The following is a 57,671-nucleotide window of genomic DNA, read 5'->3' as shown; positions in this document are numbered from 1 at the left end:
CAGCATGGCCAGGAGCTTCGCCGAGTCGCCGCCGAGGCGGTGGAAGTCGGCGTCGCCGCTGAGCCGCTGCACGTCCACGGCGAGGGTGCGGGCCCAGATCCCGGCGACCGCGGTCTCGACCTCGCCGCTCAGCGCGGTCACCGAGGCCGCGGAGGTGCCCTGGTCGGCGAACGGGTCCGGCAGGGCGGTCACGTCGACCTTGCCGTTCGCGGTGCGCGGCAGCTCCGCGACGAGCACGGTCGCGCTCGGCACCATGTACGGTGGCAGGAGCTTCCCGACGTGCTCGTCGAGCGCCTCCACGGAGACCTCGGCGGCCGGCACGACGTACGCGCACAGGATCTTGTCCGGGCTGCCGTCCCGCGTGCGGCCGACGGCGAACGCGCGGGCCACGGCCGGGTGCTCCTCCAGCGCACGGGCGACCTCGGCGGGCTCGATGCGGTAGCCGCGGACCTTGATCTGCTCGTCGTTGCGCCCCACCGACTCGAGCTCGCCGCTGGGCAGCTGCCGGGCCAGGTCCCCACTGCGGTACACCCGCTCGCCGCCGGCCATCACCGTGAAGCGCTCGCGGTTGAGGTCGGGGCGGCCGCGGTACCCCCGGCACAGCTGCGCGCCGCCCAGCAGCATCTCGCCGACCTCGCCCGGCTCCACGAGCCGGCCCTCGGTGTCGACGAGGTAGATGGTGCTGTTGTCGGTCGGCACCCCGATCGGCACCGAGGCGAGACCGGCGTCGGCCTGCGCGTCGAACGTGCGGGTCATGTTGCCGATGGTCGTCTCGGTCGGCCCGTACTCGTTGAAGATGCGGCACTGCGGCCCGAACGCCTCCTGGGCGCGCGCCGTCACCGACGTGCGCAGCAGCTCCCCGCCGGCGATGACGGCCGTGAACCCCTCCGGGCGCAGGCCGAGCCGGCCGATGAGGTCGAGGTGGGTCGGGGTCAGCTTCAGCTTGTTCGCCCCGCGGTTGAACAGCATGTCCTGCAGCACCATGTGGTTCAGCTCGTCCGGCACCAGCGCGATCGAGCCGCCGGCCAGCACCGGCAGGAAGATGGCGGTGTTGGACAGGTCGAAGGCGAGCGAGCTGAACAGCGGGAACCGGGTGTGCTCGTCGACGCCGTAGACGCGGGTCGACCAGCTGACGAACGTGGCCAGGTTGCGGTGCTCGATCTCCACGCCCTTGGGCCGGCCCGTCGAGCCCGAGGTGTAGATGACGTAGGCGAGGTCCTCGGGGCGGATCTCCACCGGCTCGAGCGTGCCGTCGCCGGTTGCGAGCTCCTCGATGACGGCGAGCGTGCAGGCGGGCGGGGCGAACCCGCGGTGGCGGTGGCGCGCCTCGGTCAGGCAGACGGTGACCCCGGCGTCGGCGAGCAGGCCGGCGAGGCGGTGGTCGGGGTGCTGGGGGTCCAGCGGCAGGTACGCGGCGCCGGCCTTGAGGATGCCCCAGATGGCGGCCATCGCGGCCACGGTGCGCCCGGCGAACAGGCCGACCACGTCGTCGCGGCCCAGGCCGCGGCGCTGCAGGTCGGCGGCGACGGCGCTGGAGTAGCGGTCCAGCTCGGCGTAGGTGGTGTTGCCCTCGGGGCTGGTGAGGGCGATCGCGTCCGGGGTCCGGGCCACCTGCGCGGCGAACTGCTCGACCACGGTGCCGGGCCGGGCGAGCGGCCGGGCGTTGTCGTTGCCGGCCCAGATCCGGCGGTGCCGCGGCGACAGCGCCTCCTCGATCGCGTCGAGCAGCGCGACGGCCCGCTCGACCAGCTCCGGGCGGTCGTACCAGCCGAGGGTGATCTCCGTGCGCCCGCCGCACTCGACGGCGTTGATCTCCGGCGGCCCGACGGGCCCGGAGTTGGGCAGCGAGTAGATGGTCGTGGCGTGGAACTCCCGCCCGCGCAGGGTGTCCAGGTCGATGCGCCCGACGTGGGAGATGGTGGCCACGCTGCCGTAGCGGCCGCGGCTCGCGGAGATGTCGTCCAGCGCCATCAGCTGCCGGCGGAGGTGGTCGCGGGGGATGTTCGCCAGCGCCGGATCGGTCCCGGCCGCGAGGTCCTGGCCCGAGCTGAGGATGGTCAGCAGCCGCTCGTGCGCGTCCTCCCACGCCGAGCCCGCGGTGACGTCCAGCAGCGGGTTGTGCGTGAGGTTGCCGGTCGAGCGGATCGCGGGGTCGTAGCGGCGCAGGTCGACCGGGATCCGGAAGCGTCCCGTCGGCAGGTCGCAGGCGGCGGTGACGGCCAGCGCGATCTTGGCCACGAGGGCCGGGTGGACGCCGTCGACGGTCTTGCGGCGCCAGAAGAAGCCCTGCGGCCCGGCCGGGCGGGAGCCCAGCGCGGACGGCCACTCGAGGTCGGCCTCGATCGCCGGGGTCCGCGGGGCGGTGATCCGCTCGAGCAGCTCGTGCTCGGTGATGCGCGACGGGGCGCCGATCGGCTCGTCGCCGCGCAGCGCCCGGAAGATCTCGTCGATCCAGATCAGCACGCCCTTGCCGTCCATGACCGCGTGGTTGGCGCGGAACACGATGCTGGTCGGGCGGGCGGCGGTGCCGGGCAGCAGCAGTACCTCGCAGGTGGGGGCGCCGGCCTCGCCGGTCAGCGGCTGGTGCAGCTCGGGCAGGCCGGTGAACGCGTCCGGGTCGAAGGCGTCCGCGTCGAGCACCCGGACCGCGGGGGCCACGGTGCTGTCGACCCAGCGGCGGCCCATGCGGGTCAGCCGGGCGCCGGGGCACGCCTGCGACGCGGCCGCGACGGCCGCCGTGAGCTCGTCGGCCCCGAGCGGGCCGGTGCCCTCGACGACGACCTGGATCACGCCCGGCAGCCACTCCGGATAGACCAGGAACCAGGCCTCGGTCGCCGAGATCGGCCGGCTGTAGTTTCCGTCTCTTCCGACTGGCATTCCGACTGGCATGGTGCCCTCTCAGGTGCGCTCGGGTCAGGCCGGCGTGCTGCTGAGGACCTGCCCGTTGGCGCCGCGCAGCGCGCGGGACCGGCGCAGGTCCAGGTGGACGAAGACCCGCTGCAGCCAGCGGTCCGCGCCGTCGTAGCGGGGCTGGAAGGAGTTGCGGCCGTGCAGCGTCACGCGGTTGTCCACGAACGCGAGGTCGCCGGGGCTCAGGATCAGCGTGTACGCCGCCTCGTCGATGGCGTCGCGCAGCCGCGCCAGGGCGCCGGCGGCCTCGTCGTCGATGGGCGTGGTACTGCTGAAGTCCACCTTCAGGTCGGGGTCCTCGACGGCGCCGCTGAGCACCCCGTGCGGCTCCTCGAGCCGGTCGCCGAGGTCGAACGAGGCCGGCGCGGTCGTGACGAACCGCGGCTCGTGCAGGATCGCCCGGATCGGCTCGGACAGCAGCGGCAGCGCGTTGCGGATCGACGACGTGCGCAGCCCGGCGACGTTGTCGTGGTCGTTGCGCAGGCACATCAGCCCGACGAAGTCCGGCCGGAAGTCGTGGAACGCGTTCTCGGTGTGCATGTTCAGCCGCGTCGAGCCGGCGTTGCCCTGGTACTCCTCCATGCCCGGCACGGGCACGACGTTCTGCACCAGCGCGCCGTGCTTCTCCTTGTCGTAGGCGATCACCTCGCCCATGGCCATGGCGACGAGCATGAGGGCCGAGGCCGGCACGGTGCTCGCGCGCTGGACCGAGCCGAACACGATCGGGGTCGGCGGCGGGCCGTCCGGGTCCACCGGGAGGTTGCGCAGCAACAGCATCCCGTCGGGGCCGGAGTCGTGGGTGAACTCGCGCAGCGTGCGGCTCAGCCGCGGGGGAAGCGCGCACGACAGCCGCCGCGCCGCCGCCACCCATTCGGCGGCATCGATCAGATGGGGAGCGGTGCCGCACAACTCGGCGGCCAGCGCGGCGAGCGCCGCGTTCTCCTCGTCGTCGAGCCGCAGCAGCGACCGGTCGCTCAGCGTACCTTGGGCGTCGACCGACATGGGAAACCATCCATGGTCGAAGGTGGGCGGCGCATGGCCGCGAGAAGTCCGTGCGGCGCCGACGCTAACGGCCGCGCGAAACGGGCGACAACCCCTATGAACCGGGACCCCAGCGGGGTTCGCGGCCGCGCCCGGCGCCGGCTCGCGCACCGCTCACGGCCGGGGAGGTCGCGAGCTGGAACCGTTCAAGATCTGGGGCCGCTAGGGGTGTGATCAAGTTCGGCGCGTTCCTACGCTCACGCATAGTTCGATTTCTCTCTTTCGTCCGTTCTCCGGTCCAGCCGTGTGGCCAGGGAGGACTGCCTGTGCAGGAACACGATGGCGACGCCACCGGCTCCAGCTGGATCCGGCGCTTCCACCCCCGCCCGCAATGCCTGGCCCGGCTCGTCTGCCTGCCGCCCGCCGGACAGTCGGCCAGCTTCTACTTCTCCCTGTCCGACGAGATGACCGTCTCCATCGAGGTGCTCGCGGTGCAGTACCCGGGGCGGCAGGACCGCTGGAGTGAGCCGCACGTGCTCACGATCCAGGAGCTGGCCCGCGAGATCCACGCGGCCCTGGGCACGTGGATGGACCGGCCGCTGCTCCTCTTCGGCCACGGGATGGGCGCCCTGGTCGCCTTCGAGCTCGCTCGCCGCCTCGAGCGCGAGGGCACCGTGCCGATGGTGCTGTTCCCGTCCGGCCGGGCCGCGCCCTCGTGCGCCGCCGGCAGGTTCGTGCACCTGCGCAACGACGAGGGGATCGTCGCGCATCTGCAGGCGGTCAGCGGCACGCGGTCGCCGCTGCCCGACGACGCGCAGCTGCTGCAGCTCATGTTGCCGGCGATCCGCGACGACTACCGCGCCGACGAGACGTACGTCTACGAGCCCGGCAGTGCCCTGCGGTGCCCGATCATCGCGTTCGTGGGCGAGGACGACCCGACCGTGGTCGCCGAGGACGTCGTGGCGTGGTGGGAGCACACGGAGGGCCCGTTCGAGCTGCTGGTCGTCCCCGGTGGGCACTTCTTCGTGCTCACCAACCAGTCCGAGGTCGTCAACACCATCTCCGACTTCTTCCTCGCCCCCCGCTGAGGGCCGGCTCGCGCCGGCCCTCAGGGTGGTGGCTCAGCAGGCCCGCATGCCGGGATCGGACTGCACCGTGGCCGGTGGGGCGAGCCCGACGGGCAGGTCGGCCCGGCGCTTGACGTTGACTTTGCGGTACACCCGCGTCAAATGCTGCTCGACGGTGCTCACGGTGACGTAGAGCTTGCTCGCGATCTCGCGGTTGGTGTACCCCTGCACCGCCAGCGCCGCCACCCTCCGCTCGGCATCGCTGAGCAGCTCGAGCGTCACCTCGCCCGCGCCCGGCTTCGGCGCCTCGACGACCAGGCCGGCCTCGGGGTCGTCGTGGGAGAGGCTGTGGCTGAGCGGCTCGGCGCCGCACTCGACGCTGATGTGGTGCGCCCGCCGGATCAGCAGCCGCGCCCGGCCCGACTGGCCCAGCGCCTGCCACGTGCGGCCCAGGTCGGCCAGCGCGTGCGCGAGCTCGAGGCGGTCGCCGGTGCCGTGCAACAGGTCCACGGCCTCGTCCAGGGCGGTCGTGCGCTGCTCGGGCGCGTAGGTGGCCGCGATCGTGCGCAGGGTCGCGCCGCGGGTCCGCCCGTCCAGCGGGCCCAGCTGCCGCAGCTGCTCACGGGCCAGCTCGACGGCGTGGTCGGCCCGGCCCAGCGCCAGGTACGTGCGGGCCGACTCGAGCCGCCACGCCACCACCGTCGGCAGGTCCAGCTGCCACGAGCTCATCAGCTCGCCGCAGGAGCGGAAGTCGGTCAGCGCGGCCTGCAGCCGGCCGGTGGCCCGGTAGTAGCGGCCCCGCGCCTGCAGGTAGTGCAGGCCCAGTGGCGTGCCGAACAGCGACTGGGGTACGGGCGTGGCCAGGTGCTCGCGGGCCCGGTCGAGGGCGCCCATCTCGGTGGTGGCGCTGATGAGCGTCGCCAGTACCCCGCCGATGATGAAGCCCCAGGCCGCGGGCGGCATGATGGCGAGGGCCTCGGTGGCCGCCCGCTCGGCCAGCGTCAGGTTGCCCAGGCGCAGCGCGCCCTCGGCCTGAATCGCCTTGAGCACGCCCTGCCAGGCCGGGGGCAGGCTCGGCGCGGGCCGGGCCAAGGCCAGCGATTCGCACCACGCCAGACATCGGTCGGGGCGGTCGGCGTAGATCAGGGCCAGCAGCGCCGCGGCCACCGGCTCGGGGGCCGTCTTCTGCGAGCTGCACCGCTGCAGCACGTGGTCGGCGGCCCCGATGGCGTCGGCGCGGGATCCGTTGCCCAGCACCGCGGTCAGCAGCGTCGTGGGCTGCAGGTGGGCGCTGATCGCCGTCTCCTCGGCGCAGGTGCTGCCCTCGGAGACGCCGCGGATCGGCGAGCGCCGCCGCGGTGCCGCACTCACGGCGGCGGCGTCGGGGTTCTGGCACACCACCGAGGCGGCCCGGGCCGGGAACGCGGAGGCGAGCAGCTGCCGTGCCCCGCGCAGCTCCGAGGCCAGCTCGACGTGGGCCGGGCCGGAGGCGTCGGCGGCCGCGGTGAGCAGCTCGACCGACTCGTCGACGCGGCCGTGCCACAGCAGGTAGGGCAGCGCGGCGAGCGCGTCGCCGGCGTGGGCCGGGTCGGCCCGCACCCCGCTGAGCAGATCGCCGAGGTGGCGCGTCACCATGAGCGGGTTGGTCTGCCACTCCGCGCCGATCAGCGCCGTGCGGGCCGCGACCCGCTGCCGGTCGTCGCGGGCGGCCCGCAGCGCCAGCCGCAACGGCGCGGAGGCGTGCTCGGGCCGGCTGTCGGCCAGGGCGTGACGGGCCGCGTCGCGCAGCACGGGCACCACCCAGGCGGCGTCGTCGTATGCGGCCTCCACCAGGTGGTCGGCCACGCTGCCCGGCGCCGCCCCGTTCTCCTGCAACAGCTCGGCCGCCTTGCGGTGCAGGGCCCGCCGCTCGGCCGCCGGGAGGTGGTTGAGCAGCGCGCGGCGGGCCCGCGGATGGCGGAATCGGCCCGCGCTCAGCAGGCCCGAGCCCTCCAGGACCCGCAGGATCTGGGCCGCGTTCTCCGGCACGACGTCGACCATGCGGGCCAGCACCTGCGGCGAGCCGGGCTCGCCCAGCACCGCGACCGCCTGGGCCACGGCCAGCACCGACGGGTCGTGCCGGTAGAGGAAGCTCAGGACCGCCTGCTCGAAGGCGTCGTCGATGCGCAGCTCGGCCGTGGTCTGGCCGTCCGGCTCGCGAGCGGCCCGCATCTGGTCGTCGATGAGCGCGCGGGTCAGCATCGGGTTGCCGGCGCTCACGTCGAAGCAGGCCGTTGCCAGCTCGGGCGCCGTCGGCTGCTCCAGGCTGGCCTCGATGAGCTGGTTGACCCCGCGACGCGACAGCGGCGCCAGCGACACCCGGGAAAAGTGTGGCTGGCTCAGGATGTCGGTGCGGAACAGCACGTGGGTCGGTTGCGCCCGGTTGGATTCGCTCAGCACGACCATGATGCGGGTCGAGCGCAGGCGCCGGATCAAGTACAGTAGGCAATGCAGCGAGGGAAGGTCCGCATAGTGCAGGTCGTCGACCGCAATCACCAGCGGTTGCTCGGCCGCCATGGCCGCGAATGCGCCGCTGATTGTCTGTAAGTACGGCAGATGGACCTGATCGTCGACGGAGCCGTCGGATCCCGGGTCGCCTAATGAGCCGGCGAGCGCGCACCGCGCCTTGAGCACCGCCGCGTAGGCGTCGCTGTTCGGCGCCAATCCGGCGTCGTGCAGCAGTTGGCCGATGATGCCGAACGGGAACTTGTGCTCGGCCCGGGATCCCCCGGCGCCGATGACTCTTGCCCCGTCATTCACGGCCTGCCGCGCGAAGGCCAGCAGAAGTGCCGTCTTGCCGCTGCCCACCGGGCCGCTGACGAGAGTCACCTGGCCTCGCCCGTCGGTGCAGGCGCGGAACGCCTCTCCTAAGCGTGTTAACTGTTCGTCCCGTTCGACCAGCAGCATTGACGCGTCGCCCTCCCTTTGCCACGCACCGATCGCGTGTGCGTCAGCGCGGCTGCGGTCAGACTCGCCTGTGATGCCAGGCCGGCCCGCCGTTCGACCGCCGGAAGGGGTGCCAATCCGGGGTCGAGAATCGCTGCGCGTCCGGACCCACGCGTGCTGGCGCCCACTGTTGACTGTTCCCCTCAGCGTGACGGCCGTTTGCCCGGAACGGACCGCCTCGCATGTAACCAAGTTGCTCGAACTGGCATCAGCCCGAACGATCTTCACCTTCGAAAGGGAAGTCTGCCATCGGGGTTCAATCCGGGGCAACGGATCGACGCCCCTAGTTGAGATGTCACCGCGCCGTAACGTCGGTTAGGGGTTGACACTCGACGATGGTTTGGTCTTGACCCCCGGCCCTCGAGTGCCTAAGTTAAGCAGGTCGAAAGGGGCGGTGAAGTCTGTCCGCATCGGCGTGGCGTCGCATGTCACGACCGGTGCGGTGGTTATCATCGTTCGGATCCGAAAGGCGATTCTTCCCGGCGTCACGGATCGTTTTCCTTGCGGCAACCGTGTGGCCTCGGCCGGTGCGCGAAGCGGCCTATCCGGTGCGTTCGCCGTGTCCGTCAGCCGGCAATCTTCTCGATGGCGTCGGCGGCGGCCGGAGCACCGCCCCCGGCCTGCACCTCGGCCCGCATCCGGCCGACCGCGGCCCGGACCTCGGCGCCGTCGGCCCGGCGCACGGCGTCGCGCAGGCCCTCGGCCGTGATCGCGTCGCGCCGCAGCGACACGCCCAGCCCGAGCCCGGTGAGTCGTTCGGCGTTCACCTCCTGCTCGAACACCTGCGGGATCGCGATCAGCGGCACGCCGTGGGCGAGACCCTCCATGATGGAGCCCATGCCGGCGTGGGTGATGAAGGCGCCGGCCCGGGCCAGCACCGCCAGCTGCGGGACGCGCGCGTGCACCTCGATGTTGTCCGGCACCGGCGGCAGCTGCTCCCGGCGGATGCGGTCGCCGACGGCCATCACCACGTGCCAGGGCTCGCCGGCGAACGCCTCCAGGCACATGGCGTAGAACTCCGGCCGGTCGTTGAAGGACGTGCCCAGCGAGATGAGCAGCGTCGGCCGGTCCGCCGCAGCCGGCGCGGCCTCGCCCTGGAAGCCGCGGGAGCCCAGGCACGGGCCGACGAAGGAGAACTCCGGGCCGAACGTCTCGCCCCGGAACTGGAAGGCGCGCGGCAGCAGCACCACGCCGCCGGTCGGGCGGCTCGCGAAGTACTGGGGCACCGGCATCCGCAGGCCCGCCGAGCGCAGCAGCGCCGTCAGGTCGGTGCCGTAGCGGAACATCGCCGCCGGCTTCGGCCGCTGGGCCGCCGGGGCGTGCTGGGGCAGCGACCAGTGCGCGTTGGCCGCGAAGAACGGCCAGATCTGCACCACGGGGATGCCCCACGCCGCGGCCAGGACCGCGCCGGCCCCGGCCAGGTCGTCGACCGCGACGACGTCGGGCCGGTCCGCGGCGAACGCCTCGCGCAGCGCGGGCAGCGTCGCCGCGGCCTCGCTGAGGAACAGGGTCATCGACTCGGTGATGGTCTCGGGCCATCGGCGGCTCCGGTCACCGGGGGAGGGCATCGTCGAGGCGTAGAGGACCGGGTGCGCGCCCGCGGCACCGACCGCACCGGCGAAGTCGGTCGTGGTGGCGTAGCTGACCCGGTGGCCGCGACCGGCCAGCTCCTCGACGATGCCGAGCATCGGATAGACGTGCCCGTGTGAGGGAGCGGTGAAGAAGGCGATGTGCTTGCCGCTGGTCACGACTCACGCTAGGACGCGGGTGACAAAGCGGACAACCCCTGCCGCCCGGACCCGATATTAGGGGATGCGCCGCACCCGTCCGTGTCGTCGCGCGACCGATAATCATGCACGTGTCAGTCAGCGTGGTGATCCCGAGTACGTTGCAGCGCAACACGGTCGCGGCGTGCGTCGACGCGGCACTCACCGCCGCGCGCGGCCTGGGCCCCGACGCCGAGGTCCTGCTCGTCGCCAACGGGCCCGGCGCCACCACGGGCTTCGACGGCCCGGCCGACCCGATGCTGCGTGTGCTCACCTCCGAGCCGGCCGGCGTCTCGGCGGCCCGCAACACCGGCGTCGCCGCGGCGCGCCACGACACCGTGCTCTTCGCCGACGACGACGTGCTGGTGCCGCCCGACTGGTGCGCCCGGATGGCCGCGGCCCTCGGCTCGGGGGCGGCCGCGGTCGGTGGCCCGATCCGCGTCGCGGTCGGCGGCCCGGTCACCGCGTTCATGGACCACCTGCGGATGTTCGACGCCACCCCGCTGGACGGGTCGCCGGGCGGGCTGCTCATCACCGCCAACGCGGGCCTGCGCCGGGACCTGGCCCCGGACGGGCCGCCGTTCGACCCGAGCCGGCACGCGGGCGAGGACTCCGATCTCGCCCTGCGCCTGCGGGCGGCCGGGCGGTCGATCGGCTGGCTCAGCGGCGGTACCCCGGCCGTGCACCACGTCGACGAGGACGTCCGCTCGCTCGTCGGCCGCTCGCTGCGTGACGCGCGCACGGCCGCCGGTCTCGTGCAGCAGTACGGGCATCGCGCGCTGAGCCAGTACCTGCCCTCGCCCTGGGCCACCTATCAGGCCGTCCGCGACGGCCGGCCGCAGTGGTTCCGGCGCTTCGGCGAGATCGGCGCGCCCGAGGTGCGCGCGGTCTTCACCACGCTGTCGCTGATCTGGGTCACCTGCGTGGCGACCGGCTACCTCGAGCAGACCGGCCGGCTGGTCGGCTGCCCGCTGCTCGACGTCGACGAGGAGCGCCTCGTCGACGAGCTCGCCGAGGTGGTCGCCGGGCTCGCCGCCGCCGCGGGCACGGTGGACTGGGCCGCCTCGCCGGTGACGTTCGCCGCCGGGCCGCGGGCCGATGTGGACGAGCGGGTGCCGGTCGAGGCCGTCTGCGACGCGTTCCGGCGGCACACCGTGCCGCAGCAGGCCGTACCGTCGACGCTCCTGCGGGCCCTCGGGCGCCACGATCGCAGCTGGCACAGCGGCCGGGCCGACGAGGACGAGCGCGTGCGGCGGCTGTGGTCCGACCTGGCGCCGCGCCGCGCCGAGCTGACCCTCGCCGAGGTCGACGCCGCCGCCCGGGCTCTCGGGCTGCCCCTCAGCGCGGCCTGCTCCCACCTCGACGACGACTCGCTGCCCCTACCGGGTCCCCAGTTCTCGGGGTGACCCCCTCAATGTCGTCCGGCGCCGGAATGCGGGGCCGCACAACGGTTCCGATGCATATGCGGATCGGTAGTGTCAGGCCCCGTGGACGACGCGATGGTGGTTACGGATCTGGTAAAGACGTATCGACCGAAGACGCCCGCGGCCGTTGACGGGCTCAGCTTCCAGGTCAACGCGGGCGAGATCTTCGGCCTGCTCGGGCCGAACGGCGCCGGCAAGACGACGACGATCGGCGTGATGACGACGAGGGTCCGGCCGACGTCCGGCCGCGGCGTGATTCACGGCGTCGACGTCGTCAAGAACGCGACCGCGGCGCGGCAGCTGCTGGCGGTGGTGCCGCAGCGCAACAACCTCGACCGGTCGCTGACCGTGCGGCAGAACCTCATGTTCCACGCCGCCTACCACCGGATGCCGCGGGCGCAGCGCGCCAAGCGGGCCGACGAGCTGCTCGAGCAGATGGAGCTGACCGCCCACGCCAAGGGCCGGGTCGACTACCTCTCCGGCGGCATGGCCCAGCGCGTGATGATCGCCCGGGCCCTCATGCACGAGCCGAAGGTCATGTTCCTCGACGAGCCCTCGGCCGGACTCGACCCCCAGGCGCGCCTCTTCGTCCACGACAAGGTGGCCGAACTGCGCTCCGCCGGGGTCACCATCATGCTCACGACGCACGACATGGACGAGGCGGCCAAGCTCTGCGACCGCATCGGCATCATCGACCACGGCAAGCTCCTCGCGCTGGACACGCCCGAGGCGCTGACCCGGATGCTGCCCGGCAACACCACCCTGACGCTGACCGTCAACCTCGGCTCGGCCACCGCCGACGAGATCCGCACCCTGCTGGGCGACGTCCCGGAGGTCGAGCGGGTCGAGCGGGTCGGCCCGCCGGCGCCGCCGCCCGAGCTGGTCGCGCCCGACGCCGAGACGCTCGTGCAGTTCCGCGTCTTCACCGAGTCCAAGCCGGTCTCGGCGATGCCCGCGGTGCTCAAGGCGATGGCCGACGGCAACCACGAGGTGCGCGACCTCACCGTCGGCAAGCCGAGCCTCGAGGACGTCTTCATTCACCTGACCGGAAGGGACCTTCGGTGACCGTCGCCACCCCACCGCTGCGGCTGCGCTCGGTGTCGCTGCCGAGCCAGATCGAGACGTTCTTCTCGCTGCTGTGGCGGGACGTCTTCGTCACCGGCCGGGAGTTCCTGCCGTTCTTCGCCCAGGTCATCGTGCAGCCGCTGTTCTCGCTGCTGATCTTCGGCAAGGTGCTGTCCGACCTCGGCTACACCGACAACGTCTTCGGGCAGATCCTGCTGCCCGGCCTCGTCGCCCTCAACGCGTTCCTGGCCGGCCTGCAGAGCACCGCGCTGCCGCTCGTCCTCGACTTCTCCTACACCCGCGAGATCGAGGACCGCCTCCTGGCCCCGGTCTCGATGGGGCTGGTGGCGGTCGAGAAGATCGTGTTCGGCGCCATTCGCGGCCTCGTCGCCGGCCTGTTCATCGTGCCGCTCGGCTTCTGGCTGCTGCACATGAGCTGGCCCGCGCACACGTACCTGCCGGTGATCGGGGTCCTGATCCTGGGCGCCCTGGTCGCGTCCGCGCTCGGCATGGTGCTCGGCACGCTGGTGTCCTCGCGGCGCATCGAGATCATGCTGACCGTCGCGCTGACCCCGCTCATCTTCACCGGCTCGACCCAGTTCCCGTTCCTGGGCATCAAGGACCTGCTCTGGTTCCAGATCGTGTGCGGGCTCAACCCGTGCACGTACATGAGCGAGGCCATGCGTGCCATCATCGCGCCGACGGCCGTCGAGTCGTTGCCGCTGTGGATCTCGATCTCCGTGCTCGGCGCGGCCTTAGTCGTCTTCACGTGGGTGGGCATCATCGGGTTCATGAGGCGGGCCCTGGACTGACCTATGCCTGAGGCCAATGTGTCCACGACTGCCCGGCGGCAGCGGAAGAACATCGGCAAACGATCCGGCCCGGCCTACGTCTGGTCCATCGTCGCAGTCTCGGCGGTCCTGCTCATCCTCGCCGGCCTCCTGATGGCCGAGGCCGGCACGAGCACCGCGTTCCTCGTCACCGCACTCGCGCTCGGCGTGCCGCTGGCCCTCCAGCTCGGCGGCACCGTCGTGCACCTCGTCCTGCGGGCCGCGCTGCCTCCGTCCGCGGCGCTGCCGCAGGTGCCGCTGGCCCCGCCCGGCGCCCTCGTCGGCTCGACGTGTGTGGTGTACCCCGCCATCGTCTACGACAGCGAAGACGTCGACGCGCTCGTCGACACCATGCGGGCCGCCGCCCGCGACAGCGGCCCCGGATTCGCCGGGCACATCGCGCTCGTCGACTTCGCCGACGGCCCCGCCGCCGAGCTCGCCACCGACGCCGCCCTGCGCGCCGAGGTGCTCGCCAAGCTCGCCGCCGCCGCCGGCACGACCCCGCTCTCGGCACTGTTCCGCTCCCGCCGCTGGAACGAGGCCGACCGCGTCTGGATGGGCTGGGAACGCAAGCGCGGCAAGCTCGTCGAGTTCGCCGCCCTCGTCCAGGACCCCGCCGCCGAGACCAGCTTCGAGGGCCCGGCGCCGGCGCTGCCCGACATCCGGTACGTCATCACCATCGACGTCGGCAACCGCCTGCCCAACGGCGGTGCCCGCCAGCTCGTCGCCGCGATGGCCCACCCGGACAACCGCGCCGAGGTCGACCCCGGCACCGGCCGGATCACGTCGGGCTTCGGCTACGTCCGCCCCTGCCACGTGCCGTCCCCGCCGCGCAGCTTCTTCGAGTGGTCGTGGCAGCCGTACTCCGCCCCGACCGGGCAGGCCTCCTTCGGCCAGCTCCTCTTCGGCCAGGACCTGTTCCTCGGGCAGGGCATCTTCGACGTGGCCGCCGTGCGGGCCGCGCTCGACGGGCGCATCCCCGACAACACCGTGCTCAGCCACGACAAGCTCGAGGGCATGTACGCCCGCACTGCCTGCATCGCCGGCGCCGTGGTCGTCGAGGGCAACGTCGAGGACTATCTCGCGTACCGCAAACGCTGCCACCGCTGGATCCGCGGCGACGTGCACCTGCTGCCCTGGATCGCCGCCCGGGGCCGCCGCGCGCTGCCGCTCATGGCCCGCTGGATGCTCACCAACGACCTGCTCGCGCACCTGCAGCCGGTCGCCATGGCCGGGCTGCTCGTGCTCGCCTGGCTCGCGGCCCCGGCCGCGCAGGTCGGCGTCTACACCGCCGTCGTCGCCGGGCTGCTCCTGCAGCCGCTGCTCGTGCTGCCGCTGATGGTCCTGCTGGGCCGCTCGCCCCGCCCGCCGCGGATGTCCCGGCGCGCGTGGCTGGCCGGGACGCTGCGGATGCGCGGCTCGCTGGCGTGGTGGCTGCTGCGGGTCGAGGCCCTGCGCGCGCCGATCTGGGTCGTGCTGCTGGCCGACCGGACGGTGTTCACGCTGGACGCCACGGCCCGGGCGATCTACCGCACCTTCGTCAGCCGCCGCCTGATCCTGCAGTGGACCAGCTCCGTGGCGGCCGTGCGGGCCGTCGGTCGCGGTGCGGCGTCCCGCTGGCGGACGATGGCGCTGGCCAGTGCGCTGTCGGTGGCCCTGGCCGTCGGCATCGAGCTGGAGAACCCGCCGGCGCTGGTGTGGTCGCTGCCGCTGCTGGCGTGCTGGTTCGTCGCGCCGCAGCTGGCCTACTGGGCGTCGCGGACCGACCGCCGGATCCCGTTCAGCTCCGGGCCGTGAGCACCCCGGTGATGTCGTCCGCGGGCTGAGGGCGGCCCAGGTGGTAGCCCTGGCCGATGTCGCAGCCGAGGTCCAGGAGCCGCCGCGCCTGGACCTCGGTCTCGATGCCCTCGACGGTGACGGTCAGGCCCAGCTCACGGCCGAGCTCGATCATGGCCGCGAGCACCGTGTGGTCGGCGCCGTCGGCCGCGTGCTGGTTGTTCAGGAAGCCGATGAAGCACCCGGCGATCTTGATCGTGTGGGCGGGCAGGTTGCTGATCTCGGCCAGCCGGCAGTTGCCCGTGCCGAAATCGTCCAGGGAGATCCGCACACCCATCCGCGCCAGGTCGTCGAGGGTGCCGAGCCCCTCCGGGTCGAGCAGGACGTTCTCGGTGACCTCCAGCTGCAGCAGGCCCTCCGGCAGCCCGGTCTCGTCCAGGATCGTGCGGACCAGCGCGGGCAGGCCCGGCCGGCGCAGCTGGGCCTCGGCGACGTTGACGCTCACGAACACCGGGTGGTCCGGGTCGGCGTCGCGCCACGCGACGGCCTGGGCGCAGGCGCGGCGCAGCACGTCCTCGCCGAGCGGCACGATCAGGCCGGTGTGCTCGGCCAGGTCGATGAACCGCCCCGGCATCAGCAGCCCGTGCACCGGATGCCGCCAGCGCACCAGCGCCTCGACGCCGACGATCCGCCCGGTGGCCAGGTCGGCCAGCGGCTGATAGTCCACGACGAACTCGCCGCGGGTGAGCGCGTCGGGCATCTCGGCGCTGAGCGCGTGGCGGGCGGTCTCCGCGGCCGCGCGCTCGGTGTCGTACACCATCCAATGCCCGCGCCGCTCCTGCTTCGCCCAGCCGAGCGCCTGCTCGGCCGCCCCGAGCAGGGCCGCCGGATCGGTGCCGGCGGCGGACCGCTCGACCACGCCGATGCTGGCCCGGATCGGCAGGGTGTAGCCGTTGTTGATCGGGAACGTGTGCGCGATCGCGGCGAGCGCCTCCTCCGCGGCCTTCGTCACCTCGTCGATGCCGCCGGTGTCCCCGACGAGCAGCACGAACGTGTCGTTGTCGAGGTGCGCGGCGAAGTGCCCGGCCCGCTGGGCGAGCCGCTCGAGGCGGTGCGCGACGGTCCGCAGCACCTGGTCGCCGGCGCGGTAGCCGAGGCTCTCGTTGACGGTCCGGAACCGGTCCAGGTTGATCAGGCACAGCCCGAGCCGGCCCCGCGGGTCCCCGGCCAGCGCCTCGCCGAGCCGCCGCAGCAGCGCGGCCCGCTGGTTGGGCAGGTCGTGCGTCCGCTCGATGCAGCACTGCCGGGCGAGCGCGGCCCGCCGCAGTTCCGCCCGCCGCAGCTCCTCCTGCGCCCCGACCGACTGGTCGACGAGGGCGCCCGTGTAGCCGGTCGCCACCGCGCCGAGCAGCTCGTCCAGGCGCGCCCGGCCGTCGGGGCGCCGCAGGCGGATGTCCTCGAGGAACCGCCGCCCGATGAGCGTCGTCGTCCGGCCGAGCAGTTCGGGCGTGGCGATGCCGGCCGCCACCAGGTCGGCGCCGAGCCGCCGGCCCGGGCCGGCGGAGAACGGCTCCGCGAGCAGCGCCTCGGCGAGCCGCCGCGCGAACCGCTCGAGCAGCGAATACACCTCGTCGGGGCTGTGGCGCAGGACCGTGTGGCCGGTGACGACACGCGCCCAGGCCCGGGTGAACGCGTCGATGCCGACCGTCCGGCCGTCGGACGGGATCACGCGGACGATTATGAGGCAAAGACCGCGCTGAATGCCAGCTTTACGGCTTACGTCCCACCGCGGCGAGCACCTCCGGCCGCGGCTCGACACCGGTGTCGTCGGGGTGCCAGGCGGTCACCGGCACCACGCCCGGCTCGACGATCTCCAGGCCGTCGAGCAGCCGGCCGATCTCGGCGCTGCTGCGCAGATGCAACGGCGTGGAGGTGCGCTGGTAGACCGTGCTGACCTTCGCGGCGTCCTCCTCGTGCTGCGGCGGCGGGGAGCCGTGCGACAGCGCGATGTAGCTGCCGGGCTTGACGGCCTCGCGGAACCGGCGCACGATCCCGGCCGGGTCGTCGGAGTCGGGCACGAAGTGCAGCACCGCGATGAGCATGACGGCGATCGGCTCGGTGAAGTCGAGCAGTCCGCTCACCGCCGGGTCACGCACGATGTCGTCCGGCCGCCGCACGTCACCGAGCATCACGTCGGCGTTGGGGTTGCCCGCGAGAATGGCGCGGCCGTGCGCGACGGCGACGGGGTCGATGTCGACGTACATCACCCGGGCCTCGGGATCGGCCTGCTGTGCCACCTCGTGCACGCTGGCGAGCGTCGGGATGCCCGAGCCCACGTCGAGGAACTGGCGCACGCCGCTCGCGACGAGCCGGCGCACGGCCCGGCCGAGGAAGGCCCGGTTGGCCAGGCCAATCTGCCTGGCGTTGGGCGACATCGACACGACTCGCTCGACCATCTCGCGGTCGACCGCGAAGTTGTGGAAGCCGCCGAGCGAGTAGTCGTACATCCGCGCCGCGTTCGGCACGCTGATGTCGATGTCTTCCGGTGCCCACTCCGGTCGCGTCATCCCCGCCCCTTCTCGTCGTTGCGCCGCCATAGTAGGGCCACATGGCCCCGGAGGCGAGGGCCCTTCGGCTTTGAACGCGGTCACGATACGCGACATCGCCGACGCCGCAGGGTGCGGAGCGCGGGTCCTGGCCGACGGGTCAGTCCTGGGCTTCGACGCGCAGTGCCCGCGCCGCGTAGCCGTCCTGGCCGGGGGTCTCGAACCAGCAGCGCACCCGCTGGCCGGGCTCGAGGGAGCGGTACGCCCCGGGCTCGGCGACGACGGCGGAGTAGTGGGTCCACACGAGGAGCCCGTCGCGGTCCAGGGCGACCACGCCCCACCCGGCCTCGGCGTCCCACTGCCGCACGACGCCGTCGCCGGGGAACAGCGCGGTCCGCCGCAGATTCCAGTACTCGGGCGCGACCTGCTCCATGTATCGATGGAAGGCCTCGACGCCCAGGCCGGCGATCCGGGCTTCCTCGAACTCGCGCAGCGGCAGCAGGTACCGCATCACGGTCAGCCCGCCGGCCTCCTCGGCGAATGCGAACGACTCCTCGAACATCGCCGTCGGCGTCGGCAGCAGGAACCGCATGTCGTCGCTGCCCGGCACCGCCCGGTCCAGCCGGATGGGCTCGTGCCAGCCGAGGAGTTCGGCGTGGGTGGCGTACACGCGGGCGAGGTTCATGAAGAACGCGAGGAACGTGTCGCCGAGGAACGCGTCGCCGACGACCATCACGAGCTCGTCGGCCAGCCCGTCGGGGCCGGCGAACCCGCGTGCGCGGGCGAACGTGGACAGCCCGTTCGTCGCCAGCGTCACCTGCCCGGGCCACGGGGTCGCGGCGAACCCGGAGACCTCGACGGCCGCGCCCCGCGCGACCTTCTCGCGCAGGTCGGCGAACGGCTCGCCGAGGTGCGCGAGAAGGTGCGACCGGACGGCCGCGGACGGACGGCTGCGCATGATGCGACCGTACTCGCCCGTCCGCGGCCGTACCGGCGTTCGTGGCGGGCCGGGCTCAGCTACCCGTGCAGGTCACCGCCGGTGTCGTGGCCGTGCCCGTGGCGAGGAAGCCGAACGTGGTCGAGGCGCCCGCGGCCAGGGCGCCGTTGTACGACTCGTTCGTCACGCTCGCCGTCGAGCCGCTCGTGGTGAGCCGGCCGTTCCAGACCTGGCTGACGGACTGCCCGCTCGCGAGGGTCCACCTCGCGGTCCAGCCGGTGATGGCCGCGCCGCCCGCCTTCACCGTCACCTCGCCCTGGAAGCCGCCCTCCCACGTGTTCGTGGTCGCGTACGACGCGGTGCACCCGCCGGTGCCGCCGCCCGTCGGGGAGGTGCCCGGGGTCGGGCTGGGAGACGACATGGACGGGCTGGGGGAGGTGGACGGGTTGGTCTGGCCGCCCTGGGCCGCGTAGTCGAGGTACTCCTCGATGTTGCGGTAACCGTCCCCGTCCGCGTCGCCGTTGTGGTCGTCGGCGTTCGGGTTGAGGCCGTTGGCGATCTCCCAGGCGTTGGGCATGCCGTCGCGGTCGGTGTCCCAGCCGCTCGGGGCGTTGACCGGCGCGGCGTTCCAGAGGCTGTTCCACTCGGTCGCGTTCGGGTAGTCGATCAGCGTGCCCGTGGTCGTGCGGGTCTCGCTCACCACGCGCGTGTCGACGGCGTCGCGGGACCACCAGAAGGCGCCCGCGCGGTCCAGGATCTTCGGTACCGCCGCGGAGGCCGAGTCGTAGGTCATGTTCGGCACGTTGAAGCGCGCGGACTGGTGGGTCGGGACCGAGGCGTACTCGGTCCACGTCGCGGCCCGGCCGTTGGTCAGGTTCGAGTCGCCGTCATAGTCGACGATGTTGCCCGACTGGTACAGGCTGGTGCCCGTCGCGCCCGTGTAGACCGCCGGGCTGCTGGAGTTGTGCCGCAGGTAGGTGTTGCCGACGAAGTTGCCGAACGCGTTCTGGTTGTCGCCGCTGTAGCCCTTGCCCTCGAAGATGATGTTGTTGCTCCAGTCGACGTTGTTCACCGCCCCGGTCTCGTTGCCCAGCCTCGGCAGCCGGCTCAGATTATGGGCGAACAGGTTGTGGTGGTAGGCGATGTTCGACCCGGTCACGTCGCTGCCGACGAGGGCGCCGTAGCTGTGGCCCTTGTAGTTCAGCCCGTCGGAGACGATCGAGTACTGCACCGTGACCTGCCCGGCCCCGTCGCTGGAGCTGATGCCCTCGTCGTCGGCCCAGCTCACCGAGGCGTGGTCGACGATCACGTTGTTGCCGGTGATCCAGATCCCGTCGTTCGTGGCCGTGCCCGGGTTCGCCTGGTCCTCGCCGGGCCGGAACTTCACGTGCCGGATGACGACGTTGTTGCCCGTCACCTTGGTCGCCTGGCCCATGATCGTGATGCCGGGCTTCGGCGCGGTCTGGCCGGCGACCGTGACGTTGCTCGTGCCGAAGGACAGCCAGCCCTGCCGCCCGGCGGGGGAGAGCCTGATGGTGCCGGCCACGTCGAAGACGATCGTCCGGCCGCTGCTCGGGGCGGTGGCGAGCCCGTAGCGCAGCGAACCCGCCTGCGGGCTGCTCGCGTTGTCGGTCAGGTTGGTGACGTGGTAGACGTCGCCGCCCCGGCCGCCGGTGGCGTACATGGCCGGCCCGGCGGCGCCCGGGAATGCCGGCACCGTCGCGGCGTTGGCCGGCCGGTCGAGGCCGACCAGGGCGACCGCGACGGTCGCGGCGGCGGTGCCGAGCGCGAGGAGCGCCCGGCGGGTTCGGGAACGTGATGGAGACATGGCGACCTCTCTGACGGGGGTGTGCGTCGCGTCGCCTTGCAGATGCGGGCCGGGCCGCCGGCATAACACGATTCGCCAACGGCTGCGCGTGCGGCCTGGAGCGCCGTGAAACTTCCGCCCCTACCGGTAGCCGGCCGTGACCTCCAGCGCGATCTCGATCGCGCGGGCGGCGAGCGGGGAGTGTGTGCGCCCGGCCGGCCAGAGCAGGTAGATCTCGCGCGGCGGCGGCGCCGGCCGCAGCTCGTGCACCGACAGCGCCGAGCCGGGGCCGAAAAGGTCGTCGAGGACCAGGCGCGGCAGGACCGCCGAGCCGATGCCCGCCCGGACCATCGCCAGCACCGCCTCGTTGCTCGTCGTGCGGAACACGGTCCGCGGCCGCGCCCCGGCCCTCGCGAACGCGTCCTCGAGCCGGGGCTGGTCGCAGGCCGCGGGCCAGGCCACCATCGGCGCGCGGTCCAGCGCGCTCAGCGGCACCGGCCCGTCGGGGAAGTCGCCGGGGCGGGCGACGAGCGCGTACGGGTCGTCGAGCAGCTTGCGGTGCTCGACCTCGCCGGCCGTGCGCCCGTCGAAGAACACGAGGTCCAGGTCGTCGACGCGCGGCGGGTCGGTCTCCTCCTCGAAGAGGCGGATGTCGCAGTCCGGGTGCTCCTCGCGCAGCCGCCGCACGAGCCGCGGCAGGATCGTGGTCGACAGGCTCTGGAAGGTGCCGATGTCGATGCGGCCCTCGCCGGCCCGGAACCGCTCGAGCGCGTCGGCCATCGCCCGCGCCCCGGCCAGCAGCTGCCGGGCGTGGTCCAGCACGACGCGGCCGAGCGGCGTGACGCGAACCGGTCGCGGCCCGCCCGGCCGGTCGAACACCGCGCCGCCCACGGACCGCTCCAGCCCGGCGATGTGCTGGCTCACCGTCGACTGCGTGTATCCGAGCCGCGCCGCGGCGCGCCCGAACGACCCCTCGTCGGCGATCGCGGCCAGGGTGGCGAGGTGGCGCAGCTCGATGTCGGCCACGGTCTCGAGTCTATCGGGAAGTACGATGGAAATGATCGGAGACGATCGCTTTCGCGCATGCCTTCGCGTGGCTAGCGTCAGGGGCATGGCCACCTTCGTGCTGATTCACGGCGCCGGCGACTCCGGCTGGGCCTGGCACCTCGTCGCCGCCGAGCTGCGCGCCCGCGGCCACGAGGCGATCGCGCCCGACCTGCCCGACGACCCGGCCGCGGACCTGAACGCCTACGCCGACGCCGTGATCGCGGCCGTCGGCGACCGGCGTGACGCCGTCGTCGTCGGGCACTCGTTCGGCGCGTTCACGGCCCCGCTGGTGGCCGGGCGGCTCGCGGCCGACGGGCTGGTGCTGGTGGCGGGCATGGTTCCGGCGCCGGGCGAGCGGCCCTCGGACTGGTGGGACAACGTGGGCTACGTCGGCGGCGGCGAGGAAGACCCCTACGTCACCTACTACCACGACGTGCCGCGCCCGCTCGCCGAGGAAGCCCTCCGCCGCCAGCGCGCGCATCCGTCCGCGGTGGCCTACGAGCAGCCCTGGCCGCTGGAGCGGTGGCCGGCGGTACCGACGCGATTCGTGCTGCTGCGGCAGGACCGCTGCTTCCCGGCGGCGCTGTTTCGCCGGCTCGTGCCGCAGCGGCTCGGGATCACGCCCGCGGAGCTCGACGCCGGCCACTGCGCGGCCCTCGGCCGCCCGAAGGAGCTGGCCGATCTCCTGGACCACGCCACGTAGCCGGAGTAGCGGCCGGTGCCGCATCCGCGACATCGTCCGCAAGACCAGCCAGGCGACGGCCGCCGCCTACTTCGTGGACATGCCGAAGCTCGGCATCGGCCGGAGTTCCCGCTGATCGGATCGACCGATCAAAGGCGGATGACGTGGGCCAGGCGGGTCAGGGCGTCCAGTGGGTCCGGCTCGGCCGGGAGCAGCACCACGCTCGTCGCGCCCGCGGCGTGGCGGGCCGCGATCCGTTCGGCGACCTCGTCCGGGGTGCCGGCCAGCGACAGCTCGCGCACCCACTCGTCCGGCAGCGTGGCCGCGAACTCCTCGCGGCTCGCCGCCGCCGCGCGGTGCCGGGCGAGCTCGCCGGCCAAGGGCAGCGGGGCCAGGTGCGGGGCCCAGTCCGGCTCGCCGATCCAGGCCAGGCCGGGGCGCACCAGGTCGCGGGCCGCCCGGCCGTCGTCGGCCACGGCCGCGGCGTCGTACGTCACGACGATCGGCGACGGCGCGGCGAAGCGCGAGACCGCGTCGGCGACGTAGGGCGGCGCGCAGGGCTCGGCCAGCAGCAGCCCGTCGGCGACCTCGCCGGCCATCGCGATCGACTTCGGGCCGCGCACGCCGAGCACGACCGGTGGCGGCGCCGCCGGGATCTCGCCGATGACCACGCCCTCGACGGCGACGTATCGGCCCGCGGCCGGGCCCGGCTCGCCGCGCAGCAGCGCGCGGACGGCGATCGTGTATTCCCGCAGCAGGGTGAGCGGGCTGGCCGGGCGCGCGCCGGCCTGGCGCATCCAGTCCGGCATGCCGTGGCCGATGCCCGCGGTCACGCGGCCCGGGAACAGCTGGGTCAGCGTCGCCAGCTCCATCGCGGCGAAGGCGGCGTTGCGCGCGCCGGCCGGCAGGATGCCGATGCCGACCGTGATCCGCTCCGTGGCCGCGAGCACGGCGCCGGCCTGGGCCACGCCGCCGCGGAACCCGAGGTCCTCCACGACCCACAGTTCCTCGAATCCGAGCCGCTCGGCCCGGCGGGCATAGGCCAGCACCCGATCCGCGGGGAGATCCCGCGGCACTACAACCCCAATTCGTGCCATGCGCTCAGACTCGCACGTCGGGCGATCCCCACCAAATCATCCCTAGGGTGCTGAGTAGGGTTTGCCCTCCCCGCGCGCCGATCGACGCCGGTTCTGCGAGGTGGGGCCGCGTTTCCCGTGATCGAAGACCCTTTGACCTCGGTAGATGTACCGAGAATGGCCTTGAATTGGTGCGGCATTATTTCCGGCAGGAAAACGGCTAACGCACGGCCGTCTGATATTGGGGAGGGCTGCGCGTGTTTCAGCGTGTCCACGAGCAGGTCGAAGAGCAGGCAAGGCGCACACCGGACCGGGTTGCCGTGATCGCCGGCACCGTCCGCATGCGCTACGCGGAGCTCGACGCCCGCGCGAACCGGATCGCCCGGGAGCTGGTCCGGGCCGGGGCCGGTGCCGGTGAACTCGTGGGCGTGTGCCTGGGCCGCGACGAGCACCTGCTCCCGGCGCTGCTGGGCGTGCTGAAGACCGGCGCCGCCTATGTGCCGATGGACCCGGCGTACCCGGCGGAGCGGCTGGCGTACATCGCCGCCGACACGGAGATGCGGCTCGTCGCCACCACCCGGGCCACGAGGCTGCCCGGCCTGGACGCCGTCGCGGTGCCGGTTGACGAGATCGCCGCGGACGCCGACGCGACCCCGCTCGACCGGCCCGGCGACGGCGCCGACGCGGCCTACGTCATCTACACCTCGGGCTCCACGGGCCGGCCCAAGGGCGTCGTCGTCGAGCACCGCAACACGATGAACCTGCTGCGGTACGAGGCCGAGGCGTACACCGCCGAGGAGCTGAGCGGCCTGCTCGCCACCGCGTCGATCTGCTTCGACCCCTCGATCACCCAGCTGTTCCTGCCCCTGGTCACGGGCGGCACGGTCATCCTCGCCGAGAACGTCCTCGCCCTGCCAGGGCTGCCGGCCCGCGACGAGGTCACGACCGTCTACGGCGTGCCGTCGGCGCTCGCCGCGCTGCTGCGCGAGCCGCTGCCGAGCGGCGTGCGGGCCGTGTTCGCCGGTGGGGAGCCGCTGACCCGGGCGCTGGTCGACCGGATCTACGCCAACCCCGGCGTGCGCCGGGTGCTCAACCTCTACGGCCCGACCGAGTGCACCACGACCTGCGCGATCGCCGAGGTCGGCCGCGACGACACCGGCGAGCCGCCGATCGGGCACCCGATCGCGGGCGCCGTCATGTCCGTGCGCGACGCCGACGGGCAGCCGGTCGCCGGCGGCGAGCTGGGCGAGCTGTGGATCGGCGGCCCGGTGGTCGCCCGCGGCTACCTCAACCGCGACAGCGGCGGGTTCGGCGACGGCTGGTACCGCTCCGGCGACCTGGTCCGCACCGACGGCGGCGTGCTGCGGTTCGCCGGCCGCGCCGACGACCAGGTGAAGATCCGCGGCTACCGGGTCGAGCCCGGCGAGGTCGAGGCGGTGCTCGTGCGCCATCCGGCCGTGCGCCGCGCCGGTGTCGTCGCCGCCGCCGACGAGGACGGCGTGTCCTACCTGGTCGGGCACGTGGAGGCGACCGGCCTCGACGAGCGCGGCCTGCGCGCGTGGCTGCGCCGCCGGGTGCCGGAGCACCTGGTGCCGACCCGGTTCGCGATCACCGAGCGGCTGCCCCTGAGCCCGAACGGCAAGATCGACCGGGCCGCCCTGCCCGCGCTCGCGGCCCGGCGCGGGACCGAGACCGCGTTCGTCGCGCCCCGCACGCGCGCCGAGGAGCGGCTCGCCGCGATCGTCGGCAACGTGCTCGGCATCGACGAGATCGGGGTCGAGGACCGCTTCACCGACCTCGGCGGGCACTCCCTCGCCGCGGCCCGGGTCTGCGCGCTCGCCGGCCGCGAGTTCGCGACGACGGTGCCGCTGGCCGCGTTCCTCGCCGAGCCGACCGTCGCCGCCCTCGCCAACCTCGTCCGAGAGGGCTCGGCCCCGGTCGCGAGCGGCCCCGTGCGGCACGAGGGCGTCCTGGAGTACCCGCTCACCCCGACCCAGCGCGGCCTGTGGACGCTGCGGCAGGTCGGCTCGGTGCCGGCCGTGACCACGGTGGCGTTCCGGGTCCGGCTCACCGGGCCGGTCGGGGCGCCCGCCCTGCGCTCGGCGCTGGCCGCCCTGGTGTCGCGGCACGAGGTGCTGCGCAGCCGGATCGTCGAGCGCGACGGCGAGCCGATCGCCGTCGTGGGCTCCTGGACGTCGGTCCCGGTGACGGAGCACGACGCCCGCGAGCGGCCCGCGGACGCGATCGCCGAGCAGGCCGCCCGGCACGCCTTCGACCTCGGCGGCACCGAACCACTCCTGCGGGTCGACCTGATCCGGCTCACCGAGACGGTGTCGGAGCTGGTGGTCGTCGCCGACCACATAGCCTTCGACGGCTGGTCCACCGGCACGTTCCTCAACGAGCTCGCGACCGAGCTGGCCGCACCCGGCACCGTCGCGCCGCCGCCGGTGCAGGTCGGCGACCTCGCCTTCACCCCCGACGGCGCCACGGACGCGTGGCGGGACGAGCTGGCCGGCGCGTCGCCGCCGAGCGAGCTGTTCTCGGGCACCGGAGGCTTCCGCGGCGAGCGGATCACCCGCCCGGTGCCGCCGGCGAGCGCCACCGCGGTCTTCGCGGACTGGCTGACCGCGCTCGGGCTGCTGCTGGCCGGGTTCACCGCCCGACGGGACGTCCTGGTCGGCGTGGTCGCCGCCCGGCGCGCCGGGCCCGAGCTCGACCGGGTCATCGGCCCGCTCGTCGACGTGCTGCCGATCCGGCTGCGGCTCGAGCCCGCCGCCACCGTCCGGGACACGGTCGCGGCCGCGTCGGCGACGACGGCCCGGGCGCTGGACCGGCCCCGTCCGTCCACGGAGGACCTGTTCGCGGCCGTCGGCACCCAGTCGCGCGGGGCGATGCTCACCCCGGTGGTGCTCTCCGCCCAGCCGGCCGGGATGCCGGTCCGGGTCGAGCGGGGCGTGGTGCGGCTGGAGCTGCTCGGCGAGCTGGGGTGCGGCGGGGCGCAGAACCCGTTGACCGTCTTCGTGAACGAGACGGCCGACGGGGTCGAGCTTCAGGTCGAGTACGACACCGGCCTCACGAATCGCGAGTGGGTGGAGGCGTTCGCGGACCGGCTCCTGCGCACGCTCGCCGAGGTCACCGCGGACCCGGACCGCCCGCTGCACCGCCTGCCGCTGGTCACCGCGGCCGAGGAGGCGCAGCTGCTCGAGCTGGCCGCCGGTCCGCCGATTCCGGCCGGCGCGCCGGCCACGGCGGTCGAGGCGATCGAGCGGCAGGTGCGGGAGCGCCCCGACGAGGTGGCCGTCGTCGGCGCCGACGGCGAGATGACGTTCCGGCAGCTGTGGGACGACTCGGCCGCGATCGCGGCGGTCCTGCGGGGCCGGGGCATCGAGCCCGGGGACGTCGTCGGCGTGTGCCTGCCGCGCGACCACCGGATGCCGGCGACGCTACTCGGGGTCTGGCGGGCCGGGGCGGCCTACCTGCCCCTGGAGCCGGAGCTGCCGGCCGAGCGCCTGGCCTGGCTCGCCTCGGACGGTGGCGCGAAGACCGTGCTCTGCCGGTCCACGACGGCCGCCGCGGCCGGACCGGGCGCACTGGACCTGGACCTGGACTTGGACCTGGAGTTGGACCTGGACCTGGACTCAGACCGGGGACCGGCCGAGCTCCCCGCCGTCGGGCCCGGCGACCGGGCCTATCTGCTCTACACGTCGGGTTCGACCGGCAAGCCGAAGGGCGTGGCCGTCGCGCAGTCCAGCATCGCCGCGCTCACCGAGGCGCTGGCCTTCGAGCCCGGCTTCGGGCCCGGGGACCGGATGCTCGCCGTGGCCACGCTCAGCTTCGACATCTCGTGCGCGGAGATCTGGTCCGCGCTCGGCGTCGGCGCCTGCTGCGTCGTCGTCGACCGCGACAGCGCGGTGGACGGGTACCGCCTCGGCCGCCAGATCGCCGAGCACCGCGTCAACGTGATGAACGTGCCGCCGACGATCCTGCGCACCCTGCTCGCGGCGGGCTGGACGGGCGGGGCGGACCTGCGCGTGTGGGCCGGCGGCGAGACGCTCGACCCGGCCCTGGCCCGCGAGCTGCTGCCGGTGGTGCGGGAGCTGTGGAACGTGTACGGCCCGACCGAGGCCACCGTGCTGTCGAGCGCGTACCGCGTCCTCGAGGTCGGCGACGCCGTGCCGATCGGGCACGCGATGCTCGGCGAGCGGCTCTACGTCATGGATCCGCTGGAGCGGTTCGTCCCGGCGGGCGTCGCGGGCGAGCTGTGGATCGGCGGCGCCGGCCCGGCCATCGGCTACCACAACCGGCCGGACCTGACCGAGGCCGCGTTCGTGCCCGACCCCGTCGTGCCCGGCGGGCGGTGCTACCGCACCGGGGACCTGGTCCGCCGCCGGCCGGACGGCGAGATCGTGTTCTGCGGCCGGCGCGACCACCAGCTGAAGATTCGCGGCTACCGCGTCGAGCTCGGCGAGATCGAGGCCGTGCTGCGCGCCCACCCGGACGTCGAGCACGCGGTCGTCACCGCGCGGGGCCAGGGCGCGGAGGCGCACCTCGTCGGCTACGTCGCCGGGCCGGTCACCGCCGAGCGGGCCGCCGCGCACCTGCGCGCGAGCCTGCCCGCCTACCTGGTGCCGCACCGCTGGGTGGTGCTCGACGCGCTGCCGATGACGCCCAGCGGCAAGGTCGACCTCGGCGCGCTGCCCGAGCCCGGCGAGGACCGGCCGCACCGGCCGGCCGAGTCGATGATGGAGCAGCTCGTCGCCGACGTCTGGGCCCAGATCCTCACCACCGATCGCATCGGTGCCGACGACAGCTTCTTCGGTCTCGGCGGGCACTCGCTGGCCGCGACCCGGGTCGCCGGCCGGCTGCGCGAGACGCTCGGCTGCGCGGTCCCCGTGCGGCTGCTGTTCGACCACCCCGTCCTCGCGAACTTCGCGGGACAACTCGAGCGGCTTGTTATGGACGACATCGTGGCCGAACCGGCCACCGGCAACTAGGGAACCACTATGACCTTGTCTGACCAGGACAGCTTACGGGCCCTCATGGAGCGGCGGGTCGCGGCTGCCCGCGCCGCCGCCCGGGCCGACGCGGAGATCCCGCGCCGGTCCGACCCGGACGCGCCGCAGCCGCTGTCACCGTCGCAGACCCGGCTGTGGTTCAACGCGCAGTTCGAGACCAACACGTCGATCTACCACGTGCCCACGGTGCTGCGGCTGACCGGCCCGCTCGACGCCGACGCGCTGCTGGCCGCGATCCGCGAGGTCGCCGCCCGGCACGAGGTCCTGCGCAGCGTCATCGCGCCGCCCGCGCACGCCGTCGCCGGCCCGGCCGACCGGATCGAACTGTCCCTTGTGGACCTCGACGAGGCCGGGCTGGACGCGGCGCTGCGGACCGAGGTGAGCCGGCCCTTCGAGCTCGACCGCGAGCCGCCGATGCGGGCCGTGCTCTTCCGGCTCGGCGCCGAGCACCACGTGCTGGCCCTGACCGTGCATCACATCGCCACCGACGCGTGGTCGCGGGACCTGATGCTCGACGAGATCGGCGCGCTCTACGCCGCCCGGCTCGGCCAGGGCACGCCGCCCGCCCCGCCGCGGCTGCAGTACGCCGACATCACCGAGTGGCAGGCCACGCGGACCGCGGACGACCACGTCGGCTGGTGGGTCGAGCGGCTGGCCGGGCTCGCCCCCGTGCTCGCCCTCCCCGTCGACCGGCCCTACCCGGCGGTGGCCGACTGGAGCGGCGGCTACCTGCCGTTCAACCTGTCCCCGGCCCTGGCCGAGCGGGTGCGCCAGACCGCTCACGAGTGCAACGCGACGCCGTTCATGGTGGTGCTCGCGGCCTGGCAGGCGCTGCTGGGCCGGCTCTGCGGCAGCGAGGACGTCGCCGTCGGCGTGCCCGAGTCCGGGCGCCACCACCGCGCGACCGAGGGCGTCGTCGGCTGCTTCATCAACACGCTCGTGATGCGCACCGACCTGTCCGGCGACCCGACCGGCCGCCAGCTGCTCGACCGCGTCCGGGAGACCACCCTCGAGGCCTTCGCGCACGCCACCGCGCCCTTCGAGCGGGTCGTGGAGGCCGTGGCGCCCGAGCGCTCCACCGCCACGACACCGATCTTCCAGTCGATGCTGTACCTGCTCGAGGCCGCCCAGCGCGACCCGGTGCTGCCCGGCGTGCGCGCCGAGCGGCTCGACGCCCCGCTCGACTTCAACAAGTTCGACGTGAGCCTGTCGCTGCAGGCCGAGAACGGCGGCTACGAGGGCGAGCTGCACTACCGCCTCGACCTGTTCGACCGGGCGACGGTCGAGCGCTGGTCGCGCTGGCTGCTCGCCCTGCTCGACGGGATGCTGGCCGAGCCCGACCGCCCGCTCTCGCAGCTCGACCTGCTGGGCGAGGCCGAGCGGGCCGAGCTGGTGGCCCTCGGCACCGGCCCGGACCTGCCCGCCGGCGCGCCCGCGACGGTGCTCGACGCGGTCCTCGCCCAGGCCGACGCCCGCCCCGCGGCCGTCGCCGTCGACGCCTCCGACGGCACCCTGAGCTACGGCGACCTGGCCGCGGCCGCGGCCCGGATCGCGACCGCGCTGCGCGAGCACGGGGCCGGCTCCGGCGCGCCCGTCGGGATCTGCCTGCCCCGCGACCGGCACCTGCCCGCCGCGCTGATCGGCGTCTGGCGGGCCGGCTCGGCCTACGTGCCGCTGGAGCCCGACCACCCGGCCGAGCGGCTGCGCTACCAGCTCAGCGACTCAGGCGCCAAGGTCGTCCTCGCCGCCGCGGAGACGCTCGACGTGGCCCGCCCGCTCGTCGAGGGCACCGGCGCCGTCCTCGTCGACCTGACCGACGCGCTGGCCGCCGAGCCCGGCGAGCTCCCCGCGCCCGGCCCCGACGACCTCGCGTACATCCTCTACACCTCCGGCTCGACCGGCCGCCCCAAGGGGGTGGAGCTCAACCACGGCGCCGTCGCCGCGTTCGTCGCCGCCAACTGCGAGCTGGTGCCGGTGACGCCCGACGACGTGATGCTCGGCCTGACCGCGCTCTCGTTCGACGTGGCCGGGCTCGAGCTGTGGTGCGGCCTGGGCAAGGGCGCCCGGCTGGTGCTGCTGGAGCGCGGCGTGGCCGTCGACGGGCACCTGGTGGCGCAGCGCATCGCCGAGTCCAAGGTGACCGTGATGACCGCGACCCCGACCACGTTCCGGATGCTCGTCGCGGCCGGCTGGCAGTCGCCGGAGGTGCGCGGGATCGCCATAGGCGAGGCCCTCGACCCCGTGCTCGGCCGCGAGCTCATGGCCCGGCTCGGCGAGGCCTGGAACGGCTACGGCCCGACCGAGACCGCCGTGGTGTCCACGATGTACCGCCTCACCGCCCCCGTCGGCGACGCCGTGCCCATCGGCACCCCGATGGCGGGGGAGTGGGTGTACGTGGTGGACCCCGCCGGCCGCCTCGCGCTGCCCGGGACCATCGGCGAGCTGTGGATCGGCGGGGCCGGTGTGGCCCGCGGCTACCACGGCCGGCCCGACCTGACCGAGGCCGCGTTCGTCGCCGACCCGGTCCGGCCCGGCGAGCGCTGCTACCGCACCGGCGACCTCGTGCGCTGGCGCACCGACGGGCTGCTGGACTTCCTCGGCCGCCGCGACCACCAGGTGAAGGTGCGCGGGCACCGCATCGAGCTCGGCGAGATCGAGTCGCAGCTGCGCTCGGCGCCGGGCGTGGCCGAGGCGGTGGTGACCGTCGCCGACCCGACCGGCGACGCGCACCTCGTCGGCTACGTGGTGCCGCGGCCGGGCTCGACGCCGGACACGCAGGCCCTGGAGACCCTGCTGCGGGCGGCGCTGCCCGACTACATGGTGCCGCGCCGCTGGATGACGCTGGACGCGCTGCCGGTCAACGCGTCCGGGAAGGTCGACCGCACGGCGCTGCCCGAGCCGCGGGACGAGGTGCAGCAGCGGGTCGCGCCGCGCACCGAGGCGGAGCAGCTGGTCGCCGAGGTGTGGAGCGCCGTGCTGAAACGCGATGAGCTGTCGGTGTACGACAACTTCTTCGCGCTGGGCGGGCACTCCCTGTCGGCGACGCTGGTCGTGGGCCGGCTCCGCGACGCGCTGGACTTCGCGGTGCCGGTGCGGCTGCAGTTCGAGCAGCCGGTGCTGGCGAACTTCGCCGCCGCGCTGGAGGCGCTGCTGCTGGCCGAGGTGACGCAGGCGTGACGGTCACCGACACCCAGCGCTCGCTGCTGCAACAGCGGCTGGCCGGGGCGCGCCGCAACGCCGCCCGCACCGCGAGCACCATTCCCGTGTCCTCCGACCCGGCTGCGCCGGCGCCGCTGTCGCCGGCCCAGGCCCGGCTGTGGTTCCTGCACCAGCTGGAGCCGGACAGCGGCGCCTATCACGTGACGGCCACCGTGCGGCTGACCGGCCGGCTCGACGTGGCCGCGCTGACCGCCGCGATCCGGGACCTTGCCGTGCGCCATCACGTGCTGCGCACCCGGTTCGTGGACCGCGACGGCGTGCCGACCGCGGTGCTGGGCGGCGCGGACGATATCCCGGTCGAGACCGACGGGGAGCTGGACGCGTTCCGGCATCGGGCGTTCCGGCTCGAGGAGGAGCCTCCGCTGCGGGCGCTGATCCGCCGCGACGGGCCGGACGAGCACGTGCTGCTGCTCGTGGTCCACCACATCGCCTTCGACGCGTGGTCGATCGACCTGGCCCTGAGCGAGATCGCCGAGCTGTACGCCGCACGCCTCGACGGCCGCCCGGCGCCGGACGCGCCCGGGCTGCAGTACGCCGACTACACCCGCTGGCAGGCCGGCCTCGAGCCGTCGGCCGCGGCCCTGGACCGGTGGGTCGAGCGGCTGCAGGGCCTGGCGCCGGTGCTGGACCTGCCGGCCGACCGGCCCCGCCCCGCGGTGGCCGGCCACGGGGCCGGGCAGGTGCAGGTGCACGTGCCCGCGGCGCTGGCCGGCCCGATCGCCGGGCTCGCCGCGTCCTGCGGGGCCACCCCGTTCATGGTGCTGCTCACCGCGTTCCAGGCGCTGCTGGCCCGGGTGTGCGGCACGGACGACATCCCGATCGGCGTCCCGGTCGCGGGCCGGCACCACCCCGACCTCGAGAAGATGATCGGCTGCTTCATCGGCACGCTGGTCATGCGGACCGACTGCTCCGGCGACCCGACCGGCCGCGAGCTGCTGACCCGGGTCCGCGAGATGGCGATCGACGCGCTCGCGCAGTCGGAGACCCCGTTCGAGCGGATCGTGGAGCGGCTGCAGCCCGAGCGCAACCTCGCCCACACGCCGATCTTCCAGGTGCTGCTCAACGTGCTGGAGCAGCCGGCCGCGCCGCTGCGCCTGCCGCACCTGGAAGCGCAGGGCATGGAGCTGCCGACCCACACGGCCAAGTACGACCTCAACCTCGCGCTGTCGCGCGGGGACGACGGCTACCGCGGCTCGCTGGTGTTCCGCGCCGACCTGTTCGACGAGCAGACCGCCCGGCGGCTGATGGACTGGTTCCTGGCGCTGCTGACGGGCCTGGTCACCGAGCCCGACCGCCCCGTCGGCGAGCTGGCGCTGGAGCCCGGCGTGCGGCCCGGCCCGGACGGCCCGGCGGCGTCCTACCCGCTGGACCGGCCGCTGCACGAGCTCATCGCCCGCCACGCCGGGTCGGCGCCGGACGCGACCGCGGTGGTCGCGGCCGACGGGCGGCTGTCGTACGCGGAGCTGGACCGGCGCGCCGGGGCGGTGGCGGCCCGGCTGCTGGCGGCCGGCGTGCGGCCCGAGGAGCCGGTCGCGGTGCTCACCGAGCGCGGGACGGCCCTGCCCGTCGCGATGCTGGGCGCGCTCAAGGCCGGCGCCGTCTACCTGCCCGTCGACCCCGGCTACCCGGACGGCCGCGTGGCCGAGATCCTCGACGCGGCGCAGGCCCGGTTCGTGCTCACCGAGGCCGCGTTCGCGGGCCGTGAGCCGTGCCGCGCTTCCGGCCGCGAGGCGATCGTCGTCGCGGACGTGACCGGCGAGCCGGCCGAGGCCGTGGTGGTGTCGATGGACCACCTCGCGTACCTCATCTTCACGTCCGGCTCGACCGGGCGGCCCAAGGGCGTCATGGTCGAGCACCGCAACATCGCGCACTACCTGCACGCGGTGGCGGACCGCATCGGGCACCACGGGTCCTACGCCCTGGTGTCCACCCACGCGGCCGACCTCGGCATGACGAACCTGTTCGGGGCGCTCGCCACCGGCGGCGTGGCGCACCTCGTGGACCGCGAGGTCGCCACGGATCCGGAGGCGTTCGCGGCCTACCTGGCCGAGCACCGGGTCGACGCGATGAAGCTGGTCCCGAGCCACCTGGAGCTGCTGGCCGCGCACGGCGACCTCGCCGCGCTGCTGCCCCGCGAGCTGCTCATCCTGGCCGGCGAGCCGTGCCCGTGGGAGCTCGTCGACCGCATCGAGCGGGTGCGGCCGGACCTCGAGGTGCAGGTCCACTACGGCCCGACCGAGACGACGGTCTCCGTGCTCGGCTGCGACGTGCGCGAGGTTCCGGCCGAGCGCCGCATCGGCACCGTGCCCATCGGGCGCCCGTTCGCGAACGTCGAGTGCCGGGTGACCGACCGGGCGGGCCGGCCGGTGCCGGACGGGGTGCCGGGCGAGCTGCGCATCGGCGGGCCGAGCGTGGCCCGCGGATACCTGAACCTCGTCGACGACCGCTTTCAGCAGGGGTGGTACCGCTCCGGCGACCGCGTCCGCGTCGACGCCCACGGCCTGGTGCAGATCCTGGGCCGGGTCGACGACCAGGTGAAGATCCGCGGTTTCCGGGTCGAGCTCAACGAGGTCGCCTCCGCGGTGCGCGGGGTCCCCGGCGTCGGCGAGGCCGTGGTGCTGCCCGTCGGCGAGGCGCACACCCGCCGGCTGGCCGCCTGGATCACGCCCGCGACGGCCGATCCCGGGGTGGTGCGGGCCGCGCTGCGCGACCGGCTCCCGGACTACATGGTGCCGTCGGCGTTCGTCGTGCTCGACCGGCTCCCGCTGACCGCCAACGGCAAGGTGGACCGCAACGCGCTGCCCGCACCGCAGCCGCCGGGCGCCGCCACCCGGGTCGCGCCGGAGTCCCCGACGCAGCTGCGGGTCGCCGCGGCCTGGGCCGAGGTCCTCGACGGCGTCGAGATCGGGCTGGACGACGACTTCTTCGCCCTCGGCGGCGACTCGTTCAAGGCCGTGCGCGCCGTGCGGGCCATCGACCCGCAGCTGCGCGTCATCGACCTGTTCACCCGCCCGACCGTGCGCGAACTGGCCGCCTATCTGGACGGCGACACCGGCTCGACCGGGCTGCTGCATCGCCTCGCCGGCCCCGCCGACGCGACGCTGACCGTCGTCTGCGTGCCCTACGGCGGCGGCTCGGCCGCGGCGTACGGGCCGCTCGCCACCGAGCTCGCGCAGCGCCTGCCGGGCGCGGCCGTGCTGGCGATCGAGCTGCCCGGGCACGACCCCGCCCGGCCCGACGAGCCGCCGCTGCCGATGGCCGAGCTGATCGACCGCGTGGTGGCGGACCTGCCGACCGGCCCGGTGCTGGTCTACGGCCACTGCGTCGGCTCGGCGGCCGCCACCGAGCTCGCCCTGCGCCTGGAGTCCGACGGCCGCGAGGTCGCCGGGCTGGTCGTGGGCGGCAGCTTCCCGGCGGCCCGGCTGCCGGGGCGGGTGTCGTCCTGGTTCCACCGGCGCTTCCACGCCACGTGGTTCACCTCCGACCGGGCGTACCGCGACTTCCTGCGCACGCTCGGCGGGCTCGACGACGACGAGGGCCTCGACGCCGACGTGATCCTGCGCAGCCTGCGGCACGACGTGGACGAGTCGCAGACGTGGTTCACCCGCGAGCTGACCCGGCCCGACCGGCGGCGGCTGCGGGCGCCCGTGCTGTGCCTGATCGGGGCGCGGGACCGCTCGACGGAGCTGTACCAGGAACGCTATGCGGAATGGGGCGCCTTCGCGGATCGCGTCGCGCTGGCGGTCCTGCCCCGGGCCGGGCACTACTTCCTCAAGCACCAGGCGGCGGCCGCGGCCGACGAGGTCGCCGGCGCGCTGCGGGAGTGGGGCGCGGGCCGGGCGCCGGAGGTGGTCAGCACCGCGGTCACCGGCGGCCGGGCCCGCCGCGACCTGCGCGAGTTCTACGTCATGACGGCCGGCCAGACCGCCTCGCTGATCGGTGCCGCGCTGAGCTCGTTCGCCCTGGGCGTCTGGGCGTACCAGCAGAACGGCCGCGTCGCCGACTACGCCCTCGTCACCATGCTGGCCCTGCTGCCCTCGATCCTGCTGCTACCGGTGGGCGGGGCCGTGGCGGACCGGATCGACCGGCGGCGCATCATGCTGGCCTGCAACGGCGCGGGTGCGGCGGTCATGTCCGCCGTGGTCACCCTGCTGGCCCTGGACCGCCTGGAGATCTGGAGCGTCGGGCTGCTGGCCGGGCTGCTGTCCGCGGTGACCGCCTTCCACCGGCCCGCCTACCTGGCCGCGGTCGCGCAGCTCGTGCCGAAGCCCTACCTGGGCCAGGCCAACGCGCTGGCGAACCTCGGCCCGGGCATCGGCATGCTCATCGCCCCGCTGGCCGGCGGCGCGCTGATCACGGCGCTGGGCATGCCGTGGGTGGTCGCGGTCGACGTGGTGTCGCTGCTCGTCGGCGTCGGCACGCTGCTGCTGGTGCGCCTGCCCGACCGGCTCTTCCGCCGGCAGGAGGAGACCTTCGTCCGCGCGATCGTCGGCGGCTGGCGGTTCCTCGTCCGGCGCCGCCCGCTCATGATCATGATCGTGTTCTTCGTGGTCGAGAACTACCTCGCGATGCTCGCCCTCGCCGTGACCGTGCCGACCGTGTACGCGTTCGGCGGCACGACGGCGGTCAGCGTCGTCACCGCGTTCAGCGGCGTCGGGGCCGGCCTCGGTGCGCTGGCCATGGTGCTGTGGGGCGGCGCCGAGCGCCGGGCCACGGGCATGGTGGGCTTCGTCATCGGGGTCGGCCTCGGGGCCGCGCTCGTCGGGCTGCGGCCGTCGACGGCGCTCGCGGCGGTGGGCAGTCTCATCTGGTACGGCTCGCTCACCATCCTCAACGCCCACTGGCTCGCGATCATCCAGGTCAAGGTCGGGCTGGAGCTGCAGGGCCGGGTGCTCGCCACGAACCAGATGCTGGCCGTGGCGATGACGCCGGTCGCGTTCCTGACCGCGCCGCCGTTCACGGACGCGGTCGCGCCGCTGCTGCGGCCCGGGGGCGCGCTCGCGGACACGGTGGGGCGGGTCGTGGGGGTCGGGGATGCCCGCGGTACGGGGCTGATCCTGCTCGCCTGCGGCGTGCTGCTGGTGGTCTGGGGCGCGCTGGGCCTCGCCTACCGGCCCCTGCACCGGATGGAGGACGACCTGCCGGACGCCTCAGCGGGTGCCGAGATCCCCGACTCGCTGGACGAGGTCCAGGCCGAGGCCGACGAACAGGTGCGTGTGTAGTCCGACGCGCTGGGCGGCCGCGATGTTCTCGTCGCGGTCGTCCACGAACAGCAGGTGATCGGGGGCCAGGCCGAGCTCGCGGCAGCACCAGCGATATGCCGCGGGGTCCGGCTTGGCCAGCCCGATCCGGCACGAGAAGGCCACGAGCTCGAAGTGGCGCAGCCACCGCCGGTGGTGCCGCTCGTAGTGGGCGGCGAGCTCCTCGGGGATGTTGGACAGCAGCGCCAGGCGCACCCCCGCGGCCGCGGCCCGCTCGAGCAGGCCGACCATCTCCTCGTCGACCTCGCTCCAGCTCGCGATGTCCGCCTCGATGAGCGCGGCGATCCGCTCCTCGGTGAACCCGGAGACCCGGCGCCAGTACTCGGCGCCGGTGACGTGGCCCGCGTCGTAGGCGACGCGCTGGTGCCAGTACGACTGCCAGAAATCGGCCTCGGGGAGACCGGCGATCTCGACGAGGGTGTCGCGACCGGCCTGCGACTGGTGCCGGGCGATGACCCCGAACAGGTCGAAGAGGATGACGTCGGGCACGGCGCTCAGACCCTCCGCACGACGGTGCCGGCGGCGGTGAGCGCGTTCGCGTCGTCCTCGGCGGCGTCGCCGGTGGTGACCACGAGGCTGAACGCGGACACGGGCGCCACGAACGCCAGCGCCGTGCGGGAGAGCTTGGCCGGCTCGGCGACCACGATGACGCGGTGGGCCGAGGCGATGATCGCGCGCTTGATCGCCGCGTCGGCGAGGTCGTAGGCGGTCAACCCGGCGGCGGTCAGCCCGCAGCAGCCGAGGATCGCGGTGTCGAAGCGCAGCGCGGCCAGGGAGGCCTCGGCGAGCGGGCCGGTGAGCGCGAGCTCGTCCGGGCGGGGCTCGCCGCCGGGGAGCAGCAGCCGCAGCTGGGGGGCGCCGGCGAGGGCGTTGGCCGCGTGCATCGACAGTGGCATGACGGTGAGCCGGCGCGAGGCGAGCAGGCGGGCGACCTCGAGGCAGGTGGTCCCGCTGTCGAGGACGACGGCCTCCCCGTCGGCGATCAGGTCCGCGACCGCCTCGGCGATGCGCCGCTTGGCGTCCAGCCCCTCGTGCGTCCGCACCGCGAACGGCGGCTCCTCGCCGCGCAGCGTGACGCTGCGCGCGCCGCCCCGGTAGCGCTCGACCATGCCCTGGTCGGCCAGCTGCTCCAGATCCCGGCGCACGGTCATCTCGGAGGTGCCCGTCAGCTCGGCCAGCCGCGGGACGCCGAGCTGCCCGGCCTGCTGCACCGCGTCAAGGATCCGCCGGTGGCGGTCGCTGAGCGTCATGCCCGCCATTGAACACCACTGGCGCGGTAAAGACAACGTTTCAAACGCGAATCTTGTTTGTTATGTTCGCTGCCATGTTCCCCTCGATCATCGTCGCGGCGCCCACCCCGCCCGCGGTCCGCACCGCCACCACCGCGACCTACGCGGCCTTCATCGGCTCGGGCTTCGCGTTCGCCAGCTGGGCCGCCCGCATCCCGCAGGTCCGTGACCGCCTCGGGCTCGACTCGGCCGCCCTCGGCCTGGTCCTGCTGGCCATCGCCGCCGGCTCCCTGGTCGCGCTCCCGCTGTCCGGCCCCCTGGTGACCCGCTTCGGCTCGTCCCGGGTCGTCGGCGCCATGGCGGTGCTGCTCGGCGTCGGTCTCGTCGTCGCCGCGCTCGGCTCGCAGGCCGGCGTCGCGCCGGTCGTCGCCGGCCTGGCGCTGCTCGGCTTCGCCAACGGGGCGTGGGACGTCGCGATGAACGTCCAGGGCACCGTGGTGGAGCGCCACCTCGGCCGATCGATCATGTCCCGCTTCCACGCCGGATTCAGCCTCGGTACCGTCGCCGGCGCGCTCGTCGGCGCGGCCATGGTCGCCCTGCACGTCCCCGTGGCCGCGCACCTCGTGACCGTCGCCGTGCTCGTCGTGCTCGTGGTCACGTGGCAGGCGCGGCGCTTCATCGCCGACCACGACCCCACCGAGCCCGCCGCCGAGCAGTCCGCCCCCGGCGGCGCCCTGGCCGCCTGGAAGGAGCCGCGCACGCTGCTGATCGGCCTGTTCGTGCTCGCCTTCGCCTTCGCCGAGGGCGTCGGCAACGACTGGATCAGCGTCGCCGCGATCGACGGCCACCACGTGTCCGCCACGCTCGGCACCATCGCGTTCGCGCTCTTCCTGACCGCGATGACCGCGGGCCGCTGGTTCGGCCCCCGGCTCCTGGACCGCTACGGCCGCACCGGGGTCGTGCGCGTCCTGGCCCTGATCGGCATCGCCGGCGTGGCCCTCTTCGTCTTCGGCCCCGGCCCGGTCTACGCCTACGCGGGCACCCTGCTCTGGGGTCTGGGCGCCTCGCTGGGCTTCCCGGTCGGCATGAGCGCCGGCGGCGACGACCCCCGCAAGGCCGCCGGGCGGGTGAGCGTCATCGCCTCGATCGGCTACTGCGCCTTCCTCGGCGGGCCGCCCACCATCGGCTTCCTCGGCGACCACATCACCGTGCTGCGCGCCCTGATCGTGGTGGCCGTCTTGCTGGCCGTGGCCGCGATGATCGCCGCGACGGTCCGCCCGCCGCGGCCGTCGTCCTGACCCATCCCGGGGCCGGACTTACGGCGGGTGGATCGTGTCGAGGGGGAGGGCCTTCTGGCTCGGTGCGCAGCGACCGAACTCGCACACCGAACGCCGGGAAGGCTCTCATGTCGCGCGCCGATGCACCGTTGACCGCGACCGGCCGCCTGCGCCTGACCCGGTGTGTTGTTGATGGCCGCTGACGGCTTGATCCTTTCGCCGCCGCCGTGAGCACGGCTCGGACCCGGAGGTGTGGCCGTCTCAGCCCGGCGCCAGCACAGCCGGGGCTCGTCAGTCTGGGCCGGGTCACGGGTCGTCCGATCTGCCGCTGGGAACATCCACCCGGCGACGTGGTACTTGCCGCGTCGGGAAAGCTCGGTAACGCCCTCGCGGCCGGTGCACCCAAGGCCACCACTACCGGCGAATGCAACTGTGCCGCGGCCGCCGACCGCATGAAGGACATTTATGCTAGCTGAAACGAAGTCTGGGCAACCTGTCGCGGGCGTGGTCGGCTGGCGTCGATGACTTAGGAAGGGCATCGTGCCGAAAGTATCTAGTGGCCGTCGGACGGCCACCACTGCTGTTAACACGTTCAAGGCCCTACTGGAGGGCCGAGATCACATCGTCCAGGATATCGATCAGCGTAATGACTTCGGTGAAGATTTATACGTTCAATTTACCGAGAACCGTGAAGTAACGGGTGATGTAATTAAAGTCCAGGTCAAGGGAGGGACGTCCTGGCGTCGCACTGGCGGCTACGGCGTGCCGGTTGGAGATCATGCGGCCATCTGGGCCGACGGGAACCTTCCCGTAATCTGTGTCGTCCACGATCCGAAAACCGATCGCCTGTACTGGGCTAACGCAACAGACCAGCTCTTGAAAGCCCGCCGAAAGCTACTCATGCCGAAGTATATATTCGTCAATGAGGCGGATGTGCTAGACGTCCAATCGCTGGATGACTTCGTCGCAGTGACGCGTCGGTATGTCAACCGCTACCGGGGCAACCAGGCGATGCGTACGCAGCTCAGTGACATGTCCGGTGCGGAGTTCGAGCCTTCGGACGTCGTTCTGCACTTCGTCAACTACCATGGCGAGGACTTGATCTTCTGGCAAGTTCGAGGTGAGGGTTTCGCGACCCTATTGCACAGCGACCTGGACTGGGTGCCGGAATATGTAGGGCCGGAAATGCTGCGGTTCGAAAGCATAGAGGGCCAGCCGGGCCTCGGTGAGGTTCCGGTACTCGGCGATACCATCCTCGACCACGCCGAAGCGATGTGGATCGCGGCATGTTTTGCTGCAACCTCCTGGGCACGCGAGCCGGCTCCGGATCGGCAACACGCTTGTATCAAGGCCGAGGTGGCCGACAACTACGTTGCGCGGCAGATCGTCAAGCGCATCGAAGCCGAACCCGATCTGCTCGTTCGGTCGGCCGCGGCCATGCACTCGACTACGTTGCCGGAGTCAGACCTGGCGGCCGAGATTGATGAGCTTGAGCGCGATCCGGAGCTGGTGGATGAGGCGATGGGGACGTCCGAGGAAACGTGGTGGGACATGTCGTTCGAGGCCAGACGCCTGGTAATCGCCTATCTCATCGACAAGGTGATAATCGGCGACCCGACAGACCCGATAGACCGGCAGATCCAGATCGTCTGGCGCAAGCCTCGCTGACCAGTGCCAGGACCCGGGCCCGGCCCACCGGCCCGGGCTCAGCGTTGCCGCGGCGACGTCGCGGGCCGATGTGGCCAAGGGGCACCTTCTACCTGCACTTCGCTGATCGCGGCGCGTTCATCGCGGCGAGCGGGCGCCGGATCGACGGAACGAGCTCGCCACGCCTTCGAACGGAAAGTGGCGCGGCTCGCCAAGGAGCAGGCGCATTGCCGGGCTGCGCTGGCGAAACTGGAGGCGTACGGCAACATTGTCGGATCCCGGAACTGCAAGGCACGTTGGACCAGGTCGGCGGCGCCATTGCCGGTGTCGAGGCGCGGGCGCGAACACCCGAGCGGGCCACGCCTACGTTACTTCCTACATCGGCGCGTTCGGCCCCGGCATGGTGAAGATCGGTACGACGAGACGGCTCGAACCTCAGGAACGTATTTGCGACTGGGCGGCGCCTCCCTCCCTTCCGGTTCGACACCCATGCACTGGTCTTCAGTGACGACGCCGTCGGCCTTGAATCCCAGTTGCCCACCGAACTCGCCGATCACAAGGTCAACAGGATCACCAGCAACGGAAATTCTTCTGTGCCACACCCGCCAGGTTCCCACCGTGTCGAGCGATTGGCGGCCGCCGCCGGGACTGTCGCGGCGGCATTGTTGATGACCGTTGACCGCTTCGCCGCTGCCGCGAGCACGGTGCGGGCGGGATGCGTGATCGTCCCGGCCCCACCATGGCCCGAGCGCCGGACCCCAGCCGCATTGGAGACCTGCCTGGTCTGAACCCGGCAACCGTCCACCGTGTCCTCGCGCGCACCGCATGCCGAATTCACGCATCTGGACCGGGTCACGGGTCTGCCGCTACGAGCGCGTCGGGACCGCCACGTCGGCTACGCCTAGCACCACGCGTTTTGCTGCGCGTCCCACTCTCGGCGCGACACCCGCAACCAGCGGCGGAGTCGAGCGCTGGCAAGCAGAGGCCGAGCGCCGCGAAGCGCTGGGCGCTAGCCCACGGGCCGGGCCCAGATCGGGCGGCGGATCAGGCAGAAGGGGTGGCCGGCCGGATCGGCGAACACGTGGTCGCCGGGCAGCCGTGGCGCCGAGCGCGACGACCGCCGCCGCGGCCCCGGCGAGGTCGTCCACCATCACGTCCAGGTGCATCTGCTGCGGGACCGCGGGACCGGGCCAGGTCGGGCGGCGATGGTCCGGCACGCGCTGGAAGGCGAGGCCGGACGTCGCCGTGTCGGGGGAGACCACCACGAAGTCGCCGTCATCGTGGGTGATCGGGTCGCCGAGCACGGCGCTCCAGAAGCGGGCGTCGGCGGCCGGGTCGGGGCAGTCGAGGATCAGATGGTGGCGGCGGCCTACGGGCACGGGATCACCCCAGCGGGCCGCCGGACAGGACGATGACCGTCCCGGCCGCGGCGGCGCTCAGCAGGGTCAGGACCGGGCCGCGGCGCAGGGCCAGGAGGAGCACCGCCGCCGCGGCCAGCACGAACCACTGCCAGGTCTGGGTGAGGGTCAGGGCCAGCGGGATCGCCGAGCCCAGGATGGCGCCGATCGCGGCCGGGGCCGCGCCGTCCAGGAAGGCCCGCACGGCCCGGTTGCCGCGCAGGCGGTCGAAGCGGTGGGCGCCCAGCAGGATGAACGCGAAGGACGGGCTGAAGGCGACAACCGAGGCCAGCAGGCCGCCGCTCAGCCCGGCCGCGGCGTAGCCGACCACCGCCACCGTCTGCACGACCGGGCCCGGCGTGATCTGGCCGAGGGCGACCGCGTTGAGGAACTGGGCGCCGGTCATCCAGTGGTAGTTGTCGACCGCGTCGGCGCGCATGAGCGGGATGATGACGAAGCCGCCGCCGTAGGACAGGGCGCCGACCTTGAGCGCGACCCAGGCCACCGACAGCAGGACCCCGCCGCCGAGGCCGGTCATCGCCAGGGCCGGGGTCAGCGGCCGCCGACGGGCGGGGACCCGCTGGGCCAGGAGCTCGACGATGCCCGCGACGACCAGGAGCAGCACCAGCCAGGGGCCGATGGTCGCGGCGGCGACGGTGCCGGCCAGGAGGTACAGGATCCATCTGACGCGGCTGCTCTGCTGCGGTGCGCGCTGCCATCCCGCGGGGATCAGGCTGACCCCGGCCTGGACGGCCACCGCGGCCACCGCGGCGCCCGCACCCGCGCCGGCGGCCTTCACCCACGTGGGCGGGTCGCCGTGCAGGAACAGCACCGCCAGGGCCAGGATCACGATCAGGCCCGGGACGATGAACGCGGCCCCGCCCACGAGCGCGCCCGCGCGGCCCCGGACCCGCCAGGCGCAGAAGATGGCCAGCTGGGTCGAGGCCGGGCCGGGCAGCAGGTTGCACGCCGCGATGGCGTCCTCGAACTCCTGCGCGTCGATCCATCGGCGATCCTCGACGCAGAGCTTGCGCAGCAGGGCGATGTGCACCGGGGGACCGCCGAAGCCGAGGCAGCCGATGCGGCCCCACTCCTTCAGGACGGTGGCGAGGCTTACGTCGTCGCGCATGTGTGCAGGAAGTGGTCGAGGCGCTCGGCGATCTCGTCGGCGGCGCGGTCGAATGCGGAGCGGCCGTCCGGCTCGGCGGACGGGTCGGGCATGCTCCAGTGGATCGTGTCGGGGTGCCCCGGGAACTCGGGGCAGACCTCGCGGACCTTGTCGCACAGCGTGATGACGTGGCCGAAGCGCTGGTCGGCGAACTCGTCCAGGTGCTTCGGGCGCGCGGCGCTCAGGTCCAGGCCGCGGGCGGCCATCGCGGCGATCGCGTCGGGGTGGATCGGCTTCGGGCGGCTGCCGGCGCTGTGCGCGGCGATCGTCCCGTTCGAGCGGTCGCGGAGCAGGGCCTCGGCCATCTGGGACCGGGAGCTGTTGCCGGTGCACAGGAACAGCACGCTCGTCGGCGTCGGCGCGGCCGGCGCCGGAGCGACGTAGCGCAGGGCCGGGTGCAGCGCGCCTCCCGCCGCGGCCAGCTGCTCGCCGCAGTGGGTGAGGTCCAGGCGGTAGTAGATGTCGCGGGCGTCGGCGGCGCTGCGGCGGGACCGGACCAGCTCGGCGCGGCGCAGGTGGCCCAGATGGTACGACACCAGGCTCTGCTGCTCGCCCAGCAGCGCGGTCAGCTCGTGCACCTGGCGGTCGCTGCGGGACAGCTCGCCGAGCAGCCGCCACCGCAGCGGGTGCGCCGCGGCCTGCAGGAACGGGGGTAACTCCTCCACGCCCGCAGAATACATCAAATCAGTTTTATGCAAATCGCCGGTGTCGGGCGAGCAGGCCGGGCGCCGGCTTTCCGCGACTCGCGGGCGTCGGCGAGCACGCCGAGGGCGAGCGCTGGCCTTGTGCGGATCGCCGGCGTCGGGCGAGCAGGCCGGGCGCCGGCTTTCCGCGACTCGCCGGTGTCGGCGAGCACGCCGAGGGCGAGCGCTGGCCTTGTGCGGATCGCCGGTGTCGGGCGAGCAGGCCGAGCGCCGCCTCTATGCGAATCGTCGGCGTCGGGCGAGCACGCCGAGGACGATCGCGGCCAGCCCGAGCGCCACGGCTGCGCCGGCGCCGATGACGCCGTTGCCGGTGCCCGGGCCGCCGTCCGCGGTCGCGAGCACGATGACGCCGGTGAGCAGGCCGGCCGCCCCGGCCGCCAGGGCGACGGTCGCGCCGCGGCCGGCCCGGCGCAGGGCCCGGGCGCCGATGACGACGGCGGCCAGCGCGACGATGGCGGCCAGGGTGGCCACGGCCCGGTCGACGGTCATGGTCGACTCCTTCACTTGTGCGAATGGGATGCCACCGATCCTGGCCGCCGCGGCGGTCGCGGCGCATCGGCCCGGGGACGGCTCTGCGCGGTGCCGCGGCCGTGGCAGATGCCGGGTGCCTGCTGCGCGCGCGGTAGGCCGATGCGGTCCGCGCGGACGAGTCGCCCGAGCCCGGGGGCGGTTCTGTGGGGTGCCGTGGCCGTGGCAGATGCCGGGTGCCTGCTGCGCGCGCGGTAGGCCGATGCGGTCCGCGCGGACGAGTCGCCCGAGCCCGGGCCCGGCTAAGGTGCCCGCATGGGCCGCATCTCGGACTGGGGCATCGCCGTCGGCGTCGCGGCGATCCTGCTGATCACCGGGGTCTCCGAGCACCGCCCCGGCCCCGCGGCCGGGTACGCGCTGCTGGTCGCCGGCGGCCTCGCCCTGGTCGCGCGCCGGCGGGCGCCGGTGGCCGTGCTCGTCGCGACCGGCCTGTGCGCGGTCGGCTACCACGCGGCCGGGTTCGACGTGTTCGCCGTCGCCTATCTCGTCGCGGTGTACGCCGCGATGCGCGCCGGTCGCCGGGCCGCGACCGTCGCCGTCAGCGTGGCCATGCTCGCCGCGCTGCCACTGGCGGCGCTGGCCGCGGGCCAGAGCACCGGCGCCGCGTTCGCCCAGTCCCGCGGCGTGCTCGAGATCGCGTGGCTGGTCGCCGCCGGGGCGGCCGGCGAGGCGCTGCGCCAGGCCGAGCGGCGCGCCGACGAGGCCGAGCGGACCCGCGAGGAGATCGCCCGCCGCCGCGCCGACGAGGAGCGGCTGCACATCGCCCGCGAGCTGCACGACTCGCTCACCCACCAGATCTCGGTGATCAAGGTGCAGGCCGAGGCCGCCGTGCACGTGGCCCGCAAGCGGGGCGAGCCGGTGCCGGACGCGCTGCTCGCGATCCGCGAGGCCGGCCGGGAGGCGGCCCGCGAGCTGCGCGCCACGCTCGAGGCGCTGCGCGACGACGACGCGTCCGGGCCCAACGGCCTGGAGCACGTCCCCGAACTGGTCGAACGGGCCCGGGCGAGCGGGGTCGAGGCGACGCTGACGATCGAGGGCGACCGGGCCGGCCTGCCCGCCGCGCTGGAGCGCACCGCCTACCGCATCGTCCAGGAGTCGCTCACCAACGTCGCCCGGCACGCGGCGGCCGCGACCGCCGCGGTCACCATCGAGTACCGCCCCGGCCTGCTCGGCATCCGCGTCGTCGACGACGGCACCGCCACCCCGGCCGCGCCCGTCGCGCCCGGCGTGGGCCTGCTCGGCATGCGGGAACGGGTGACCGCGCTCGGCGGCTCGCTGCACGCCGGGCCGCGCCCCGAGGGCGGCTTCGCCGTGCACGCCGAACTGCCCGTCGCGTGATCCGCGTGCTGCTGGTCGACGACCAGCCCCTCATCCGCAGCGGGTTCCGGGCACTGCTCGACGCCGAGGACGACATCGAGGTCGTCGCCGAGGCCGGCGACGGCGGGGCGGCGGTGGCGCTCGCCGCGCGGCTGCGGCCCGACGTGGTCCTCATCGACGTGCGCATGCCCGTGGTCGACGGGCTCGAGGCGACCCGGCGCATCGCGGCCGACCCGAGCCTGGACGGGGTGCACGTGGTGGTGCTCACGAACTACGGCCTGGACGAGTATGTCTTCACGGCCCTGCGCGCCGGGGCGGCCGGCTTCCTGGTCAAGGACATCCTGCCCGAGGACTTCCTGCACGCCGTGCGGGTCGCGGCGCGCGGCGACGCGTTGCTGGCGCCCTCGATCACCCGCAAGCTCATCGACCGGTACGTCACCCAGCCCCCGCTGGACCGTGCCACGGCCGCGCTGGCGGAGCTGACCGCCCGCGAGCGCGAGGCCGTCACCCTCGTCGCGCACGGCCTGGCCAACGACGAGATCGCCGCCAGCATGACGATCAGCCCCGTGACGGCCAAGACGCACGTCAACCGGGCCATGACCAAGCTGCACGCCCGGGACCGCGCGCAGCTCGTCGTCATCGCGTACGAGTCCGGCCTGGTCACTCCGCAAGGGCGAGAAGCGCGCGGGCGAGATGCACGATGAGCGCCCGGTGGACGTGTGGCCGGACCCGGGCGATCGGGTCCAACCTGATGGCATGCCCGACACCACCCCACCGGCCGCGCGGTCCGACCTGCTGGCCACGTCGGCGGACCTCATCAGCCGGGCCAACGATCTCGTGGCCGAGTCGCGGCGGATCCTCGAGAGGATCCGCCGCGAGCGCGAGGAGCGCCCGGCGGCCGCACGGCCGCCGGGCGCCCGGACGATCACGGGTAGCTGACCACCGTGTGCGGCGTCACCTTGCTCGGCAGGGCGGCGTCGCCGGTGTCGTTGATGACGTGGGTGATGGAGCCCTTGCCCAGCGACACGGTCAGGAGGCTGTGGAACTTGACGCCGGGGCTCACCGGGGCCTCGAACGAGTGGTACGCGGCGATCGACGAGTCGGTCGTGAAGACGCAGTAGCTGCCCATGCCCCACGCCTCGTGCGAGGTGACGGTGTCGGCGACCTTGTAGGCGGCGTAGCCGGTGATCCCGTCGTGGGACCAGGCGGCGGCCGACGGCGGGTCGTAGGGCAGCTCGTTCTGGAAGAAGATGGTCTTGCCGCCGTTGCCGTTCCAGATGACGTTGTACTGCTCGAAGTGCTCGACGAACAGGCCGTAGGCGGTCACGTTCTGGCCGTTGACGATGAGCCCGGTGTCGGAGGGGTTGGACGTCCAGCCCGCTCCGGCGCCATGGTCGGCCCGCCATGACCAGATGTGGTCGATGATCGTGTTGTTGTTGTTGACCACGAGGGCGTTGGTGACCTTGGCCGCGCCCGCACCGCCGACGCGCAGGAACACGTCGGAGATCAGGTTCGGGGCACCCGCGTGGTTGCCGGTCGCGCCGTTCGGGCCGACCTGCAGCAGCGCCGGGGAGTTCGTCGGGCCGGCGTCGAAGAGCAGGCTGGCGATCTTGACCCCGTCGACGTCACCGACGGCCATCGGCAGGGCACCGTTGTCGGCCACGATCGTCGCGTAGCCCAGGCCGAGGACCACGGTGTTGGCGCGGTTGATGTTGACGGTGGAGTTGAGGTGGTACACGCCGGGGGTGAACAGCAGGTTCAGGCCCTGCGCGACCGCCTGGTTCAGCGTCGCCGCGGTCACGCCCGGCTTGGCCACGTAGAACTGGCTCAGCGGCAGCGAGGTGCCGGGGGTCTGGCCGTTGATCCAGGTCGCCCCGCTGCTGTTGGTCCGCAGCGACGGCACGAACACCCGGTAGCCCGACGCGTCGGCGTACAGGTACGGCTTCTCCTGCGTCACCGGCGACGTGGGCAGCGTCGTGATCGGGGGCGACGGGAAGCTCGTGGCCGGCGCGCCCTCGACGCCCGAGAACACCATGTTCCACAGCGCCCCCTTCCAGCTGCCGATCGTCGAGTCGCGGGTGAACCACTGCTGCTGCGAGCACGGGCTGATCTCCCCGCTCACCCGGCTGTCGGCGATGTACCCGCCCGACGCCCACCCGCAGTTCGGGCTCGCGAGGGTCATGCCGCCGTGCACGTCCATCCGGCGGAACGGCGCCGCCTGGGCCACCGCCCACCGGTCCCGGCCCGACACCGGGTAGATCGACAGGTTCTCGGCCGAGCGCCAGAAGTTCTGGGTGGCGTTGCCGGCCATCCAGCCCGCGTCGACCGTGATGTCCCCGTGGATCTGCACGTCCTGCGGGTTCTGGCCGAGGCCGTTGATCGACGTGTAGAAGCCCAGCTGCGCGTTGAGACCCGAGTACGAGCCCGGCTTGAACAGCAGCTGGTAGCGCTCGGTGCCGAACTGGTTCTTCTCCTGCTGGGTGAAGATCTGGTCCAGCCGCGCCTGAATCGTGGCCGAGGACTGGCTCGGGTCGAAGACCACGACGTTCGAGCCGAGGTCACCGCCGCCGGGCAGCTGGGGGCCGTCCGGGTCGCCGGCGTAGACCGCGAACTCGAAGAGCGAGTAGCCGTACTGGGTCGCCCGCGTCGTGCCGTACATCCGGATGAACCGGCCGGAGCCGTTGACCGGCAGGGTCTCGGTGCCGCCGGCGCCGGTCGTGGTCGAGTAGATCGGGGTCCAGCCGTTCATCCCGTCGGCGGAGACCTCGACGCGGTACGCCTTCGCGTACGAGCGCTGCCACGTCAGCACCACCTGGCAGATCTGCGTCGTGGCGCCGAGATCGATCTGTATCCACTGTGGATCGACGCCGTGCGCGCTGGACCAGCGGGTCGAGCCGGAGCCGTCCACCGCCTTGGCCGCGCCGAGACTCGCGCTCTCGGCCGAGGACGCGGACGCGGGGCGATTGAGGGCGACGTTGGCGGTACCGCAGGCCGACGCGGCGACCGCCGGTCCGACCACTACGACGAGTGCATACGCCAGCAGCGCCGCGGCGACGGCTGCTAAGGCGACGAACGAGCGTTTCATGGCATCTCCAAGGCAGGCTCCATCGCCGCGCGGCGCTGGCGGGCGGCGCGTGGAGGCGGGGGCGGATGACTGGACCGTAGGCCTGCCGCGCCGGGCCGGACAATCGTTTGCCACGAGTTGCCAAATCGATCAACGGCGCTCCACTGTAGACCGCGAGTTGGCATGGCAACTCCATGGCAAACGCTTTCCTAAGGGATTCCGGCGCTGCTACGGTCCGCAGCTACCAATTGCCGATGCTCGATTCACCGCCAAGGAGTCGACATGAGCATCCGAACGGTGCTGCCCCTGTCCGTCGCAGCACTCGCCCTCGCCGCGGTGGCCGCCGTCGCCGGACCGGCCCTCGCCGCCGACGACCCGCCCCGCGCCCAGTACCACGAGATGCACGCCAACTGCACCGTCAACCACACGCTGAGCGACGACCCGATCGTCTTCCCGGGCCTGCCCGGCGCCTCGCACAACCACTCGTTCATCGGCAACCCGGTCGTGAACGCGAACTCCACCCCGCAGTCCCTGGTCGGCGGGGCCACCTCGTGCGAGGACACCCTCGACGCGTCCGGCTACTGGTTCCCGACCCTGCTGCAGCGCGGCGTGCCGCTGCAGCCGGACAAGCCGACCGTGTACTACAAGTCCGGCGTCAAGGACTACCGCACCGTCAAGCCGTTCCCGGCCGGCTTCAAGCTCCTCGTCGGCGACGCGAAGACCCCGGACGTCGCCCACTTCACCGGCAACTGGCAGTGCACCGGCTACAAGGGCTCGGACATCCCGCCGTCCTGCCCGTCGGGCGCCACCCTGCAGGTGCGCCTGGTCGCCCCGAGCTGCTGGGACGGCGTCCACCTCGACACCGCGGACCACAAGTCCCACATGGCGTGGCCGGTCTCGGGCGTCTGCCCGGCCGACCACCCCGTCCCGCTGCCGATGCTGGAGATCAAGCTGCCGTACCCGCTGAAGAACGGCGACACCGGCGGCCTCGTGTACGCCTCCGGCCCCAGCTACACGTTCCACTACGACTTCATGAACGGCTGGGACGCCGCCCGGCAGCAGTACCTCGTCGAGTACTGCATCAACGGCGGCCGGCAGTGCAACGGCTTCGGCGAGGACCCGAAGAAGCCCTGACGCTCACGGACCGATCGGCTCGGGGAGCGGCCGCGACCGTTCCCCGAGCCGTCACCGCCCGGAATGTCCGGGACGGTACGGTTGTGAGGTGACTGATGATGTCGCGCGGCCCGGCATCGCGCCCGGCGCCGAGAGGCGGTCCGCGGGGACGATGGTCGCCGAGCTGTACGGCGAGCTGGCCCCCCACCCCGGCGCCGAGCCGGACGCCTACGACCTGTTCCTCACCCGGTCGCTCGCGATGGGGTGGCTCGACGACACCTCGGCCGGCGGCGGTGCCGAGGACCGCATGACCCGCGCGCCCGGGCTGTGGTGCATGAACGACGCCGGCTGGACGCACCCCGGCGCCGGGCCGGGCCTGGTCGCCTGGTTCCAGGTCGACGTCACCGCCCCGGCCGGCGACCGCCCGCTGCCCGTGCAGCCGTTCCTGAGCTGCGCCCACGACGCCGTCGCCCGCGCCGGCACCGCCGACGTGACAGCGGTGCGCCTCGAGCTTCCCGTCGGCGGCATCGATCCGCGCACGCGCCCGCCCTCCGCGCCGGTGCCCGCGCTGCGCACCGCCGGCTGGTTCGAGGGGGCCGCGGCGTGGACGGCGGTGGAGCTCGACGCGGGGCCGGTGAGCCTCGAGGGCCTGCACGTGTACCGCGACGGGCGGCTCGCCGAGTGGTCGGCCGAGGCGATCGGCTGGCTCGCCGAGGTGCTCGCCGACCGGGCCGCGTGGGCCGGTGCCCGCGCCCCGCTGCGGCTCGCGGTCCGGCGCGCGGGCGGCGGCTCGGCGGCCGCGACCGCACGCCTCGACGTCTCCGGCGGGCGCGGCCGATAGGGCCGCGGCCCACCGGCGCCGGCGATCCCGCACGATCGAAGCGCGTCGCTGGCCGGGACCCGCCGGCCGTCACTCGCGCCGGGTGTCGGCGCCCGCGCCGCGAGCTGGTCCGCTGGATGCATGAGCAATCCGGAGCGGGAGCGGATGGCGGAGGTCGGCCGGCCGGAGGACGGGCTGGCGCAGGCGAGTCCGTGGTACCGCTGGGGTCCATATCTGAGCGAGCGCGCCTGGGGCACGGTGCGCGAGGACTACAGCGACGGCGGCGGGGCGTGGGAGGCCTTCCCGCACGACCACGCGCGGTCGCGGGCCTACCGGTGGAGCGAGGACGGGCTGGCCGGGCTCTGCGACGCGCAGCAGCGGCTGTGTTTCGCGCTCGCGTTCTGGAACGAGCGGGACCCGATCCTCAAGGAGCGCATCTTCGGGCTCACCGGCACCGAGGGCAACCACGGGGAGGACGCCAAGGAGTACTGGTGGTACCTCGACGCCACCCCGAGCCACAGCTGGCTGCGGTGGCGCTACCACTACCCGCAGCGGGCGTTCCCGTATGAGGACCTGGTGGCGGAGAACCGGCGGCGCGGCCGGGAGGAGCCGGAGTACGAGCTGCTGGACACCGGCGTCTTCGACGACGACCGGTACTTCGTCATCGAGGCCGACTACGCCAAGGCCGACCCGGACGACGTGTGCATCCGGCTGCGGATCACCAACACCGGCCCGGATCGGGCGCCCCTGCACGTGCTGCCGACGCTGTGGTACCGCAACACCTGGTCCTGGGACGACGCGCCCCGCCCGAGCCTCGAGGCCCGGGGCGACGCCATCGGGGCCGGCGGCATGATGCTGCGCGCCGAAGGGGAACCGCCGCAGCTGTACTGCGACAACGACACCAACGCCGAGCGCCTCTTCGGCGCCGAGTCGGCGGTGCGCTACCCCAAGGACGGCATCAACGACCACGTCGTGCACGGCGCCGACACCGTGAACCCGGCCCGCACCGGCACCAAGGCCGCCTTCTGGTATCGGCTCGCCGTCGACCCGGGCGAGACCGTCGAGCTGCGGCTGCGCCTGTCCGAGCACGCGGACGGCCCGGCCTTCGACGACGTGTTCCGGCAGCGGGAGCGGGAGGCGGACGCGTTCTACCGGGAGCTCGCGCCGGTCGGCACGAGCGACGAGGACGCCCGCATCATGCGGCAGGGCTTCGCCGGGATGATCTGGGGCAAGCAGTTCTACAACTACGACGTGGCCCGCTGGCTGGCCGGCGACCCCGCGCAGCCGCCACCCCCGCCGGCGCGGCGGCAGGGGCGCAACGCGGGCTGGCGGCACCTGGACGCGGCCGACGTGATGTCGATGCCGGACCCGTGGGAGTATCCGTGGTTCGCCGCCTGGGACTCGGCCTTCCACGCCGTCGCGCTCGCGCACCTCGACCCGGCCTTCGCGAAGTACCAGCTGATCCTGCTGTGCCGCGAGTGGTTCCAGCACCCCAACGGCGCCATTCCCGCCTACGAATGGGCGTTCGAGGACCTCAACCCGCCGGTGCAGGCGTGGGCCGCGCTGCAGGTGTACGACATCGACGGCCGCCGCGACCGCGCGTTCCTGCACCGGGTCTTCTCCAAGCTGGTCGTGAACTTCACGTGGTGGGTGAACCGGGAGGACGCCGACGGGAAGAACCTGTTCGAGGGCGGGTTCCTCGGGCTGGACAACATCGGGCCGATCGACCGGTCCCATCTGCCGCCGGGGTACTCCCTGGAGCAGTCCGACGCGACGGCCTGGATGGCGTTCTACTGCCTGAACCTGCTGGAGATGGCGCGCGAGCTGGCCGCGCAGGACCCGGCGCTGGACGACCTCGTCATCAAGTTCCTCGAGCACTTCGCGCTCATCACCGAGGCGATGGGCGGCCGCGACCTGTGGAGCGAGGAGGACAGCTTCTACTACGACATGCTCCGCACGCCCGACGGCTCGTCGGTGCCGCTGCGGGTGCGCTCGATGGTCGGCATCATCCCGCTCTTCGCCACCAAGGCGCTGCGGGAGGAGGACTTCCAGCGGGTCCGGGCCCGGTGCAAGGGCCTGGCCGACATCCCCGCCGAGCACGTCATCCACGCCGACGGCGGCGGCCGCTTCGTGGGCGTCGGCGTGGCCGGGTCCGGCCGGGTGCGGCGCATCCTGCCGCACCTGTTCGACGAGGAGAGCTTCCTGTCGCCGTACGGCCTGCGCGCCCTCTCGCGCTGGCACGCCGAGCACCCGTTCAGCCTGGACCTGCCCGGCTGGACCGCGAGCGTGGGCTACGAGCCGGCGGAGTCGACGACGGGCATGTTCGGCGGCAACTCCAACTGGCGGGGTCCACTGTGGATGCCGCTGAACTACCTCGTGCTGCGGACGCTGGAGGACTACGACTCGAACCTCGGCGCCGGGGTGAAGTTCGAGTACCCGACGGGTTCGGGCCGGATGCGCACGGCCGGGGAGATCGCCGAGGACCTGCGGCAGCGGCTGCTCTCGCTGTACCGCCGCGGGGCCGACGGCCGCCGTCCCGCGCACGGCTGGGCCGGCAAGCTCCAGCACGACCCGAACTGGCGCGACAACCTGCTGTTCTTCGAGTACTTCCACGGCGACAACGGCGCCGGCCTCGGCGCGATGCACCAGACCGGCTGGACCGGCCTGCTCGCCGAGCTCGTGGCGCGCCCGGGGGTGCGCCGGTGATCGCCCTCGGCCGCGAGGTCTGCGGCGACCTCGACGCGGCGAGCGCGCGCGAGTGGCTGGTGACGGACGGGCTCGGCGGCTACGCCATGGGCACCGTCTCGGGCCTGCGCACCCGCCGCTACCACGGGCTGCTGGTCGTCGCCGAGCCGGGCGGCAGCGCCCGGCGCCTCGGCCTGGCCGCGCTCGAGCCCCTGGTGCGCATCGGCGATCGCGTGGTGCGGCTGGCCACCGACGAGTGGGCGGGCGGCAGCGTCGACCCGGCCGGCCACCGGCACCTGGCCGAGTTCCGCATCGACGACGGGGTGCCGCGGTGGCGCTGGGACCTCGGCGACGTGGTCGTCCAGCGCGAGATCGCGATGGCCCACGGGCGGGCCGCGACCGGCGTGCTGTTCACCGTCCTGCGCGCGCCGCACGACATCGAGCTGGAGCTCACGCCGCTGTGCACGTGGCGGGACGCGCACGGCGAGCGCACCGCGTCCGGCGAGCCCGCGGTCACCGCGGCCGCGGACGGGTTCGTGTTCGAGGACGCCTACCGGGTCACCGGCCCGGACTGGCGGCCGGACGGGGACTGGTACCGCGGCGTCTACGCCCGCGAGGAGGCGGGGCGGGGCCTCAACCCCGTCGAGGACCTCTGGGCGGCGGGGCGCTTCGCGGTCCGGCTCGCCGCCGGCGGTACCGCCGGGATCACCGCCGCCGCGCAGCCCTTCGACGGGGTCCTGCCCCCCGCGGCCGGCCTCGTCGCCGCCGCGCGCAAGCGGGCCCGCAAGCTCGTGCGCCAGGCCGGGGTCAGGGATCCCGCCGGGCGTCAGCTCGCGATCGCGGCCGACCAGTTCGTCGTGGACACCCCGACGGGTCCGTCGGCGGTCGCGGGCTACCCGTGGTTCGGCGAGTGGTCGCGGGATCTCATGACCTCGTTCGAGGGCCTGTTCCTGTCGACCAACCGGCACGCCGACGCCCGGGCGGTGCTGCTGCGGGCCGGCGCCACCGTCTCGGAGGGCATGCTGGCCAACACCGCGGACACCGGCACGCTGGAGTACAACACCGCCGACGCGGCGCTGTGGTTCGTGCACGCCGTCGGCCGCTACGCCGAGGTCACCGGCGACCTCGACACCGTCCACGCGCTCGCGGGCCCGGTGGTGGAGATCCTGACCCGCCACCGCGACGGCACCCGCTTCGGCATCGCCGCCGACGCGGCCGACGGCCTGCTCACCCAGGGCAAGCCCGGCTTCGCGCTGACGTGGATGGACGCGCGGGTCGAGGGCCACCCGGTCACCGAGCGGCGGGGCAAGGCCGTCGAGCTCAACGCGCTGTGGATCTCCGCGCTCGCCTCGGCCGCCGAGCTGCTGGGCTCCTCCGAGTTCGCCGCGCTCGCCGACCGGGCCGCAACCTCGTTCCGGCGCCGGTTCGTGCGCCCCTACGGCGCCGGGCTCTTCGACGTGGTGGACGGGCCGGCCGGGGACGACGCGGCGGTGCGGCCGAATCAGCTCCTGGCCGTGTCGCTCCCGCACGCCCCGATCAACGACGCGGCCCCGGTGTCGGCGTGCGCCCCGCTGCTCACGTCGCTCGGCCTGCGCTCGCTGGCCCCGTCGGACCCCGCCTACCGTGGCGTGCACCGCGGCGGCCCGGCCGAGCGCGACGCCGCCTACCACCAGGGCACCGTGTGGCCGTGGCTGATCGGCCCCTACGCCGACGCCTGCGCGCGCCTGGGCCTGCCGACGGCCGGCCTGCTGGACGGCCTCGAGCTGCACCTGGGCGAGTGGGGCCTGGGCTCGGTGTCGGAGACCGCGGACGGCGACGCCCCGCACGCGGCCACGGGCTGCCCGTTCCAGGCCTGGTCGGTCGCCGAGCTCCTCCGCGCCCGCCGGCTGCTCGCGGCGTAGCCCGCCCGGCCCACCGCCCGGCGCGGGTCACTCGAGCTCCAGCGAGGGCCAGCGCTCGGCGGCCTCGGTCATCGGGAAGGTCGTGTGGGGCGCGGTGGGGCGTCAGCCGCAGCGCCCGGTGGGTCGCGGCCAGCGCCCTGGCCCGCGGCATCGGGCGTTCGTTTGCCGGACCGGGGCCGGGGTAGGCGGAGGCCATGATCGGTGCACGCACACCACGGCGCGAGGACGCCCGGCTCGTGCGCGGGGCCGGGCAGTACGTCGGCGACATCCGCGTCCGCGGGTGCCTCGACGCGGCGTTCGTGCGCAGCCCCGTCGCGCACGGGGAGCTGCGCGGCGTCGACCTGAGCCGGGTGCGGGCCGTGCCCGGCGTCGTGGCCGCGTTCGCGCACGCCGACCTGCCCTACCTGCCGCCGACCCCGCCGATGCTGGACCCCGCCTCGATCGAGGGCCGCCCGTGGCCGCCGCTGGCCACCGGCCGGGTGCGGTTCTACGGGGAGCCGGTCGCCGTCGTGGTGGCCGGGGACCGGTACCTGGCCGAGGACGGGTGCGACGCCGCGGTCGTGCGCGTCGACCCGTTGCCGGTGCTGCTCGACCCCACCGAGGCGGCCGCCGGCGGCCGCCCCGGCGGGGTGGAGCTGTTCCCGGGGCTGAGCAACGTGGCCGCCGAGCGCGAGTTCGGCGCGCCCGCCGGCGACGACGTGTGGCGCGACGCCGCGATCGTGGTCGAGGCGCGGTACCGCCAGCAACGCCTCGCCCACACCTCCATCGAGCCCCGGGCGATCCTGGTCCGGCCCGAGGCGGACGACGGGCTGACGGTCTGGGTGTCGCACCAGGCCCCGCACCGGCTGCGCCGCGACCTCGCCGCGGCGTTCGGCCTCGAACCGGACCGGGTGCGGGTGATCGTGCCCGACGTCGGCGGCGCGTTCGGGGGCAAGAGCGAGACCTGGCCCGAGTACCTCGCGATCGTCGCCGCCGCGCGCCTTCTGCACCGGCCGGTGCGCTGGCTCGAGGACCGCCGCGAGGCGCTGGGCGGGCCGCCGCACGGGCGCGGGCAGCACCAGCGCGTCCGGCTCGCCGCCGACGCCGACGGCCGCATCCTCGCCTACGAGCTGCACATCGACGCCGACGTCGGCGGCTACCCGCACACCGGCGCGTTCGTGCCGCTGGCGACGTCGATGATGGCCACCGGCGCCTACCGCATCCCGAGCGTCCACGTGCGCACCCGGGCCGTGGTCACGAACGCCGCGCCGACCGCCCCGTACCGCGGCGCCGGCCGGCCCGAGGCCGCCTTCGCGATCGAGCGCACCGTCGAGCTGCTCGCGCGCCGGCTCGGCCTCGACCCGGCCGAGGTGCGGCGGCGCAACTTCATCCGCGACTTTCCGTACGAGACCCAGACCGGGTTCACGTACGACAGCGGCGACTACGCGGCCGCCCTCGACGTGGCGCTGCGCGAGCTGGGGATCGAGCACTGGCGCGCCGAGCAGGCCCGCCGCCGCGCCGCCGGTGCATGGCCGATCGGCATCGGGCTGTGCACCTACGTCGAGCGCTCGGGCGTGGGGGAGGAGTTCGGGGCCGTCGAGGCGCGCCCGGACGGGACGTTCGTCGCGCTCAGCGGCTGCCGCAGCACCGGCCAGGGCCACGAGACGTCGTTCCCGCAGGTGGTGGCGGACGTGCTGGGCGTCGACCCGGCGCTGGTCCGGCTCGTGGAGAAGGACACGGCGGTCGTACCGTCCGGCGTCGGCTCGTTCGCCAGCCGCTCGATGCAGACGGGCGGGGCCGCGCTGCACCGGGCCGCGACGAAGCTCGTGGCCACGGCCCGGCAGCGGGCCGCCGAGGTCCTGCACGTGCCGGTCGCCGGGGTCGCGTACCGGGCCGGCGCGCTCGTCGCGGACGGGCGCTCGGTGCCGCTGGCCGAGCTGGCCCCGCTGCGGGCGGAGGACACGTTCGACCCGCCGGAGGCGTTCCCGTTCGGCGCGTACGCGGCCGTGGTCGAGGTCGATCCCGAGCTCGGCGCCGTGCGGGTGCTCGACCTCGTCGCGGTCGACGACTACGGCGTCGTGGTGAACCCGCTCATCGTGGAGGGCCAGGCCCTCGGCTCGATCGTCCAGGGCCTCGGCCAGGCGCTCTACGAGGGCGTGCGCCACGACGCCGACGGCCGCCCGCTCACCCTGAGCCTGCTGGACTACCTCCTGCCGACCGCCTCCGAGCTGCCGCCGGTGCGCCTCGCCGAGACCCGCACCCCGAACCCGAACACCCCGCTGGGCGCCAAGGGCGCGGGGGAGGCCGGCTGCATCGGCGTGCCCCCGGCGGTCCTCAACGCCGTCGCCGACGCGCTCGGGCTCGACGACCCGCAGGACCCGCGGATGCCGGTGGCCCGGTGAAGCCGGCGCCGTTCGAGTACGTGGCCGCGCGCAGCGCCGCCGAGGT

Annotated in this window: 37 protein-coding genes (2 of these 37 only partly in view); 20 read left to right on the top strand and 17 right to left on the bottom strand. The window is 73.7% G+C overall.

Annotated features, from left to right (window positions below):
* A protein-coding gene (locus tag AC6JBM_RS18090) for a non-ribosomal peptide synthetase (protein ID WP_497984753.1) crosses the window boundary here: on the bottom strand, positions 1-2,877 show its 5' portion. Its footprint begins 135 nt before the window's first position; the window shows 2,877 of its 3,012 coding nt (coding positions 1-2,877); its start codon is at positions 2,875-2,877; its stop codon lies off the left edge, out of view.
* Between the two features lie 36 nt (positions 2,878-2,913).
* The gene (locus AC6JBM_RS18085; protein WP_350625945.1) at positions 2,914-3,912 is read right to left on the bottom strand and encodes a TauD/TfdA family dioxygenase; all 999 of its coding nucleotides are present in this window, start codon (positions 3,910-3,912) and stop codon (positions 2,914-2,916) included.
* Between the two features lie 305 nt (positions 3,913-4,217).
* Here AC6JBM_RS18085 and AC6JBM_RS18080 point away from each other — a divergent pair, with 305 nt between their 5' ends.
* Complete coding sequence (locus tag AC6JBM_RS18080) at positions 4,218-4,979, top strand: thioesterase II family protein (RefSeq protein ID WP_497984752.1); 762 nt, start codon at positions 4,218-4,220, stop codon at positions 4,977-4,979.
* Positions 4,980-5,012: 33 nt separating this feature from the next.
* Here AC6JBM_RS18080 and AC6JBM_RS18075 read toward each other — a convergent pair whose 3' ends face one another.
* Positions 5,013-7,904 (bottom strand): helix-turn-helix transcriptional regulator, encoded by a 2,892-nt coding sequence (locus AC6JBM_RS18075; protein WP_497984751.1) that lies wholly within the window; start codon positions 7,902-7,904, stop codon positions 5,013-5,015.
* Between the two features lie 605 nt (positions 7,905-8,509).
* Complete coding sequence (locus tag AC6JBM_RS18070; RefSeq protein ID WP_497984750.1) at positions 8,510-9,691, bottom strand: macrolide family glycosyltransferase; 1,182 nt, start codon at positions 9,689-9,691, stop codon at positions 8,510-8,512.
* Between the two features lie 110 nt (positions 9,692-9,801).
* On the opposite strand from AC6JBM_RS18070, the gene AC6JBM_RS18065 reads away from it, so the two are divergent.
* From AC6JBM_RS18065 to AC6JBM_RS18050, 4 genes are all read left to right on the top strand, one after another.
* Positions 9,802-11,115 (top strand): glycosyltransferase family 2 protein, encoded by a 1,314-nt coding sequence (locus AC6JBM_RS18065; protein ID WP_497984749.1) that lies wholly within the window; start codon positions 9,802-9,804, stop codon positions 11,113-11,115.
* Positions 11,116-11,196: 81 nt separating this feature from the next.
* Positions 11,197-12,198: an ABC transporter ATP-binding protein gene (locus AC6JBM_RS18060; RefSeq protein WP_497984748.1), complete on the top strand. Its 1,002-nt coding sequence runs from the start codon at positions 11,197-11,199 to the stop codon at positions 12,196-12,198.
* A complete protein-coding gene (locus AC6JBM_RS18055; protein WP_497984747.1) occupies positions 12,195-13,010 on the top strand; it encodes an ABC transporter permease in 816 nt (271 codons plus the stop codon). Before AC6JBM_RS18060 ends, AC6JBM_RS18055 begins: the two co-directional genes overlap by 4 nt.
* 3 nt (positions 13,011-13,013) lie before the next feature.
* On the top strand, positions 13,014-14,825 hold the full coding sequence (locus tag AC6JBM_RS18050) for a hypothetical protein (RefSeq protein ID WP_497984746.1): 1,812 nt from the start codon (positions 13,014-13,016) through the stop codon (positions 14,823-14,825).
* Here AC6JBM_RS18050 and AC6JBM_RS18045 read toward each other — a convergent pair.
* The 5 genes from AC6JBM_RS18045 to AC6JBM_RS18025 all read right to left on the bottom strand — a co-directional run bounded on the left by AC6JBM_RS18045 (position 14,809) and on the right by AC6JBM_RS18025 (position 21,120).
* The gene (locus AC6JBM_RS18045; protein WP_497984745.1) at positions 14,809-16,533 is read right to left on the bottom strand and encodes a putative bifunctional diguanylate cyclase/phosphodiesterase; all 1,725 of its coding nucleotides are present in this window, start codon (positions 16,531-16,533) and stop codon (positions 14,809-14,811) included. The two genes, AC6JBM_RS18050 and AC6JBM_RS18045, sit on opposite strands and share 17 nt — an antisense overlap.
* Positions 16,534-16,573: 40 nt before the next feature.
* Positions 16,574-17,371: an SAM-dependent methyltransferase gene (locus tag AC6JBM_RS18040; RefSeq protein ID WP_350625963.1), complete on the bottom strand. Its 798-nt coding sequence runs from the start codon at positions 17,369-17,371 to the stop codon at positions 16,574-16,576.
* Positions 17,372-17,510: 139 nt separating this feature from the next.
* Complete coding sequence (locus tag AC6JBM_RS18035; RefSeq protein WP_497984744.1) at positions 17,511-18,308, bottom strand: cold-shock protein; 798 nt, start codon at positions 18,306-18,308, stop codon at positions 17,511-17,513.
* A gap of 55 nt (positions 18,309-18,363) precedes the next feature.
* A complete protein-coding gene (locus AC6JBM_RS18030; RefSeq protein WP_497984743.1) occupies positions 18,364-20,115 on the bottom strand; it encodes a cellulose binding domain-containing protein in 1,752 nt (583 codons plus the stop codon).
* 120 nt (positions 20,116-20,235) lie between these two features.
* Entirely contained in the window at positions 20,236-21,120 is an 885-nt protein-coding gene (locus AC6JBM_RS18025) for a LysR family transcriptional regulator (protein WP_497984742.1), read from the bottom strand.
* 85 nt (positions 21,121-21,205) lie between these two features.
* On the opposite strand from AC6JBM_RS18025, the gene AC6JBM_RS18020 reads away from it, so the two are divergent.
* Complete coding sequence (locus AC6JBM_RS18020; RefSeq protein WP_497984741.1) at positions 21,206-21,844, top strand: alpha/beta fold hydrolase; 639 nt, start codon at positions 21,206-21,208, stop codon at positions 21,842-21,844.
* 128 nt (positions 21,845-21,972) lie between these two features.
* Here the strand turns inward: AC6JBM_RS18020 and AC6JBM_RS18015 are convergent, their stop codons facing one another.
* The gene (locus tag AC6JBM_RS18015; RefSeq protein ID WP_497984740.1) at positions 21,973-22,899 is read right to left on the bottom strand and encodes an LLM class flavin-dependent oxidoreductase; all 927 of its coding nucleotides are present in this window, start codon (positions 22,897-22,899) and stop codon (positions 21,973-21,975) included.
* A gap of 257 nt (positions 22,900-23,156) precedes the next feature.
* Between AC6JBM_RS18015 and AC6JBM_RS18010 the strand changes: the two genes are divergently transcribed.
* The 3 genes from AC6JBM_RS18010 to AC6JBM_RS18000 are packed head-to-tail and all read left to right on the top strand — an operon-like array spanning position 23,157 to position 36,355.
* Positions 23,157-27,893 carry an amino acid adenylation domain-containing protein gene (locus AC6JBM_RS18010; RefSeq protein ID WP_497984739.1) on the top strand — a complete coding sequence of 1,579 codons (4,737 nt, stop codon included), beginning with the start codon at positions 23,157-23,159 and terminating at the stop codon, positions 27,891-27,893.
* 9 nt (positions 27,894-27,902) lie between these two features.
* Positions 27,903-31,091: a non-ribosomal peptide synthetase gene (locus tag AC6JBM_RS18005; RefSeq protein WP_497984738.1), complete on the top strand. Its 3,189-nt coding sequence runs from the start codon at positions 27,903-27,905 to the stop codon at positions 31,089-31,091.
* Positions 31,088-36,355, top strand: a complete 5,268-nt coding sequence (locus AC6JBM_RS18000; protein ID WP_497984737.1) for a non-ribosomal peptide synthetase/MFS transporter — start codon at positions 31,088-31,090, stop codon at positions 36,353-36,355. Before AC6JBM_RS18005 ends, AC6JBM_RS18000 begins: the two co-directional genes overlap by 4 nt.
* On the opposite strand, the gene AC6JBM_RS17995 is transcribed toward AC6JBM_RS18000, so the two are convergent.
* Positions 36,284-36,883: an HAD family hydrolase gene (locus tag AC6JBM_RS17995; RefSeq protein WP_497984736.1), complete on the bottom strand. Its 600-nt coding sequence runs from the start codon at positions 36,881-36,883 to the stop codon at positions 36,284-36,286. The two genes, AC6JBM_RS18000 and AC6JBM_RS17995, sit on opposite strands and share 72 nt — an antisense overlap.
* 5 nt (positions 36,884-36,888) lie before the next feature.
* Positions 36,889-37,644: a DeoR/GlpR family DNA-binding transcription regulator gene (locus AC6JBM_RS17990; RefSeq protein ID WP_497984735.1), complete on the bottom strand. Its 756-nt coding sequence runs from the start codon at positions 37,642-37,644 to the stop codon at positions 36,889-36,891.
* A gap of 74 nt (positions 37,645-37,718) precedes the next feature.
* Here AC6JBM_RS17990 and AC6JBM_RS17985 point away from each other — a divergent pair, with 74 nt between their 5' ends.
* Together AC6JBM_RS17985 and AC6JBM_RS17980 are read left to right on the top strand one after the other, a co-directional pair.
* The gene (locus AC6JBM_RS17985) at positions 37,719-38,921 is read left to right on the top strand and encodes an MFS transporter (protein ID WP_497984734.1); all 1,203 of its coding nucleotides are present in this window, start codon (positions 37,719-37,721) and stop codon (positions 38,919-38,921) included.
* Between the two features lie 519 nt (positions 38,922-39,440).
* Positions 39,441-40,568: a DUF4365 domain-containing protein gene (locus AC6JBM_RS17980; RefSeq protein ID WP_497984733.1), complete on the top strand. Its 1,128-nt coding sequence runs from the start codon at positions 39,441-39,443 to the stop codon at positions 40,566-40,568.
* An 845-nt stretch (positions 40,569-41,413) separates the two neighbouring features.
* Here AC6JBM_RS17980 and AC6JBM_RS17975 read toward each other — a convergent pair.
* The 4 genes from AC6JBM_RS17975 to AC6JBM_RS17960 form a co-directional block, all read right to left on the bottom strand.
* Positions 41,414-41,926: a VOC family protein gene (locus tag AC6JBM_RS17975; RefSeq protein ID WP_497984732.1), complete on the bottom strand. Its 513-nt coding sequence runs from the start codon at positions 41,924-41,926 to the stop codon at positions 41,414-41,416.
* A gap of 4 nt (positions 41,927-41,930) precedes the next feature.
* Positions 41,931-43,073: a chromate efflux transporter gene (gene chrA, locus AC6JBM_RS17970; protein ID WP_497984731.1), complete on the bottom strand. Its 1,143-nt coding sequence runs from the start codon at positions 43,071-43,073 to the stop codon at positions 41,931-41,933.
* Positions 43,058-43,777, bottom strand: coding sequence for an arsenate reductase/protein-tyrosine-phosphatase family protein (locus AC6JBM_RS17965; RefSeq protein WP_497984730.1), 720 nt, complete (start codon positions 43,775-43,777; stop codon positions 43,058-43,060). The genes chrA and AC6JBM_RS17965 overlap by 16 nt, the downstream gene beginning before the upstream one ends.
* 255 nt (positions 43,778-44,032) lie before the next feature.
* Positions 44,033-44,305, bottom strand: a complete 273-nt coding sequence (locus tag AC6JBM_RS17960; protein ID WP_497984729.1) for a DUF6223 family protein — start codon at positions 44,303-44,305, stop codon at positions 44,033-44,035.
* Positions 44,306-44,599: 294 nt separating this feature from the next.
* Between AC6JBM_RS17960 and AC6JBM_RS17955 the strand changes: the two genes are divergently transcribed.
* Genes AC6JBM_RS17955 through AC6JBM_RS17945 form a run of 3 tightly spaced genes read left to right on the top strand, consistent with a single transcriptional unit; the run spans position 44,600 to position 46,600 of the window.
* A complete protein-coding gene (locus AC6JBM_RS17955) occupies positions 44,600-45,682 on the top strand; it encodes a sensor histidine kinase (RefSeq protein ID WP_497984728.1) in 1,083 nt (360 codons plus the stop codon).
* Positions 45,679-46,365: a response regulator gene (locus AC6JBM_RS17950; protein WP_497984727.1), complete on the top strand. Its 687-nt coding sequence runs from the start codon at positions 45,679-45,681 to the stop codon at positions 46,363-46,365. The genes AC6JBM_RS17955 and AC6JBM_RS17950 overlap by 4 nt, the downstream gene beginning before the upstream one ends.
* 52 nt (positions 46,366-46,417) lie before the next feature.
* A complete protein-coding gene (locus AC6JBM_RS17945; protein WP_497984726.1) occupies positions 46,418-46,600 on the top strand; it encodes a hypothetical protein in 183 nt (60 codons plus the stop codon).
* Here the strand turns inward: AC6JBM_RS17945 and AC6JBM_RS17940 are convergent.
* Positions 46,587-48,746 (bottom strand): pectate lyase-like domain-containing protein, encoded by a 2,160-nt coding sequence (locus tag AC6JBM_RS17940; protein WP_497984725.1) that lies wholly within the window; start codon positions 48,744-48,746, stop codon positions 46,587-46,589. The two genes, AC6JBM_RS17945 and AC6JBM_RS17940, sit on opposite strands and share 14 nt — an antisense overlap.
* Positions 48,747-49,007: 261 nt before the next feature.
* Here AC6JBM_RS17940 and AC6JBM_RS17935 point away from each other — a divergent pair, with 261 nt between their 5' ends.
* The 6 genes from AC6JBM_RS17935 to AC6JBM_RS17910 all read left to right on the top strand — a co-directional run.
* On the top strand, positions 49,008-49,859 hold the full coding sequence (locus AC6JBM_RS17935; RefSeq protein ID WP_497984724.1) for a DUF1996 domain-containing protein: 852 nt from the start codon (positions 49,008-49,010) through the stop codon (positions 49,857-49,859).
* Positions 49,860-49,947: 88 nt separating this feature from the next.
* Complete coding sequence (locus AC6JBM_RS17930) at positions 49,948-50,679, top strand: hypothetical protein (RefSeq protein ID WP_497984723.1); 732 nt, start codon at positions 49,948-49,950, stop codon at positions 50,677-50,679.
* Positions 50,680-50,799: 120 nt separating this feature from the next.
* Positions 50,800-53,364, top strand: coding sequence for an MGH1-like glycoside hydrolase domain-containing protein (locus AC6JBM_RS17925; protein WP_497984722.1), 2,565 nt, complete (start codon positions 50,800-50,802; stop codon positions 53,362-53,364).
* Positions 53,361-55,244: an amylo-alpha-1,6-glucosidase gene (locus AC6JBM_RS17920; RefSeq protein WP_497984721.1), complete on the top strand. Its 1,884-nt coding sequence runs from the start codon at positions 53,361-53,363 to the stop codon at positions 55,242-55,244. Before AC6JBM_RS17925 ends, AC6JBM_RS17920 begins: the two co-directional genes overlap by 4 nt.
* 194 nt (positions 55,245-55,438) lie before the next feature.
* A complete protein-coding gene (locus tag AC6JBM_RS17915) occupies positions 55,439-57,625 on the top strand; it encodes a xanthine dehydrogenase family protein molybdopterin-binding subunit (protein ID WP_497984720.1) in 2,187 nt (728 codons plus the stop codon).
* Positions 57,622-57,671 carry the beginning of an FAD binding domain-containing protein gene (locus AC6JBM_RS17910; RefSeq protein WP_497984719.1) on the top strand. Its footprint extends 754 nt past the window's final position, so only the first 50 of its 804 coding nucleotides appear in the window; its start codon is at positions 57,622-57,624; its stop codon lies beyond the right edge, outside the window. Before AC6JBM_RS17915 ends, AC6JBM_RS17910 begins: the two co-directional genes overlap by 4 nt.

Source organism: Dactylosporangium thailandense (assembly GCF_059739745.1).
Note: the sequence above shows the minus strand (reverse complement) of the source record. Positions and strands in the feature narration are given on the sequence as shown.

Bases quoted from the DNA above. Each gene is read 5' to 3' on its own strand.
- AC6JBM_RS18085 (WP_350625945.1), bottom strand. From the start codon at position 3,912: ATGTCGGTCGACGCCCAAGGTACGCTGAGCGACCGGTCGCTGCTGCGG.
- AC6JBM_RS18075 (WP_497984751.1), bottom strand. From the start codon at position 7,904: ATGCTGCTGGTCGAACGGGACGAACAGTTAACACGCTTAGGAGAGGCG.
- AC6JBM_RS18050 (WP_497984746.1), top strand. From the start codon at position 13,014: ATGCCTGAGGCCAATGTGTCCACGACTGCCCGGCGGCAGCGGAAGAAC.
- AC6JBM_RS18040 (WP_350625963.1), bottom strand. From the start codon at position 17,371: ATGACGCGACCGGAGTGGGCACCGGAAGACATCGACATCAGCGTGCCG.
- AC6JBM_RS18035 (WP_497984744.1), bottom strand. From the start codon at position 18,308: ATGCGCAGCCGTCCGTCCGCGGCCGTCCGGTCGCACCTTCTCGCGCAC.
- AC6JBM_RS18030 (WP_497984743.1), bottom strand. From the start codon at position 20,115: ATGTCTCCATCACGTTCCCGAACCCGCCGGGCGCTCCTCGCGCTCGGC.
- AC6JBM_RS18020 (WP_497984741.1), top strand. From the start codon at position 21,206: ATGGCCACCTTCGTGCTGATTCACGGCGCCGGCGACTCCGGCTGGGCC.
- AC6JBM_RS18005 (WP_497984738.1), top strand. From the start codon at position 27,903: ATGACCTTGTCTGACCAGGACAGCTTACGGGCCCTCATGGAGCGGCGG.
- AC6JBM_RS17990 (WP_497984735.1), bottom strand. From the start codon at position 37,644: ATGACGCTCAGCGACCGCCACCGGCGGATCCTTGACGCGGTGCAGCAG.
- AC6JBM_RS17985 (WP_497984734.1), top strand. From the start codon at position 37,719: ATGTTCCCCTCGATCATCGTCGCGGCGCCCACCCCGCCCGCGGTCCGC.
- chrA (WP_497984731.1), bottom strand. From the start codon at position 43,073: ATGCGCGACGACGTAAGCCTCGCCACCGTCCTGAAGGAGTGGGGCCGC.
- AC6JBM_RS17960 (WP_497984729.1), bottom strand. From the start codon at position 44,305: ATGACCGTCGACCGGGCCGTGGCCACCCTGGCCGCCATCGTCGCGCTG.
- AC6JBM_RS17955 (WP_497984728.1), top strand. From the start codon at position 44,600: ATGGGCCGCATCTCGGACTGGGGCATCGCCGTCGGCGTCGCGGCGATC.
- AC6JBM_RS17945 (WP_497984726.1), top strand. From the start codon at position 46,418: ATGCCCGACACCACCCCACCGGCCGCGCGGTCCGACCTGCTGGCCACG.
- AC6JBM_RS17940 (WP_497984725.1), bottom strand. From the start codon at position 48,746: ATGAAACGCTCGTTCGTCGCCTTAGCAGCCGTCGCCGCGGCGCTGCTG.
- AC6JBM_RS17935 (WP_497984724.1), top strand. From the start codon at position 49,008: ATGAGCATCCGAACGGTGCTGCCCCTGTCCGTCGCAGCACTCGCCCTC.
- AC6JBM_RS17925 (WP_497984722.1), top strand. From the start codon at position 50,800: ATGAGCAATCCGGAGCGGGAGCGGATGGCGGAGGTCGGCCGGCCGGAG.
- AC6JBM_RS17915 (WP_497984720.1), top strand. From the start codon at position 55,439: ATGATCGGTGCACGCACACCACGGCGCGAGGACGCCCGGCTCGTGCGC.